The organism is Flagellimonas abyssi (assembly GCF_019457905.1).
In the GTDB taxonomy this organism is placed as follows: domain Bacteria; phylum Bacteroidota; class Bacteroidia; order Flavobacteriales; family Flavobacteriaceae; genus Flagellimonas; species Flagellimonas abyssi.
The window spans coordinates 1-57,671 of record NZ_JAHZSV010000019.1; the positions used below are offsets into that span (position 1 = coordinate 1).

General features: G+C 42.1%; 51 protein-coding genes (1 of these 51 running past the window's edge). 27 read left to right on the forward strand and 24 right to left on the reverse strand.

The genetic code is table 11. The features are described 5' to 3' along the window. The 6 genes from K1F36_RS13080 to K1F36_RS13105 form a co-directional block, all read right to left on the reverse strand. The coding region (locus K1F36_RS13080; protein WP_220114219.1) for a GLPGLI family protein at positions 1-593 on the reverse strand (593 nt) is incomplete at its 3' end. A gap of 100 nt (positions 594-693) precedes the next feature. Further along, positions 694-885 (reverse strand): hypothetical protein, encoded by a 192-nt coding sequence (locus K1F36_RS13085; protein WP_220114220.1) that lies wholly within the window; start codon positions 883-885, stop codon positions 694-696. Between the two features lie 29 nt (positions 886-914). Further along, entirely contained in the window at positions 915-1,424 is a 510-nt protein-coding gene (locus K1F36_RS13090) for a thioredoxin domain-containing protein (protein WP_220114221.1), read from the reverse strand. A 256-nt stretch (positions 1,425-1,680) separates the two neighbouring features. Continuing rightward, on the reverse strand, positions 1,681-2,358 hold the full coding sequence (locus tag K1F36_RS13095) for an SMI1/KNR4 family protein (RefSeq protein ID WP_220114222.1): 678 nt from the start codon (positions 2,356-2,358) through the stop codon (positions 1,681-1,683). Between the two features lie 516 nt (positions 2,359-2,874). Then, positions 2,875-3,765 carry a DMT family transporter gene (locus tag K1F36_RS13100; protein WP_220114223.1) on the reverse strand — a complete coding sequence of 297 codons (891 nt, stop codon included), beginning with the start codon at positions 3,763-3,765 and terminating at the stop codon, positions 2,875-2,877. Beyond that, positions 3,765-4,115, reverse strand: coding sequence for an arsenate reductase family protein (locus K1F36_RS13105; RefSeq protein WP_220114224.1), 351 nt, complete (start codon positions 4,113-4,115; stop codon positions 3,765-3,767). Before K1F36_RS13105 ends, K1F36_RS13100 begins: the two co-directional genes overlap by 1 nt. 179 nt (positions 4,116-4,294) lie before the next feature. Here K1F36_RS13105 and K1F36_RS13110 point away from each other — a divergent pair, with 179 nt between their 5' ends. Further along, entirely contained in the window at positions 4,295-4,759 is a 465-nt protein-coding gene (locus K1F36_RS13110; RefSeq protein WP_220114225.1) for a DinB family protein, read from the forward strand. 108 nt (positions 4,760-4,867) lie between these two features. Continuing rightward, complete coding sequence (locus K1F36_RS13115) at positions 4,868-5,419, forward strand: conjugal transfer protein TraO (protein WP_220114226.1); 552 nt, start codon at positions 4,868-4,870, stop codon at positions 5,417-5,419. A 6-nt stretch (positions 5,420-5,425) separates the two neighbouring features. Here the strand turns inward: K1F36_RS13115 and K1F36_RS13120 are convergent, their stop codons facing one another. Further along, entirely contained in the window at positions 5,426-6,166 is a 741-nt protein-coding gene (locus K1F36_RS13120) for a DUF3298 and DUF4163 domain-containing protein (protein ID WP_220114227.1), read from the reverse strand. A 74-nt stretch (positions 6,167-6,240) separates the two neighbouring features. On the opposite strand from K1F36_RS13120, the gene K1F36_RS13125 reads away from it, so the two are divergent. The 4 genes from K1F36_RS13125 to K1F36_RS13140 all read left to right on the forward strand — a co-directional run bounded on the left by K1F36_RS13125 (position 6,241) and on the right by K1F36_RS13140 (position 12,103). Beyond that, positions 6,241-7,395: a cystathionine gamma-synthase gene (locus K1F36_RS13125; RefSeq protein ID WP_220114228.1), complete on the forward strand. Its 1,155-nt coding sequence runs from the start codon at positions 6,241-6,243 to the stop codon at positions 7,393-7,395. 127 nt (positions 7,396-7,522) lie between these two features. Continuing rightward, positions 7,523-8,875 (forward strand): NADP-specific glutamate dehydrogenase, encoded by a 1,353-nt coding sequence (gdhA, locus tag K1F36_RS13130; protein WP_220114229.1) that lies wholly within the window; start codon positions 7,523-7,525, stop codon positions 8,873-8,875. An 86-nt stretch (positions 8,876-8,961) separates the two neighbouring features. Next, a complete protein-coding gene (gene recO, locus K1F36_RS13135; protein WP_220114230.1) occupies positions 8,962-9,681 on the forward strand; it encodes a DNA repair protein RecO in 720 nt (239 codons plus the stop codon). A gap of 1 nt (position 9,682) precedes the next feature. Then, positions 9,683-12,103 carry a TonB-dependent receptor gene (locus tag K1F36_RS13140; RefSeq protein ID WP_220114231.1) on the forward strand — a complete coding sequence of 807 codons (2,421 nt, stop codon included), beginning with the start codon at positions 9,683-9,685 and terminating at the stop codon, positions 12,101-12,103. Between the two features lie 69 nt (positions 12,104-12,172). Here K1F36_RS13140 and K1F36_RS13145 read toward each other — a convergent pair whose 3' ends face one another. Beyond that, the gene (locus tag K1F36_RS13145; protein ID WP_220114232.1) at positions 12,173-12,442 is read right to left on the reverse strand and encodes a hypothetical protein; all 270 of its coding nucleotides are present in this window, start codon (positions 12,440-12,442) and stop codon (positions 12,173-12,175) included. A gap of 180 nt (positions 12,443-12,622) precedes the next feature. Here K1F36_RS13145 and ileS point away from each other — a divergent pair, with 180 nt between their 5' ends. The 4 genes from ileS (at position 12,623) to K1F36_RS13165 (ending at position 17,745) form a co-directional block, all read left to right on the forward strand. Then, positions 12,623-16,024 (forward strand): isoleucine--tRNA ligase, encoded by a 3,402-nt coding sequence (gene ileS, locus K1F36_RS13150; protein ID WP_220114233.1) that lies wholly within the window; start codon positions 12,623-12,625, stop codon positions 16,022-16,024. A gap of 4 nt (positions 16,025-16,028) precedes the next feature. Continuing rightward, positions 16,029-16,412: a TraR/DksA family transcriptional regulator gene (locus K1F36_RS13155; protein WP_220114234.1), complete on the forward strand. Its 384-nt coding sequence runs from the start codon at positions 16,029-16,031 to the stop codon at positions 16,410-16,412. Between the two features lie 91 nt (positions 16,413-16,503). Beyond that, positions 16,504-17,061 carry a hypothetical protein gene (locus K1F36_RS13160; RefSeq protein WP_313790074.1) on the forward strand — a complete coding sequence of 186 codons (558 nt, stop codon included), beginning with the start codon at positions 16,504-16,506 and terminating at the stop codon, positions 17,059-17,061. Positions 17,062-17,094: 33 nt separating this feature from the next. Further along, the gene (locus K1F36_RS13165; protein ID WP_220114236.1) at positions 17,095-17,745 is read left to right on the forward strand and encodes a lipoprotein signal peptidase; all 651 of its coding nucleotides are present in this window, start codon (positions 17,095-17,097) and stop codon (positions 17,743-17,745) included. On the opposite strand, the gene K1F36_RS13170 is transcribed toward K1F36_RS13165, so the two are convergent. Beyond that, on the reverse strand, positions 17,733-18,296 hold the full coding sequence (locus K1F36_RS13170) for a 5-formyltetrahydrofolate cyclo-ligase (protein ID WP_220114237.1): 564 nt from the start codon (positions 18,294-18,296) through the stop codon (positions 17,733-17,735). The two genes, K1F36_RS13165 and K1F36_RS13170, sit on opposite strands and share 13 nt — an antisense overlap. 481 nt (positions 18,297-18,777) lie before the next feature. Between K1F36_RS13170 and uvrC the strand changes: the two genes are divergently transcribed. The 8 genes from uvrC to K1F36_RS13210 all read left to right on the forward strand — a co-directional run bounded on the left by uvrC (position 18,778) and on the right by K1F36_RS13210 (position 31,792). Further along, the gene (uvrC, locus tag K1F36_RS13175) at positions 18,778-20,571 is read left to right on the forward strand and encodes an excinuclease ABC subunit UvrC (protein ID WP_220114238.1); all 1,794 of its coding nucleotides are present in this window, start codon (positions 18,778-18,780) and stop codon (positions 20,569-20,571) included. Between the two features lie 3 nt (positions 20,572-20,574). Then, positions 20,575-22,848: a patatin-like phospholipase family protein gene (locus K1F36_RS13180; RefSeq protein ID WP_220114239.1), complete on the forward strand. Its 2,274-nt coding sequence runs from the start codon at positions 20,575-20,577 to the stop codon at positions 22,846-22,848. A gap of 334 nt (positions 22,849-23,182) precedes the next feature. Next, complete coding sequence (locus K1F36_RS13185) at positions 23,183-23,965, forward strand: DUF3108 domain-containing protein (protein ID WP_220114240.1); 783 nt, start codon at positions 23,183-23,185, stop codon at positions 23,963-23,965. A gap of 13 nt (positions 23,966-23,978) precedes the next feature. Further along, positions 23,979-24,953 (forward strand): tryptophan 2,3-dioxygenase family protein, encoded by a 975-nt coding sequence (locus K1F36_RS13190; RefSeq protein WP_220114241.1) that lies wholly within the window; start codon positions 23,979-23,981, stop codon positions 24,951-24,953. A 7-nt stretch (positions 24,954-24,960) separates the two neighbouring features. Beyond that, positions 24,961-26,250, forward strand: coding sequence for a M23 family metallopeptidase (locus K1F36_RS13195; RefSeq protein WP_220114242.1), 1,290 nt, complete (start codon positions 24,961-24,963; stop codon positions 26,248-26,250). Next, on the forward strand, positions 26,250-27,887 hold the full coding sequence (gene pgi / locus K1F36_RS13200; protein WP_220114243.1) for a glucose-6-phosphate isomerase: 1,638 nt from the start codon (positions 26,250-26,252) through the stop codon (positions 27,885-27,887). Before K1F36_RS13195 ends, pgi begins: the two co-directional genes overlap by 1 nt. A gap of 172 nt (positions 27,888-28,059) precedes the next feature. Then, positions 28,060-31,266 (forward strand): TonB-dependent receptor, encoded by a 3,207-nt coding sequence (locus tag K1F36_RS13205; protein WP_220114244.1) that lies wholly within the window; start codon positions 28,060-28,062, stop codon positions 31,264-31,266. Positions 31,267-31,354: 88 nt separating this feature from the next. Further along, positions 31,355-31,792: a hypothetical protein gene (locus K1F36_RS13210; protein ID WP_220114245.1), complete on the forward strand. Its 438-nt coding sequence runs from the start codon at positions 31,355-31,357 to the stop codon at positions 31,790-31,792. 52 nt (positions 31,793-31,844) lie between these two features. Here K1F36_RS13210 and K1F36_RS13215 read toward each other — a convergent pair whose 3' ends face one another. The 4 genes from K1F36_RS13215 to K1F36_RS13230 form a co-directional block, all read right to left on the reverse strand. Beyond that, positions 31,845-32,246, reverse strand: a complete 402-nt coding sequence (locus K1F36_RS13215) for a JAB domain-containing protein (RefSeq protein ID WP_220114246.1) — start codon at positions 32,244-32,246, stop codon at positions 31,845-31,847. A gap of 97 nt (positions 32,247-32,343) precedes the next feature. Continuing rightward, complete coding sequence (locus K1F36_RS13220) at positions 32,344-32,667, reverse strand: type II toxin-antitoxin system PemK/MazF family toxin (RefSeq protein WP_220114247.1); 324 nt, start codon at positions 32,665-32,667, stop codon at positions 32,344-32,346. Next, positions 32,658-32,903: an AbrB/MazE/SpoVT family DNA-binding domain-containing protein gene (locus K1F36_RS13225; RefSeq protein ID WP_163625008.1), complete on the reverse strand. Its 246-nt coding sequence runs from the start codon at positions 32,901-32,903 to the stop codon at positions 32,658-32,660. The genes K1F36_RS13220 and K1F36_RS13225 overlap by 10 nt, the downstream gene beginning before the upstream one ends. 256 nt (positions 32,904-33,159) lie before the next feature. Continuing rightward, positions 33,160-34,197: an endonuclease/exonuclease/phosphatase family protein gene (locus K1F36_RS13230; RefSeq protein WP_220114248.1), complete on the reverse strand. Its 1,038-nt coding sequence runs from the start codon at positions 34,195-34,197 to the stop codon at positions 33,160-33,162. A gap of 101 nt (positions 34,198-34,298) precedes the next feature. On the opposite strand from K1F36_RS13230, the gene K1F36_RS13235 reads away from it, so the two are divergent. Together K1F36_RS13235 and K1F36_RS13240 are read left to right on the forward strand one after the other, a co-directional pair. Continuing rightward, positions 34,299-37,034, forward strand: a complete 2,736-nt coding sequence (locus K1F36_RS13235; RefSeq protein WP_220114249.1) for a TonB-dependent receptor — start codon at positions 34,299-34,301, stop codon at positions 37,032-37,034. A 10-nt stretch (positions 37,035-37,044) separates the two neighbouring features. Next, complete coding sequence (locus K1F36_RS13240) at positions 37,045-38,409, forward strand: DUF5689 domain-containing protein (RefSeq protein WP_220114250.1); 1,365 nt, start codon at positions 37,045-37,047, stop codon at positions 38,407-38,409. Positions 38,410-38,413: 4 nt separating this feature from the next. Here K1F36_RS13240 and K1F36_RS13245 read toward each other — a convergent pair whose 3' ends face one another. Together K1F36_RS13245 and K1F36_RS13250 are read right to left on the reverse strand one after the other, a co-directional pair. Next, positions 38,414-38,944: a lipid-binding SYLF domain-containing protein gene (locus K1F36_RS13245; protein ID WP_220114251.1), complete on the reverse strand. Its 531-nt coding sequence runs from the start codon at positions 38,942-38,944 to the stop codon at positions 38,414-38,416. 98 nt (positions 38,945-39,042) lie between these two features. Continuing rightward, positions 39,043-39,651, reverse strand: coding sequence for a DinB family protein (locus K1F36_RS13250; protein WP_220114252.1), 609 nt, complete (start codon positions 39,649-39,651; stop codon positions 39,043-39,045). A 275-nt stretch (positions 39,652-39,926) separates the two neighbouring features. Here K1F36_RS13250 and katG point away from each other — a divergent pair, with 275 nt between their 5' ends. The 3 genes from katG (at position 39,927) to K1F36_RS13265 (ending at position 43,501) form a co-directional block, all read left to right on the forward strand. Beyond that, positions 39,927-42,152 (forward strand): catalase/peroxidase HPI, encoded by a 2,226-nt coding sequence (gene katG / locus K1F36_RS13255; protein WP_220114253.1) that lies wholly within the window; start codon positions 39,927-39,929, stop codon positions 42,150-42,152. A gap of 95 nt (positions 42,153-42,247) precedes the next feature. After that, entirely contained in the window at positions 42,248-42,724 is a 477-nt protein-coding gene (locus K1F36_RS13260; protein ID WP_220114254.1) for an ankyrin repeat domain-containing protein, read from the forward strand. Beyond that, entirely contained in the window at positions 42,725-43,501 is a 777-nt protein-coding gene (locus K1F36_RS13265) for an amidohydrolase (RefSeq protein ID WP_220114255.1), read from the forward strand. Here K1F36_RS13265 and K1F36_RS13270 read toward each other — a convergent pair. Then, positions 43,485-45,104, reverse strand: a complete 1,620-nt coding sequence (locus tag K1F36_RS13270) for an Ig-like domain-containing protein (protein WP_220114256.1) — start codon at positions 45,102-45,104, stop codon at positions 43,485-43,487. The two genes, K1F36_RS13265 and K1F36_RS13270, sit on opposite strands and share 17 nt — an antisense overlap. Before the next feature lie 65 nt (positions 45,105-45,169). Further along, a complete protein-coding gene (locus K1F36_RS13275) occupies positions 45,170-45,865 on the reverse strand; it encodes a ComF family protein (RefSeq protein ID WP_258539066.1) in 696 nt (231 codons plus the stop codon). Positions 45,866-45,913: 48 nt separating this feature from the next. Between K1F36_RS13275 and K1F36_RS13280 the strand changes: the two genes are divergently transcribed. Beyond that, positions 45,914-46,810: a hypothetical protein gene (locus K1F36_RS13280; RefSeq protein ID WP_220114258.1), complete on the forward strand. Its 897-nt coding sequence runs from the start codon at positions 45,914-45,916 to the stop codon at positions 46,808-46,810. A gap of 36 nt (positions 46,811-46,846) precedes the next feature. Then, positions 46,847-48,388: a glycine--tRNA ligase gene (locus tag K1F36_RS13285; protein WP_220114259.1), complete on the forward strand. Its 1,542-nt coding sequence runs from the start codon at positions 46,847-46,849 to the stop codon at positions 48,386-48,388. Here K1F36_RS13285 and K1F36_RS13290 read toward each other — a convergent pair. From K1F36_RS13290 to K1F36_RS13315, 6 genes are all read right to left on the reverse strand, one after another. Further along, positions 48,385-50,052, reverse strand: coding sequence for a formate--tetrahydrofolate ligase (locus K1F36_RS13290; protein ID WP_220114260.1), 1,668 nt, complete (start codon positions 50,050-50,052; stop codon positions 48,385-48,387). The two genes, K1F36_RS13285 and K1F36_RS13290, sit on opposite strands and share 4 nt — an antisense overlap. A gap of 100 nt (positions 50,053-50,152) precedes the next feature. Beyond that, positions 50,153-50,668 carry a DUF3124 domain-containing protein gene (locus K1F36_RS13295; RefSeq protein ID WP_220114293.1) on the reverse strand — a complete coding sequence of 172 codons (516 nt, stop codon included), beginning with the start codon at positions 50,666-50,668 and terminating at the stop codon, positions 50,153-50,155. Between the two features lie 114 nt (positions 50,669-50,782). Beyond that, positions 50,783-51,265: a GyrI-like domain-containing protein gene (locus K1F36_RS13300; protein WP_220114261.1), complete on the reverse strand. Its 483-nt coding sequence runs from the start codon at positions 51,263-51,265 to the stop codon at positions 50,783-50,785. Beyond that, complete coding sequence (locus tag K1F36_RS13305) at positions 51,266-53,326, reverse strand: TonB-dependent receptor family protein (protein WP_220114262.1); 2,061 nt, start codon at positions 53,324-53,326, stop codon at positions 51,266-51,268. It lies immediately after the preceding gene. Positions 53,327-53,356: 30 nt separating this feature from the next. Next, positions 53,357-54,463 carry a Gfo/Idh/MocA family protein gene (locus K1F36_RS13310; protein ID WP_220114263.1) on the reverse strand — a complete coding sequence of 369 codons (1,107 nt, stop codon included), beginning with the start codon at positions 54,461-54,463 and terminating at the stop codon, positions 53,357-53,359. Positions 54,464-54,501: 38 nt separating this feature from the next. Next, positions 54,502-55,062, reverse strand: coding sequence for a cysteine hydrolase family protein (locus K1F36_RS13315; protein ID WP_220114264.1), 561 nt, complete (start codon positions 55,060-55,062; stop codon positions 54,502-54,504). A gap of 134 nt (positions 55,063-55,196) precedes the next feature. On the opposite strand from K1F36_RS13315, the gene K1F36_RS13320 reads away from it, so the two are divergent. Then, entirely contained in the window at positions 55,197-55,958 is a 762-nt protein-coding gene (locus K1F36_RS13320; protein ID WP_220114265.1) for an exodeoxyribonuclease III, read from the forward strand. Positions 55,959-56,022: 64 nt separating this feature from the next. Next, positions 56,023-57,063: an NADP(H)-dependent aldo-keto reductase gene (locus K1F36_RS13325; protein WP_220114266.1), complete on the forward strand. Its 1,041-nt coding sequence runs from the start codon at positions 56,023-56,025 to the stop codon at positions 57,061-57,063. A 7-nt stretch (positions 57,064-57,070) separates the two neighbouring features. Here K1F36_RS13325 and radA read toward each other — a convergent pair whose 3' ends face one another. Beyond that, positions 57,071-57,671 carry the final stretch of a DNA repair protein RadA gene (gene radA / locus K1F36_RS13330; protein WP_220114267.1) on the reverse strand. 758 nt of this gene lie beyond the right edge of the window, so 601 of the gene's 1,359 nt are visible here — the last part of the coding sequence; its start codon lies beyond the right edge, outside the window — the gene reads right to left on this strand; it ends in the stop codon at positions 57,071-57,073.

Sequence of the window (57,671 nt, forward strand, 5' to 3'; positions counted from 1 at the left end):
ATCGGTTTAATGCCACCTTTGGGGTTCAATGTTACCTTGTCTGCCACAAATATAACATGGCTGCGTTCCAGTTGCAGGATTAGTCCAGGAAGGCCACCATATCCTGCTGGCCCATAAGGTACCGGAATCTCCGGTGTGTACCATCCATCAATAGTGAATTCGATTTCAGTATAATATTGGACATGGTGTTTGGTGGCCTTGTAGCAGGTATAGCCATCGATGTCCTTGGTTTCGTTGTGCAAGGTCCAACCTTCCATCCTGTCATTATGGGTGACGATATATATGGAGTCCTTTATTTTTTTGTTTCTGAAGGGACTGTTCTTTTTGGCGTCTTGGTGCCAAGGTCTATCTGAATAGGCTACAATAGAGGCTACTTTTCCCATAAACTCATCATGGGGCACTCGGGGCAATTCTTCAAAATAGGATTGACGGCCATTGAAGCGGAGGGTATATTTCATGTCATTGATTTCAAGCGCCGTTTTTCTCTTAAAATCCTTATCCTTCTCTACATTGGGCATATCATAATAAACGGTATGGTACTCTACCACTCCTTCTTGCGAATAGAAACATTGATTTACAAGAATTGCAAGCAAGATCGCAAGTTGTCTTTTTATATACATATTATTGTAATTAATATTGTGAGTTTTAAAAACTGCCCTTTTATCTAAAAGGGCAGTCTCTTTGTGCAGAAGTTTATTCATTGCACATTTCATAGGCCATTTCATAAAATTCATTGACATCTCCACCTTGGGAAGCTCCATGCTCTGCAACTTGACAAGCAAAGGCATGGCAATCCTGTGGAGGTGCCGGGTTTTCCATTGCCGTATTGGCCATCATGGGATAGGCCATAAAAGTTACGGCCAATAATAAAAGAGCATTTTTCATAGTAAAAAAATTAATGGTTAATAAATAGATTACTCTTTGGACTTGTTATTTGGGGTTGTATATATTTTTAAAATATCCTCCTCTATGGAGAAATACGGGAACTCCACAATTCTCCCCAACTCAATATTGTTCTTTGTAAAGATGACCGTCGGCAGATATTTGATCCCGTAATTTTTTATAGGAGGCCTTGGACGTCGTTTCTTTTTATCCACATTGTATAAGGTGATTTGATTTTTGGGTATGTTTAGACTATCCATCAGCTTGAAAAATTTGGGAAGGAACATTTTGGTGTCATGGCACCAGGTACCCATGAAAACAAGAAACTCACTCTGTCTCAAATTTTCGGCAAGATTGCCATCCAACGAAATGGTCGGGGTAAAGTCCGTGTATTTCCTGGAAAACCATGGCAAGTGGTATAGCGTTTCCATTTCACTCCCTTGAATCAATCCGACATCGAGCGTGTGTTGGGATGACAATGTACAAGGGGCCAAAAGAAAAGTATAAATCAATCTTTTGGTCAATAGACTTTTAATTGCCATAAGAAATCGGGCTTTCATTTTGTTTTTGTAGGAATTCGGAAACATCTATTCACGATAATACAGCTTCCTATTAAAACAATTTCCGCTCAATTGATGGATGTGCCATTTCAATTGACGGATACCCCATTTCAATTGACTTATGGGTTTTTTTAATGAATCGATGGAAAAAGCAGAGGATTTTAAAATTTTGACCAAAGAAGACACCCGAAATCATGTTCAAGTGCCAAAGGATATTGAAATTTTATAATTCAATTCATCAATTTTTGGGATAGCCAAACCAGCTTGGAGTGATTGTAATCAATTTTCCCGAGATAATTTCATCGAGCCATCCCTCATACCAATCCAAAAAATTTTTATTTTCGGAAAATAATGGAGGAATTTGCTCCGCTTTGTCCAAGTTTACGACCCTGCCTTTATGTGGGCCGTTCAGAACAAGTGCATGAATATATGAGCATCCTTGTGAGCCCAGTGGCAATATGCCACCATAAAGGTTTCCGTTTAAGGTTTCGTAATCCTCATCGGAGATATCGTCTTCATAAATTGGTTCGATTATTTCATCCCATCGAGTTGTTAAAATTTTTGGGTTGAGCGAGCATGTTTTTTTCAAATGAAGGGCAACGTTCTTGTAAATCAAATCGTTTAGATTTTGTCCCAGAGGATAAATGCCAAAATATGGCCCAGCACCCAAATTTGGATAAGACTTCCCGCCATTGCCAATTTGTAGCACGAATGATCTATAACATTCAGGTAGTTGTATTCCATAATGTTTTTCGAAAGTATCAACTTCGGCAATACTTGCAGGGGCATTTAAGTGATACCTGTGGCTTCCAGCTCCGAATACTTTATATAGAGCATCTCTTTCTTTTGCCTGTTGTAATTTTTTTTTGAGACGAGCAATTTGTTCGTTGCACATGGGGTAATCGATTGTTTCCAAGGTGTACAATTTTAGTGGGGAAAGTTGTTGTGCGTTTGATTTGATCTCTCTTGAAGGTTTTTCCTTTTGATGTATTGTTTTATCCCTACATTATATATGAATAAGAGAAAAAAACAGGTAATCAATACTGTCATTGCTATATCATAAACCGACGTTTTGGGTTGGTTCAAGCGTAGAAGAAATCCAATGGGACCATCAAGTTGAAAATGGGTTTCAATTTGTTTGACCTTGTAGTTTTCGGGAAGGATTGTAAGAATTGCTTTATCAAAAAACTCGACCATTAAGTAAAAACCACCCAAATGTAACAGTGGATTAATTTTATATGCCTTATCAAGTACAGCATAAAGGGCCAGGTATAATGCAAAAATGAACAACCCTAATACAATTCCAATCAAGATCATAATTCAGTTTTAGAGAAAAGAACCCGATAAAGATATATTATTGAAGCCCTACCAAAACCACTAAATTGACGGATGCGCCGGTTGAGTTGACGAATGCCCTATAACAATTGGTCGTCTATTTTCTTTTCGGCTTTTTGCTGGCCAAATATACCCCAACGAGAACAAAACACATGGCAGTAACCTTTACTAAGGTAAGGTGGTCTTTCCCCGAAAAAAGAGCAAAAAGTATCCCTACCAAGGGCTGCATATAAATAAATGCACCTACCGATGAGGCCTTGAGTTGGGTAAGCGCAAAAATATTGAAGAGATAGGTCAAAAACGTAGTGCCGATTACAACAAACGCTATGGAACCATACGCCCAAAGAGGCATAGAGGACCATTGTACCTCTAAAACTTGGGGAAGGGTTATGGGAAGATTGATGATAAAGGCTACTGTAAAGAGCCATTTCATGATGGAGAAGGGATGGTATTTCTCGATCAATTTTTTTACCAATATCAAATAGGAACCGTATGCCGTAGCATTAATAATAAACAAAAAATTGCCCAAGGGTATGTTGGGGGCATCTTGGCGAGCTTCTGCCCCAAAAAGAACCAAGCCGACTGCACCAACAAAGCCTAAAAAAATACCGAGTCCTTTGTTCAACGTGATTTTTTCACTTAAAAAAAGGGCAGAAAGAGCCACCACTATAATGGGCGATATGGTAACTAGTACAGCACTGTTTATTGGGGTGGAAAGCTCCAGGCCCTTAAAAAACGACAGCATGTTTATGGACATGCCCAACAAGGCACATGCGAGCATACGTCCCCAATCACGCTTTTCAATTTTTTCCTTGGGGCCAAAAATGGAAATCAACCAGAAAAGAATGGCAGCTCCGCCGACCCTTAAAAAAATGAACCCAAAGGGTCGTACATGCGTGGGCATGACCCCTTTGGCCACAGTATGGTTTATACCGTAAATAACGGTTGCCCCAATAGCGGCAAAAATGGCCAGCGTTCTTTTGTTCATCAATGTATAGCTTCCTTGGCGGCTTCGACGATTTTTTTCGAGTTTCCAACAAAAATTTGATCATTCACTATAATTACAGGTCTTTTTAAGAAAGTGTAATGCTCTAAGATCAAATCTTTATAATCTTTTTCCGAAAGCTCCTTTTCGTGAAGTCCCCTTTGTCTGAACAACATGGCCCTTCTGCTAAAAAGGGACTCATAACTTCCGCTCAACGTCTCCATTTGTTCCAATTGTGCAGGGGTAATGGGCTCGGATTTAATTTCTTGCAGTTCTACTCCATCCAAAGGTTCCAATTCTTTCAAAATACGTTTACAGGTAGAGCAACTGCCCAGATGGTATATTTTCTTCATTGTTGTGATATTGGAAGAACAAAGGACGTTAAAAATCGATCAAAAGCCATTACGAAGATGTAAATTCAACAGCTTTTGAAGGTGTTGTTTGTTTTTAAGCGTAGGACACGGAAAACCATTTAAGATTTTAGGGTTAATTTTGCAATGCGATAGTATAGCCAATTAAATTGAATAGGATTATGGAAAAAACATTTGATATTATACTGAAGAACAGAAAAATATTACATGATTTTCTGCAGAATACCCCCAAAGAGGATTTGTTCAAAGTCCCAGAGGGATTCAACAATAATATTTGGTGGAACATCGCCCATGTGGTGGTTACTCCCCAATTGTTGATGTATAAACTGAACGGTCTGGATTTTACTCTTGAGGAAGAATTGGTCAATAAGTACAGAAAAGGGACTTTCCCAGAAGGGGAACCCTCAGATGGAGAGATGGAGAAAATAAGCGCTTATTTATTTAGTACCATAAAGCATATCCAATTGGATTATGAGCATGGGAGGTTCAAGAATTTTCAGGAATACATGACCACTCCAAAAATCGGTTTGAGTAGTCCAGAAGATGCGCTTTCCTTTAATGTGTTTCATGAAGGGCTTCATCTTGGTGCTATTCTGGCCTTGAAAAAGGCATTGGCCAAAGCCTAGAACAATCGTATCTAAAGTTTTTTTGAAAATTGACCGCTGAGGTCTAACCCAAAGGAAATCAGTTATATTTGTTGGTGGATTATATTAAGAACCCAAATCTTAATCAAAATGAAACACTACCATTTATGCTTTTGGCTGCTTTTGGCTGCCACAACTTTTCCTGTACAACAAAGTTTTTCCCAAAGGAGTTATTTGTCCATCGGGGCGGTACCGACCTACAAAACGGATGGGTATGGGATTCAACTCAATGCAAACCATTACCATAGCGCCATCGATTATCTACAAGTGTCCTTGGTGGCCACATTTTCCAAGGAAAAACCAAACGCTGGTGTGGAATTTCCGTATGATGATTACTGGTTGAACTTCGGTTATTTTACCACTATCTTAACTTCAAAAAAGCGGGGCATCTCCTTTTATTTTGGGGGAGGTCCTTCGGTAGGTTATAAACACATCAATAATGGAGAAACCGATTTTGCATTTGATGCCATAGAAGCCGAGAGCAGTTTTATATATGGTGCCTATGCATCTTTTGAAATGGATTTTTTTGTTTCCGATGCCTTTTCTTTGATAGTTCCCATTAACGGATACTATCATTTTAATAGCGACCTAAATGATTCCACGCTGCTTTTGGGAGCTGGCCTCCGCTATTATTTTAAGTAGAAAGATTTAAAGCTTTACCTTTCGTTCTAAGAACGGATTGACTTCGTTGTACGTCAATACCAAAACAATAGGGCCGTCCGCATAGGAGGCTACTTCGTATTGGTTGTAAATAAGTTGAATGCCATCTTTGGTGTACCCTACATTGTTGGATAGATGGAATGAGTCCCCTTCGAACATGAATCCTGTGGCATTGATGTTTTTGTCTTGTGGGATTTCTTCTTGATTGCGGAACTTCTCCTCGGCAAAGTCTTCAAAGCCTTCGTAGTCATTAAAAAGTTCTTCATTTTCTAGTTCCTTACCGGTTTTTTTGTCAAAATTTAAGTAAGATGTAGAAGCATATCCATGGGCACCTCCAGTGAACGAATATGAATTTAGTATCAAGGTGATAATGTTTTCATTTTCATACACCACCTCGCCGTCAATGGTGGCTTCCCATTGTATCTCATCGGGAAATTTGGTCTTTAATTCCTTATAACTATCGGTAAAAGATTGGAGTGCCTTGTCCATGGTATCAATGGTCCTATCTTCTGAAAATGACATGATACTGATGATTTCTTCCCTCAATGAACGGTTAATGGTCTCGGAAACAGGGGAGTCGTCCAATGCATTGGGAATGTTAATGGCTATTTTTGGACAATCGGCACAAGTCTCGCCCAACAATTGCGTAGGCTCAAAAGTAAGCTTGCTCTCCGTTTGGCAACTCATTAATAATCCTAGGAAAAGTATGGTGGAGATATATTTTTTCATGATTTGAGGTTTTGTTTCATCAAAAATAATACTTCGGAAAGATAACGATACATTTGTACGTAGATAGTTTCAACATGGGCAAAAAAGAGTTAAAATTCAATAGCAAAGCGATTCACGGAGGACAACAGCCCGATGCGGCCTATGGAGCGGTAATGCCGCCCATTTATCAAACCTCCACCTATGCACAGCACACTCCTGGCGTACATAAGGGATATGAATATTCCAGAGGCGCCAATCCTACGCGGACCGCCTTGGAAAATGCAGTGGCAAGTCTGGAGAACGGCAATTTTGGTATGGCCTTCGGCAGTGGAATGGCGGCTATAGATGCCGTTTTGAAGTTATTGACTCCTGGTGATGAGGTTATCTGTACCAGCGACTTGTATGGGGGCAGTTATCGTCTTTTTAAAGGTATATATGAAAAATATGGTATCAAGTTCCGGTTTTCGGAGATGGTGGATATGGAAGAGCTGTTGTCCCAAATCAATAAAAACACCAAATTGATCTGGGTGGAAACACCTACCAATCCCAAGATGAACATTATCGATATTGAAGCGGTATCCAAGATTACCAAAGACCGTAATTTATTGTTGGCAGTGGACAATACCTTTGCTACTCCTTATTTACAACGTCCCTTGGATTTAGGTGCCGATATTGTGATGCATTCGGCAACCAAATATTTGGCGGGCCATAGCGATGTGGTGGTTGGTGCCTTGGTGGTAAACGACCAAAAACTGGCCGATCAATTATATTTTATCCAGAAATCCAGCGGAGGTATATGTGGTCCTATGGACAGTTTTTTGACCCTTCGCGGTATAAAAACGCTCCACGTGCGTATGCAACGACATTGCGAAAACGGGGAATACATAGCCAAATATTTGGAGAATCATCCTAAAATCGATAAAGTATACTGGCCCGGTTTTGCGGACCACCCTAACCATAAGGTGGCAAAAAAACAGATGAGCGGATTTGGCGGGATGATTTCCTTCGTGCCCAAGGGCGGGAGCTATGAAAACGCGATAAAAATAGTGGAGAACCTTCAACTATTTACCCTAGCCGAATCGTTAGGAGGTGTTGAAAGTTTGGTGGGCCATCCTGCAAGCATGTCACACGGAAGTATTCCAAAGGAAGAACGCGAAAAAAATGGTGTTGTTGACGCCTTGATCAGGCTAAGTGTGGGCATAGAGGACGTGGAAGATCTGATTCATGACCTAGAACAGGCCCTTAACTAAAATATTTTGAAAAATTTATAAAAAATAAATATTCAAATTATTGAAATAATATAATTTTGCCCTCAGAATAACAATTCAATAAAAAATCGCTTTTTATAAGCGGAAAGACAAATAATTTTATCCGTATATGGAAGAAAGAATAGAAGACAAGATAAAAGGATTTATGGATGAGGTGATTACCAGAAATGGTCATGAGCCCGAATTTATCCAAGCTGTTCAAGAGGTTGCTGAAACAGTGATACCTTATATTGTTCAGCACGACATCTATCACGGTAAAAACATCCTATTAAGAATGGTGGAGCCTGAGCGATTGATTTCGTTCCGTGTGGCCTGGATAGATGATGATGGGGAAATCCATGTGAACCGTGGATACCGTGTGCAAATGAACTCTGCCATTGGACCTTACAAAGGAGGGCTTCGTTTTCACCCGACCGTAAACGCAAGTGTTTTGAAGTTCTTGGCATTTGAGCAAGTATTCAAAAATAGTTTGACCACCCTGCCCATGGGCGGAGGTAAAGGAGGTTCTGATTTTGACCCAAAAGGTAAATCCGATGATGAGATCATGCGTTTTTGCCACGCCTTTATGACGGAGCTTTGTAGACACATCGGTCCAAATACCGATATCCCTGCTGGTGACATCGGCGTTGGCGCCCGTGAAATTGGGTTCCTGTTCGGTATGTACAAGAAAATCCGAAACGAGTTCACCGGAGTGTTGACCGGTAAGGGACTTTCTTGGGGAGGTTCCTTGATTCGTCCAGAAGCTACCGGTTATGGTACGGTTTACTTTGCCGATAGCATGCTAAAGACCAAAAATGAAACTTTTGAAGGTAAAAAAGTTGTGATTTCAGGTTCCGGTAACGTGGCCCAATACGCTGCCGAAAAGGTGTTGCACCTTGGAGGTAAGGTTTTGACGCTTTCGGACTCTGGAGGATTTATCTATGATAAGGACGGAATTGATGAAGGCAAGTTGGCCTTTGTAATGGAATTGAAGAACAATAAACGAGGAAGAATTTCGGAGTATGTGGATAAATATCCATCCGCAGAGTTCCACAAAGGGGAAACACCTTGGAAAGTGGCCTGTGATATTGCATTGCCATGTGCCACCCAGAACGAGTTGAACGGTGATGATGCGAAGACGTTGATCAAAAATGGATGTATTGCGGTGGCAGAAGGAGCAAACATGCCCTCTACTCCAGAAGCAATACATGCGTTCCACGATGCCAAGATCTTGTTCGCACCTGGAAAAGCTTCCAACGCAGGAGGTGTGGCCACTTCAGGTTTGGAGATGAGCCAGAACTCATTGCGTATCAGCTGGACAAGGGAAGAAGTGGACAAGCGATTGAAAGGAATCATGTCCGACATTCACGATGCCTGCATGCAATACGGCGACGAGGACGGATACTGCAACTACGTAAAAGGAGCGAATATCGCCGGTTTCGTAAAAGTTGCGGACGCGATGTTGGCCCAGGGGGTGATATAGTCCCTTCACGAACATAAATTTAGATTGGCAGTTACCGGATGTAGTGGTTACATTTACACTTCCGGTAACTGCTTTTTTATTAGCCCATGCAAATCACCACAAAGGCCATTGTGCTCTCCTCCCTAAAATATGGGGATACCAGCCTTATTGTAAGGGCCTTTACCCAATCGGATGGGATAAAGTCGTATTTGCTCAAAGGGGTGCTCGCCTCCAAAAAAGCAAAGATCAGACCCGCATATTTTTTGCCGTTGATGCAATTGGAAATTCAGGCAAACCACAAAAACAAAGGAACTTTGGAAAGTATCAGGGATGTTAGGGTGGGCATTCCGTACCAGACCATGCACACTGATATCGTAAAAAACAGCGTGGTTCTTTTTTTGGCCGAAATGTTGGCAAATTCCATTCAGGAACAGGAACAGGACGAAAGCCTGTATAATTATTTGGAGTATTCGCTGCATTGGATGGATATTCATCCGTTGTCGCCCAATTTTCACATCTTGTTTTTACTGAATTTGACCAAGTATCTGGGATTCTATCCGGATACATCTTATCAAAATTCGCCGTTTTTTGATTTGTTGGAAGGAAGCTTTAGCAAAACACCATCCCTCAACCCATTGATTCAGAACGAAAATCTGGAAAGTTTCAAGAAGTTTTTAGGCACGGATTTTGTGGCATTACAAACGATTCAACTAACTAAGTCTAATAGGCGGGAACTCTTAAAAACAATGATCCAATATTATGGTCTTCATATACACGGATTTCGCGAACCAAAGTCACTCGCCGTTTTAAATGCAGTGTTTACTTAAAATGCAAAACCTAAAACCAACCTTAACCCTAATTCTTTTCTTATTAACCTTTCAATTTTATGCTCAGGAAGTAACCGTGCTGGATGCCGATTCTGGAATACCGGTGGATAACATCGCTATTTTTAACAAAGACCAGTCCAAAACAACAATTACCGATGCCAATGGTAAGGGGGATTTGAACATTTTTGCCCCCAATGAAAGAATTACCTTCAAGCACATTAGTTACGAGCCTTTCTCCACCACCAAATCCCAAATAGGTAGAAGAGGCAACCGGGTCTATCTTTTTTTAAAGACCGAGGAACTTCAGGAAGTGGTCATGTCTGTTTCCAAATGGGAACAGCAAAAAAAGCATATTCCGCAGAAGATAGAGACTTTTGATGCCCGAAACATTGCCTTTACAACACCCAAGACCGCTGCAGACCTTTTGCAAAATAGCGGAAAGGTTTTTGTGCAAAAAAGCCAGTTGGGAGGGGGCAGCCCCATGATCAGGGGATTTGCCACCAATAGAATATTATTGTCCGTGGATGGCGTACGGATGAACAATGCAATTTTTAGGGGCGGGAACCTTCAAAATGTAATATCGGTCGACCCGTTTACCATAAAAAAGACCGAGGTGACCTTTGGCCCCGGTTCCGTAATCTATGGTAGCGATGCCATAGGAGGGGTTATGAATTTTTACACACAACAACCTCGTTTTTCCTACGCAGATAGTTTGGCATTTTCAGGAAATGTCAATTATAGATATTCCTCAGCCAATAATGAGAACACCGCACATGTAGATTTTAATTTTGGGAAGCAAAAATGGGCATCGTACAGCAGTTTTACCTATAATAATTTTGATGATCTGAAAATGGGTAAACATGGTCCGGATTCCTATTTGCGACCCAATTATGTGGTTCAGGAAAATGGAACCGATGTGCTGGTGGCCAATGATGATCCCAAAAAACAAGTGAGTTCGGGGTACGATCAAGTTAATTTCCTTCAAAAATTTACATATAGACCTAATAGTACATGGAACTACGATCTGGGACTGTACTATTCCGAAACCTCCGATTTTCCAAGGTACGATAGGTTGATACGTCCATCAAAAGATGGGGATGGCCTTCGTTCCGCAGAATGGTACTATGGTCCACAAAAATGGTTCATGGGAAACTTTCAAATCACCCAAAAAGGAAAGAACAAGTTTTATGATGGTGTAAAACTCACCACGGCCTATCAATTTTTTGAGGAAAGTAGGCATGACCGCGGTTTTCAGGATGTAGAACTGTACTCCACTCAGGAGAAAGTGGATGCATTGTCCGTAAACTTGGATTTTGAGAACAAAAAAATAGGGGCACTCAATCTGTATTATGGAGCCGAATACGTGTTCAATAAAGTGCATTCCATGGGGAGTATGCGCAATATTGAAACAGATGAAGTTGAGGAGACCGCATCAAGGTATCCTGATGGGTCCACATGGCAAACCTTGGCAGGATATATCAATGGGGAGTATCAATTAAAGCCTAATCTTTCGCTCTTATCAGGAATTCGTTACAGTCAAGTTTGGGTAGATGCTACATTTGACACCACCTACTACCCTTTTCCGTTTGATGAAGCCGATATAGTTACCGGAGCACTTACAGGAAGTTTGGGACTTAGTTGGTTCCCACGGTCAGATCTGCAAGTTACGTTGAACGGTTCCACAGGGTTTAGGGCACCGAATATTGATGATATCGGAAAGATATTTGATTCAGAACCTGGTTCCGTAGTGGTGCCCAACCCCGATTTGGAGCCAGAGTATGCATACAATGGAGAATTGGGCATCAGAAAAAACTTTAATGATGTCGTGGTTTTAAAAGGAGCGACATATTACACCTATTTGGTCGATGCTCTTGTACGAAGGGATTTCTCTTTTGGAGGACAGACCGAGATTGAATACAACGGAGAACCAAGTAATGTTCAAGCAATCCAGAATGCGGCAAAAGCATATGTGTATGGCTTCGAGTTTGGTGTGGAAGCTTATTTTAACGAGCATTTGTCCTTAAACTCCAATCTAACTTTGACGGAGGGCGTTGAAGAAGATGATGACGGTACCGATAGCCCATCGCGTCATGCAGCACCTACTTTTGGAGACGTTCATCTGATTTGGGAAAACCAAAAACTAAAAGCGGATGTCTTTGTCAACTATAATGGGGAGGTGAGCAATGATGACCTGGCACTTTCAGAACAGGGAAAAACCTACATGTATGCCAGTGATGCCAACGGGAACCCTTTTTCGCCATCATGGTACACCTTGAACTTTAGGTCCCAATATCAAATTACAAATGCATTGAAGGCATCCGTGAGCTTGGAAAACATGACGAACCAACGCTATCGGATGTACAGTTCCGGAATTGCGGCGCCCGGAACAAATTTGGTTTTAGGGTTGGGATATATCTTTTAAAAATAAGGGCCCGGAATTTCCGGGCCTAATTTTTTTGGTCTTGCAGTATGGATAGATCGGCACATGGGTTTACATGCTGTCGATGGCCTTTTCTGCAGCATCCATGGTTTCTTTTCCGGCTTTTTCGATGCTATCCAGAGCTTTTTTACCCATTTCCTTGGCTTCTTTGCCGGCCTCTTTCAGTGCATCGGCAGCATCCTCGGCCGCTTCTTCCAAATCTTCCCTGGCCTCGTTCAGCGTTTCTTTTGCCTCCTCGGTCTTGTCCTTTGTGTCCCTACAAGAGGTCATCGCAGATAATGATAAAGTCAATACCATTGCGGCAAGCAGTACTTTTTTCATGTGAATAATGGTTAAGTGTTAATGATGCATCAAGATAGGTAAATTATGGCGAATTGGGTATTTGCGGCATATCATATTTAGGTTAAGGGAATTAAGCGAATTCTAATGCCAAAAGGGAGGGTATAATTCCATCTAAATTTATAATTTTGCAAACTTGAATTCTAGTAGAAGAAGCAGTATATGAAGTTTGCGGAATATAAGGGATTGGATTTGCCAAAAGTATCTGAGAACATTCTTGACTTTTGGAAGGACAAACAGATTTTTGAAAAGAGCGTTTCCACACGGGAAGGCAAGGAGAGCTACGTGTTTTACGAAGGCCCTCCATCTGCAAACGGGATGCCTGGGATTCACCACGTGATGGCGCGGACCATCAAGGATATCTTTCCACGGTACAAAACCATGAAAGGCTTTCAAGTAAAAAGAAAGGCGGGATGGGATACGCACGGACTGCCCGTAGAAATAGGGGTGGAAAAGGAATTGGGCATTACCAAGGAAGATATCGGTAAAAAAATATCGGTCGAGGATTACAACGCAGCCTGTAAAAAAGCGGTAATGCGCTACACGGATGTGTGGAACGAAATGACCGAGAAAATCGGGTACTGGGTGGATATGGACGACCCGTACATCACCTACAAGCCCAAGTACATGGAGTCCGTTTGGTGGTTGCTAAAGCAGATTTACGACAAAGGACTCATATATAAAGGATACACCATTCAGCCCTATTCGCCAAAGGCGGGCACAGGGTTAAGCTCCCACGAGCTGAATCAGCCTGGAACGTATCAAGATGTGACGGACACTACGGTAACCGCACAGTTCAAGGCCAAAGCCGATTCGCTTCCCGATTTTTTGAAGAAGGTGGACGGAGACATTCATTTTTTGGCATGGACGACCACACCTTGGACGCTTCCATCCAATACGGCATTGACGGTAGGGCCAAAAATCGAATATGTCCTTGTGAAATCGTACAACCAATATACGTTTGAGCCCATCAACGTGGTGCTGGCCAAAAATTTGGTTGGCTACAATTTTTCAGGAAAGTTTGCCAAGGTAGAAACAGAAGAAGAATTGAAATCATTCCAAGAGAGTGATAAAAAGATTCCATATTGGGTCGGCGAATCTTTTGTGGGCAAGGATTTGGTCGGCATTCAGTACGAGCAGCTGATTGATTACGTGCAACCCTATCAAAATCCAGAGAATGCCTTCAGAGTAATTGCTGGGGATTTTGTAACTACCGAAGATGGTACAGGAATCGTGCATACCGCGCCCACCTTTGGTGCGGACGATGCCTTGGTGGCCAAACAGGCCACTCCAGAGGTTCCACCCATGTTGGTTTTGGACGAAAACGACAACCCAGTTCCGTTGGTGGACCTTCAAGGGAGATTTAGACCCGAATTGAAAGAGTTTGGCGGCAAATATGTAAAGAACGAATATTACGACGAGGGCGAAGCACCTGAAAAGTCGGTCGATGTAGAGATTGCCATCAAACTGAAGATAGAGAACAAGGCCTTTAAGGTCGAAAAATACGTCCACAGCTACCCGAACTGCTGGCGTACGGATAAACCCATTTTGTACTATCCATTGAATTCTTGGTTCATTAAGGTGACCGATGTCAAGGACCGTATGTTCGAGTTGAACCAGACCATCAATTGGAAACCAAAATCCACTGGAGAGGGCCGTTTTGGCAACTGGTTGGCCAATGCCAACGATTGGAACCTATCGCGCTCCAGATATTGGGGCATTCCATTGCCTATTTGGCGTACGGAAGATGGTAAGGAGGAAATTATGATAGGATCCGTGGAAGAGCTAAAGTCGCAAATGGCCAAAGCGGTTGAAGCCGGCATTCTGGATAAGGACGTGTTCGAGGATTTTGTAGTAGGCGATATGAGCGAGGAGAACTACGACAAGATCGATCTACATAAAAATATTGTGGACGGCATCACTTTGGTTTCCCCATCGGGACAACCCATGAGGCGTGAGGCCGACCTAATCGATGTTTGGTTCGATAGCGGTTCCATGCCCTATGCACAATGGCACTATCCATTCGAAAATAAAGATTTGATTGATGAGGGCAAGGCATTTCCTGCCAATTTCATCGCCGAAGGTGTAGACCAGACCCGCGGTTGGTTCTATACTTTGCACGCCATCGGAACCATGGTTTTTGATAGCATTGCCTATAAAAATGTGGTTTCCAATGGACTTGTTCTGGACAAGGAAGGCAAAAAAATGTCCAAACGATTGGGCAATGCGGTAGACCCCTTCGAGGTGCTGCCCGAACATGGCCCGGATGCCACACGCTGGTATATGATTTCCAATGCCAATCCGTGGGACAACCTTAAGTTTGATATTGAAGGTGTTGTGGAGGTAAAGCGAAAATTCTTCGGAACGCTGTACAACACCTATTCATTTATGGCGCTTTATGCCAATATTGATGAATTTAATTATTCCGAAGCGGATATTCCGTTGAAGGATAGACCGGAAATTGATCAATGGATTTTGTCCGAGTTGCATACCCTGATCAAAAACGTGGATGAGGCTTACGATGATTATGAAGCCACGCGTGCCGCTCGAATGATTTCCGATTATGTTCAGGAAAACTTGAGCAACTGGTATGTTCGATTGAGCAGGAGACGTTTTTGGAAAGGTGATTATGAAAAGGATAAAATCTCCGCTTACCAAACATTGTATACCTGTTTGATGACCGTTGCCAAATTATCTGCTCCGATCGCTCCGTTCTTTATGGAGCAATTGTACAGGGATTTGGATGCCACCACTAAGAAAGAAGGTTTTGAGAGCGTACATTTAGCCGAATTCCCTGTTTTTGATGCCAGCATGGTGAACAAGGATTTGGAGCGCAAAATGCAATTGGCCCAAAAGATTTCCTCTTTGGTTTTATCCATCCGTCAGAAGGAAAAGATAAAAGTACGCCAACCGCTCCAGAAAATCATGATACCTGTTCTGGACGATCAGCAAAAAAGAGACATAGAATCCGTCTCCAATTTGGTGAAATCCGAGGTGAATGTTAAGGAGATTGAAATGTTGGACGATGCTTCTGGAGTGCTCGTGAAGCAAATAAAACCCAATTTTAAGGTGTTGGGCCCGAAATTTGGTAAGGAAATGAAGGCGATTGCCACCGAAGTATCCAAATTGGGCCAAGAGGACATACAAAAAATGGAGCGTGAAGGTGAATTATTGCTACAGTTGGAAAATAAAACCGTTAATTTACAGTTAACCGATGTAGAAATAAGTTCCCAGGATATCGAAGGATGGTTGGTGGCAAGTGCAGGTCCCTTGACCGTGGCATTGGATGTAACCATAGATGAGACCTTGAAAAAGGAAGGTATTGCAAGAGAACTTGTGAACCGGATCCAGAACCTGAGAAAAGAATCCGGATTTGAGGTAACCGATAAAATTGATATAAAAATATTGAAGGACGGCCTAGTGGAAAATGCGGTTTCCAGTAATGAGGAATATATTAAAACGGAAACCTTGACCGCCGAGCTCAACTTTGAGGAAGAGCTTGAAGAGGGAACGGAAATAGCCTTTGATGAGGTTAACACAAAATTGTTTATTCAAAAACATTAAGAAAATGGCAGAAGATTCAAAAGTAAGATACTCCGATGCGGACCTTGCGGAATTCAGGACATTAATCGAGGAAAAAATGGAAAAAGCCAAAAATCATTTGGAGCTTTTGAAGAGCTCTTACATGAACGATGGCAATAATGGCACGGATGATACCTCGCCAACGTTCAAGGCATTCGAGGAAGGTTCCGAGACCATGAGCAAAGAGGCGAACACCCAGTTGGCCATCCGCCAAGAAAAATTTATCCGCGATCTTAAGAATGCCTTGTTGCGAATCGAGAACAAGACCTATGGCATTTGCAGAGTAACCGGAAAGCTCATCAATAAAGAGCGTTTAAAGCTTGTGCCCCATGCTACGTTGAGCATCGAGGCGAAGAATATGCAAAAATAAATAAAACGCCTACGGGCGTTTTTTCTTTATGAGGGCGGTGGTGTTCGTGATGTTCGTTTTTACCCTTGTCAATGTCCATGGGCAAAAATTGGTGAGGAAGGCCTTTATAGGGCCCCGTACGCAAAATATCCAAATTGACGCCCGCTATTGCTATCGAATAGATATAAAGACGGGGCCGACTGATGAGGTACAGGTTTCGGCCACCATGGATGGCGAGTATGCGAAAGATTTATTGGTCTCCATAAAAGAGAGTGGGACCACAACCATGATCAGTACAGATTTTCAGCCCAATTTTGTGAATCCGAATGACAAGCTCAGTGCACATAAGGTAATTTCCATAGCTTTGGAAATAAGTGTGCCCGAGTACAAAAATGTGGATGTGTTTGGAACAAAAACAAATCTGTACGCCACAGGAAAATACAAGGATTTGAAGATAACCCTATCAGATGGGCGTTGCACGCTTCGGAATATTTCAGAATCCGTAACCGTGAGTACACAGAAAGGCGATATTCTGCTCTCGGCTCCAAGTGGCGATATTATTTCTGAAAGCACTTATGGAAGCGTGCAAAAAGAAACTATTCCTTTTGGGGACAATCGATTTTTTCTGAAGACTGTGGAAGGAGACATCCTAGTGACAAAAACAAAATAATATGCATATTTTTGCAATCCTTTTAATAACAGCATGAGTTTAAAGAAGTCCCTTATTATCATCGTACTCATCCTAGTGGTGGACCAGATCAGCAAGATCTATATCAAGACCAGTTTTATATTGGGTGAGGCCCACGAGGTGTTCAGTTGGTTCAAAATTCTGTTTATAGAAAACGAAGGGGCTGCGTGGGGAACCAAATTGAGTGACCTTTTGCCAATATCCGAACCTGTCGGTAAACTAATATTGACCATTTTCAGGATTTTTGCTGTTTTTGGGATTGGTTATTGGTTGTGGGATATTATTCGGAAACAGTCTCCAAGAACTTTGATTTTGGCGGTCTCCCTCATATTTGCCGGGGCGGTCGGAAACATTATCGATTCGGTTTTTTACGGAATTATTTTTGACCATAGCAATGGGCAGGTGGCAACATTATTTGCCGAGCAGCCCTATGGAAGTTTGTTCCATGGCAAAGTGGTAGATATGCTGTACTTTCCATTGGTGGATACCACTTGGCCTGATTGGGTACCGTCCGTTGGAGGCAAACGTTTCCGTTTTTTTGAACCCGTGTTCAATATTGCGGATACGGCAATCAGTACAGGAGTGGGTATATTGATTGTGTTCAATAAGAAAGCATTTCCAAAAAGTTCGGAAAATAAAGAAGAAGTTTCCAATCAGAACGTATAAATCTTTTCTGGAGTGATGCAATAATCCAGCTTTACGTCGTTTTTGTGCACATCGGTGATCAGTTTTGGTTCGGCACCAAAAAAAGATAGGCCGATTTTAAGGGTCCCTTTTCGGCATTTGTTCAGAAAACCATCATAAAATCCTTTTCCGTATCCTACACGGTTTCCCATTTCATCAAAAGCCAACAAGGGAACAAATACCACGTCGATTTTATTTTCCGGTATCTCAATGCCGTCAACAGGTTCAGGAACCCCCCACGCACTTTCTTTAAAAGCAGTGTTATCCGTGAGCAAATAGTTTTCCAAGCTGTTGGAACCAACCACTTTGGGAACCACTACATGCTTATCCTTGCCTTGCAACAACGTTATCAAGGGCAACGTATCGACCTCGTTCTTGTCTTCGATACTCAAAAAGATATGGTAATAAAAAAAATCCCAAATAGGGATTCGAAGCGAACTATTGGCCAAGGCCAAACTTAAATCCGAGGCTTTTGTTGGAGAAATTTCCGCTCTCAGATTTTTGTATTTTTTTCTCAGTTCATGTTTCAACATTGACTGTTGAAGATTTTGGGGTTGTTTGGGGACAATGGACTACTACTCTCCTTTTGTTGCAACGGAGAAAAAGATTTTGAAGAAAAGCATCAAAATCAAGTACATTCCCAAAACGATAATATAGTTTTCCATAGGATTGTAATTATATCGTTAAATGTAAGTAAAACATTTGAGAAGAATACCATGAAATGCACTTTTTATCGATGAAATGCATGATTTTTAGCAACAGTTTAACAAAACTTATTGATTGCCAAGTGCTTGATTGTAGGTTTTCCATAGTTTTTTTGTGGTAAATCCCCAGTTTTGATAAATATGATATTTTTTAGGAAATTTTTCATCTTTTCCAACCACTTAAAAAGTATCAATTAACAAGGGTTATATATCAATCCAAATTGGGAATTCATCAAGTTTAACAATAATCAAGACAATTAAAATATAACTTTGTTATAAAGTCAAGAACAGGTCACTTTTAGAGCAATCTATGTCCAAACCTACATCCTTAAAAGTACAGTTGAGTGCGCTTCCCAATAACCCGGGAGTGTACCAGTTTTATGATGCGGACGGCAAAATTCTGTACGTAGGTAAGGCCAAAGACCTGAAGAAGAGGGTTTCTTCCTATTTCAACAAAAAGCAGGAGTACGGAAAAACCAGAGTGCTGGTAAAAAAAATTGATTCCATAAAGCATATTGTGGTGCCTACCGAGTCGGATGCCCTGTTACTGGAGAACAATCTTATTAAAAAATTGTTGCCAAGGTATAACGTGCTGCTCAAGGACGATAAATCCTATCCTTGGATATGCATTAAAAATGAACGTTTTCCAAGGGTATTCTCCACAAGAAAGTTGATCAAGGATGGTTCAGAATATTTTGGCCCCTACACCAGCATGAAAACGGTTCGGACGCTCTTGGACCTGATCAAGAGTCTATATCCTTTGCGTACGTGCAACTATGATTTGTCGGAAGAGAAAATAGATGCAGGAAAGTACAAGGTATGCCTAGATTACCATTTGGGCAATTGCTTGGGGCCCTGCGAAGGTCTTCAAACGGAGAAAGAGTATCACGGACAGATTGAAGATATCAGGCAGATCATTAAGGGCAATTTAAAAGACTCCATACAGACTTTTAAACAGCAAATGAAAGACTATGCCGAGGAGATGGAGTTTGAAAAAGCTCAAAAGGTAAAGGATAAAATTGATGTGCTGGAGAATTATCAAGCTAAATCCACCGTGGTGAACCCTAAGATCAACAATGTGGATGTGTTCACCATTATTTCTGATGAAACCCACGGATATGTAAATTTTTTACAGATTTCGCATGGGGCCATAATTCGGTCCCACACCTTGGAGATTAAAAAGAAGCTGGACGAAACCGATGAAGAGTTATTACAATTGGGAATAACGGAGCTTAGACAGCGTTTCAATTCAACATCTAAAGAGGTGTACCTCCCCTTCCCGGTTACTGTAGAGGAAGATGTAAGGGTAACCCTTCCCAAATTGGGAGACAAACGCCGAATTTTAGATCTTTCCGAACGCAATGCGAGGTTTTATCGCCAAGATAGACTGAAACAGATTAGGATAACCGACCCTGACCGTCACACTAAACGGATTATGGCCCAGATGAAATCGGATCTGAGATTGTCGGAGGAGCCACGGCATATTGAATGTTTTGACAACTCCAACATTCAAGGAAGCAATCCCGTTGCAGCTTGTGTGGTTTTCAAGGACGGAAAGCCATCCAAAAAGGATTATCGCCACTTCAACATAAAAACCGTGGAAGGCCCCGATGACTTTGCCAGTATGGAAGAAGTGGTCTTTAGGAGGTACAAAAGGTTGCTGAACGAAGAGGAACCACTCCCACAGTTAATTGTGATTGATGGGGGAAAGGGACAATTGTCATCGGCATTAAAGAGTTTGGAAGTTCTGGGGCTTCGGGGTAAAATCGCCATTATAGGCATTGCAAAGCGCTTGGAAGAAATTTATTTTCCGGATGATTCAGTGCCATTGTATCTGGATAAACGTTCGGAAAGCCTGAAAATAATCCAGCAGCTGAGGAACGAGGCCCACCGATTTGGTATAACCCATCACAGAAACAAAAGAAGTAAGGGCGCGATTAGTTCAGAATTGGTTAATATTGAAGGCGTCGGAGAAAAAACCGCCCAACAATTATTAAAAAGCTTTAAATCGGTAAAACGAATCAAAGAAGCATCATTGGAAGCATTGACGGCCTCGGTCGGTGCTTCAAAGGCAGAGAAAATTCATAAAACATTTCATAAGTAGGCCATGGGAAACAAGGCAATATTATTTACCGTTCTGATTGCTTCGCTCTGTTTGAAGGGGACGGCCCAGAATACCCCGGAAAACAGACCGCCAAAAGTGGGCCTTGTGCTCAGTGGTGGCGGAGCCAAGGGGTTGGCCCATATCGGAGCTTTGAAGAAAATCGAGGAAGCGGGGGTTAAAATCGACTACATCGGTGGGACAAGTATGGGGGCCATTGTAGGAGCGTTGTATGCGTCTGGCTACTCCGCGCAGGAACTGGATTCCATATTCAGAAAAACGGATTTCACCCGTTTAATACAGGATAATGTACCGCGGAGCGCCAAAACATTTTATGAAAAGGAAGATTCGGAACGCTACGCTTTATCACTCCCCTTCGAAAACTTTAAGGTATCCTTTCCACAGGCCATTTCCAGCGGACAGAACATATATAATCTTTTGGTTCAACTATTGTTCCACGTAAAGGATGTGCAGGATTTCGGTAAATTACCCATACCATTTCTATGTATGGCCACCAATGTGGAGACAGGAGAAGAGATTTTGTTAGATAGAGGTTACTTGCCAGAGGCCATCGTCGCTAGCGGAACGTTCCCCTCCCTTTTTGAGCCTGCCGAGATAAACGAGCAAATTTTGATTGATGGTGGTGTGGTCAATAACTATCCGATAGCGCAGGTAAAGGCAATGGGCGCCGATATTATCATAGGGGTGGACGTGCAGCATGATCTGGCCACAAGGGAATCCCTTTCTTCGGCCACGGAAATCTTGTTGCAGATCAACAATTACCGTACTGTCAACGATATGAGAAAGAAGTCCAAGGAAACCGACGTTTACATAAGACCGGACATCGATGAGTTCTCCGTAATTGCTTTTGACAGGGGCAAACAGATTATAAAAAGCGGGGAAAAGGCGGCTGAGGAAAAATTCGATGAACTTAGGCAAATTGCCCTGAGGCAAGGTGAGACGGCAAAACCTAGGAAGAGAATCACGGTAGTGGACAGTTTGGTCGTGAACCGGATGATCATTGAAGGGAATGATCAATATACCCGGGGCTATATAAAAGGAAAGCTCCGGTTTGATTTGGCGGAAAAAATCTCTTTCGAAGATTTACGACAGGGAATGAACAATCTATCTGCTACGGGCAATTTTAAAGCTATTCGGTATGATTTGATTTCCAATGGATTGGGGACCGATTTGATTTTAAAGCTCAAGGAGAATCCGACCAAAATGTTCATTAAAATGTCTGCCCACTATGATGATTTGTACAAGAGCGCGGCGCTCATCAACCTTACCAAAAAGAATTTTTTGATGAAGGACGATGTGGCCTCGTTCGATTTTATTCTTGGGGACCACATCAGGTACAATATGCAGTATTATCTGGACAAAGGATATTATTGGAGTTTCGGGATAAATTCCAAGCTGACCGATTTTGATTCGGAGATTGATTTTTCCCTCATCCAAGGTAATTTTGATGTTCCCCTCAACCCGAATATCCAAAGGATAAACGTGGATGTAACGGACCTTACCAACCAGATATATCTTCAAACCGTGTTAAAGGAAGAATTTGCGTTTACCATAGGGGCAGAGCATAAATTTTTGAACTATAGCACAAGAACGCTAGGCCAGTTGGACGTGGATCCAGATGTCCAAAACGATGCTCCGACAGGCAATCAAAGATCCAACTTCGAAAATTCTAATTATTTCAGCGCATTCTCTCAAGTAAAGTTGGATACGTACGACGACAAGTACTTTCCTACAAGAGGGCTGTTTTTTGATGGAGATTTTCATTTTTATGCATTCTCATCCGATTACAACGAGAACTTTTCAGAATTTGCCGTGGCCAAAGGAAGATTTGGAGGTGTGTTCTCTCCAGTCCACAATTTAAGCTTTAAATTGGAGGCGGATGCCGGGTTTAAACTGGGAACAACCCCAGTGAGTTCCTTTGACTTTATTTTGGGAGGCTTTGGAAACGATTTTGTAAACAATTTTGTGCCCTTTTTTGGATACGACTTCCTTAGTCTGCCTGGGAACAGTTATGTAAAAGGGTTCGGCCGTTTGGACTATCGTTTTGCTCCCAAGCACCATGTGCTTTTTTCCGCCAACTACGCCACCGTTGCGGACGATTTGTTCAGAACAGGGGATTGGTTTGAGGAGCCAAGTTTTTCAGGGTATGGACTTGGGTACGGTTTTGAATCCTTTTTGGGACCTATCCAAATATATTATTCTTGGTCGCCAGAAATCAGTGAGGGTAATTTTTTCTTTAGTGTCGGGTATTGGTTTTAGTAAAAATCACTCGATCAAAAGGCTCAATTTTCTTAATAATTTGTCAAAAAAACGGTAAAACCAATCAATAATACAGAGGTTTAGTTAAAGTCCGTTAAAAACAATTTTTCCTACAAAACGTTGCCGTATCTTTACACCACATAAGGGGTGGTTCCCTTATAACTTTAAGTATTGGTTTTTCATAATTTAAAGTTTGGTTGGTTATTTAGGAAAAGCCCAGTCTCAAGACTGGGCTTTTTTTGTTTATACTATTTTGGAATAAGTTTTGTTTAAGTATATGTGAACCGTGTAACCCCTAAACTGATTTTACTAATTTTATACCAATAAATTGCACATGAAAAAGATAATCACATATACATTATGCCTTCTTTTTGCAATCTCGGCGTCGGCACAAAACCCGCGCCCGGCCTTTAAACCAGGGGAGTGGCTTAAGTTTAGGATTCACTATGGGTTTTTAAATGCCAGCTATGCCACGTTGCATCTTACATCGGAAACATTGAATAACGTTCCTGTCTACCATGTGGTAGGAGAGGGCAAAACCACGGGGTTTGCCAGTATCTTTTTTAAGGTTGATGATACCTATGAAAGTTATTTTAACAGGGAAAATGGTAGGCCGTACAAGTTCATCAGAAAAATAGATGAAGGGGGATATACCAAGGATATTGAGATTGATTTTGACTACAAACAGGACAAAGCTGTTCTCATGGACCACAAAAATGGGACACAACAGAATTTTACGATCAACAATCAAATACAGGACCTTATCTCAGCTTCCTACTTTTTAAGGAGCAATTATAATCTGGAAGAATTTAAAGAAGGTGAATCCATTGATTTGGATATGCTCTTTGATGATGATGGTGTTTTTAAGTTCCAGTTGAAATATTTGGGAAAAGAAATCCTAAGGACCAAGTTTGGAAAGGTAGAATGTCTTAAATTTAGACCTTTGGTTCAGTCTGGTCGGGTTTTTAAGGAAAAAGAAAGTTTAACACTTTGGGTTTCCAACGATTGGAACAAGATACCTATCAGAATCAAGGCAGATTTGGCCGTGGGGTCTCTTAAAGCCGATCTTGATGGTTACAACGGACTAAAAAACCAGTTTAAAATAATAATGGATTAGTATATAGGTGTTAATGGATAAGGATGCAAAAATCGCTTCCCAAATCAACAAGCTGGAGGAAAAGTACAAAAACTCGGGCCAAGACCTAAGCTCTTATTTGGACGGTCTTCTTTACGAAAGATATCTTACTTACTGGGATTATATCCACTTGGATACTTTGTTGAGCCTTCAAATACCGAGGACTCATTTCCCGGATGAGGAAATCTTCATTATGTACCATCAGATTACCGAGCTCTATTTCAAGCTTATTCTGCACGAACAAAAACAAATTGTTGAGGACAAATCGCAGGACGTTGCTTTTTTTATTGAAAAGGTAAGGAGAATCAATAGCTATTTTAAGGCCCTGATATCATCGTTCAGTATTATGATCAAGGGTATGGAACGAGAACAGTTTCTCCGTTACCGTATGGCACTTCTTCCGGCCAGTGGATTTCAATCGGTACAATATAGGATGATCGAATTTTATGCAACCCCATTGGAGAATATGGTGCATTTATCCGAAAGGGACTCATTCTCTTCTGCAAATAGTATAGAAGAACTGTTCGAGCATGTGTATTGGAAAAAGGGAGCCACCGATTTGGAAACAGGTGAAAAAACATTGACATTAAAACAGTTCGAGGTAAGATATACGCCTCGGCTCCTGCGAATAGCCAACCAAGTAAAGGACAGTACGGTATATCAAAAATATTTACAACTTCCAGAGGCATCCCAATGCAATGAAGAACTAATTTCGGCGTTAAAAGAGTTGGATTTGAATGCCAACGTAAATTGGCCGTTGATGCACATGGGTTCGGCCCATAGATATTTGGCCCGGGAGGGCAAGGAGGTAGAGGCGACTGGCGGAACCAATTGGAAGGACTATTTACCGCCCAGTTTTCAGAAAATAATTTTTTTCCCAACTTTGCATACCAAAGAAGAGTTGGATACTTGGGGTAAACAATGGGTGGACCACGTTTTTAACCCCGCTAAAGAAGAATACAAGGAATAGAAGAAAAATGCAGAAAATTTTTGGGGCAATTTTGATGCTCGCTGTGTTGGCAGCATCTTGCAAACAGACAAACGAACAACCGGAAGAAGAAGTTGCAAAAGTTGAAGTAATAGAAAAACTTCCCGTATTGCATTATGGTTTTAATCTTGAAGAATTCAATGTAGTCCACGATACGGTCCGTAACGGCGACAGTTTTGGGGAACTTATGTTGAAAAACAAGGTGGATTACCCCAAAATCGCCCATATTTCGGAAAATTTTAGGGATACTTTTGATGTTCGTAAGATTAGAGTTGGTAAGCCCTATATCATCCTCAAGTCAAAGGATACTTCGGAAGTTGCCAAAGTCTTTATCTATCAAAACGACAAAATAAATTACACCGTGGTGGATTTGCGAGATACCGCAGCCGTTGCCTATAAGAACAAGAAAAAAGTTACGCTCAGGGAGCGCGAGGTAGGCGGTGTCATAAACAGTAGTCTATCCGAGGCAATGGATAATTTGGGGGTCGATTACACCGTAACTTTGAGTTTGTCCGAGATTTACGCGTGGACCATTGACTTCTTCCGATTGGAGAAGGGCGACAAGTTTAAAGTTGTTTTTGATGAACGATACATCAATGATACCATATATGCCGGTAGGGGTCCCATTAAGGCAGCACTTTTTGAGCACAAAGGAAAAACTGTGTATGCCTTTCCGTATGTGGCAGATTCCGTGAACAACATATTGGATTATTTTGATCAAGATGCCAATAACTTGAGAAGCACATTCCTAAGAGCACCCATAAAATTTGGATACCGACTATCGTCCAGATACAATCTGAAACGCAGGATAGCCTATTACGGTTACAAAGTAAGACCACATAAAGGAACCGATTACGCAGCACCTGTTGGAACCCCAATTGTTGCCACTGCAGATGGAACCGTGACCGAGTCGACCCGAAGGGGCGGAAATGGAAAATATGTGAAGATTAAACACAACGGCACCTACAGCACCCAATACCTCCACATGAAAGCCCAAAAGGTAAAAAGAGGAGAGTTCGCCCGACAAGGTGATGTAATTGGATGGGTAGGAATGACAGGTAATACTGGAGGCCCGCATGTTTGCTATCGTTTCTGGAAGAACGGAAGACAGGTGGACCCATTAAAGGAAAAATTACCCGAAGCCGACCCCATCGCCGATTCTTTGAGAATGGATTACATGGCTCATATATCGCCGTTAAAAGAGCAATTGGATTGCATAGAATTTATTGACATAGCACCTACAGAACCCGAAGAAACCTTAATATCATACACCCAGTAATGGCACTACCCACAATCGACCCCACAACTACGGAAGCCTGGAAAAAACTCAAACAACATTATCAAGAGACCAAAGACGTTCATTTAAGGGAACTATTTTCTAACGAAGAAGGCCGGGGCAAAAACCTATCCATCCGTTGGGAAGATTTTTTGGTGGACTATTCAAAGAATAGAATAACGGATACAACCATTAAGTTGCTTTTGGAACTTGCCGGGGAAGTGGGCCTTACCCAAGCCATAGAAGGTTACTTTGATGGCGAGCTCATTAATCAAACCGAAGGAAGGGCCGTATTGCACACAGCCTTACGCGCCAAAAAGGGTACAGAGGTTTTTGTTGATGGCGAAAACATTGTAGATGAAGTTTTTGAGGTAAAGGAGAAAATCAAATCTTTTTCCGAAGCAGTAATATCCGGGGAGCGTAAGGGCCACACGGGAAAAGCATTTACCGATATTGTAAACATTGGTATCGGTGGTTCTGACTTGGGACCAGTGATGGTGACTGAAGCCTTGAAATTTTATCAAAATGATTTAAAGACTCATTTTGTAAGCAATGTGGATGGTGATCTGGTTCATGAAGTATTGAAAGAACTTGACCCGGAGACCACATTGTTCGTAATTGTTTCCAAATCCTTCACTACACAGGAAACCTTGAGCAATGCACTGACCATCAAAAAATGGTTTCTGAAAACTGCATCCGAAAAAGATGTGGCTGACCACTTTGTTGCCGTATCTACCAATCTTGAAAAAATCAAGGAATTTGGTATTGCAGATGAAAACGTGTTCCCGATGTGGGACTGGGTAGGCGGACGTTTCTCACTTTGGAGCGCCGTTGGATTGTCCATTGCACTTTCGGTGGGCTACGATAATTTTGAATCCTTGTTGAATGGGGCACACGAAATGGACGTTCATTTTAAGGAAACCCCGTTTGATGAAAACATTCCTGTAATTCTTGCCTTGATCAGTGTTTGGTACAATAACTTCTATCAAGCAGAGACCGAGGCCATAATTCCGTACACACAATATTTGCACCGTTTTTCTGCATACCTACAACAAGGTATCATGGAAAGTAACGGAAAGAGTATGGACAGGGCAGGAAATAGGGTCGGTCACGAAACGGGCACTATTATTTGGGGCGAACCGGGAACCAATTCGCAACATGCCTTTTTCCAGTTGATCCACCAAGGGACCAAATTGATCCCCACCGATTTTATAGGCTACAAGAAATCATTGCACGGAGATGTGGACCATCATAATAAATTGATGGCAAACTACTTTGCACAGACCGAAGCCTTGATGAACGGAAAAACCGCGGAAGAGGTTGAACAAGAGTTGAAATCCCAAGGATTGTCCGGTGACGAAATCCAAACACTGCTTCCCTTTAAAATATTTGAGGGAAACAAGCCCACCAACACCATTTTAATAGAGCAGCTTACCCCTAGAAGCTTGGGCGCGCTGATTGCACTTTACGAACACAAGATATTTGTACAAGGCGTGGTCTGGAACATCTTCAGTTACGATCAATGGGGGGTGGAACTCGGTAAGCAGTTGGCCAAAAATATTCTGAACGATATTGAAAATTCAGATATTGGCAAGCACGACAGTTCAACATTGAACCTTTTGCATTTTTTTAAGGAGTAAATTGCCATCTGCTCAAATCCCCGTATAAAGCCTAAACAATTGTCTGTCAGATAATTTGTTTTGTTAATTTAGTGTTAACTATATTTGCGTGATTTTAACTTTGACTTAATCGTAGAATGTCAAAAATGGATCACATTTGCAGCGCTAATTAAACACTTAAACACTGAATTAAATGAAAAGAATCTACTTGGCTATTGCGGCTATTTTGGTTTCCGCGATGGCATTTGCACAAGGGGTTACTACTTCTTCTATAGGAGGTAAAGTAACAGACGAAACTGGGGAGCCTCTGCCAGGGGCGAGTATAGTGGCTGTCCACATTCCTTCGGGAACCACTTATGGGGCAGCTGCTGATTTTGATGGATTTTACCGAATTTCAGGTATGAGAACGGGAGGGCCGTACAAGGTGACAATTTCTTATGTAGGATTTAACGAGGATGTTAAAGAAGGAATATATCTTAATTTAGGTCAAGCAGAAAGAATAAGTTCCCAACTTTCGGAATCAGCAACTGCACTACAAGAAGTTGTAGTTACTGGCGGAGCGGCAGGAAGCCTTTTTGATCCGGGTAAAACTGGAGCTGAGACCAATGTCACACAACGACAAGTGAACAATTTGCCGACAATATCCAGGAATATTGCGGATTTTGCTAGACTTACACCACAAGCTAAAGTGACTGGGGACGATGTGGTTTCAATAAGTGGTCAAAACAACCGGTATAATGCCATTTATATTGACGGTGCCGTAAATAACGATGTTTTTGGCCTTGCAGCAAATGGGACGAATGGAGGACAAACTGGTGTGAGCCCTATTTCTTTGGATGCCATAGAGTCTTTTCAAATAAACGTTGCCCCTTTTGATGTTCGTCAGTCTGGTTTTGCAGGAGGTAGTATCAATGCTATTACCAAATCCGGTACTAACAAGTATATAGGATCTGCCTATGGTTTTTTACGAAACGAGAGTTTTGCAGGCAAGACTCCTGTAGGTTTGGTTGGAGAAGGTGAAGAAAGAGAAAAATTGGATGAATTTTCTGCAAAAACTTATGGAGTACGATTGGGTGGTCCTTTGATTGAGGACAAATTGTTTTTCTTCGTCAATTATGAAAGACAGGAAAATGAAACTCCACAACCATTTAACATTTCAACATATAGAGGTGATGCCACAGCGGCGGACTTAGATAACCTATCTAGTTTTTTGGTTAATAACTATGGATATAATCCTGGAGGTTATGCAAATAATACCTCTAGCTTGGAGAGTGATAAGTTGATTGCGAAAATTGACTGGAACATTAATGATAAGAATAAACTCTCTCTTAAGCACAGTTATGTTAAGGCTATTCAGTTTGATGCACCTTCTTCAAATACAGGGTCTATTAGTTTCATTAACGGAGCTATCAATTTTGAATCGATTACAAATTCAACAGCTTTGGAACTGAACTCTCAAATCGGGAGCAATATGTCCAACAATTTAGTAGTTGGTTATACAACTGTAAATGATGATAGAGATCCAGCTGGGAGCCCTTTCCCTGCAGTTCAGATTTTTGATGCGGCAGGTACTTCGATATTTTTTGGTTCAGAGGCGTTTTCAACAGCTAACCTATTGGAACAGAAAGTATTGACTCTTACCGATAATTTCCAAATCTATTCAGGAAGACATACCATAACTATAGGTACTAACAATGAATTTTCCTCTGCAAAGAATGTTTTCTTTCGTCAGAATTTTGGAGATTACAGATTCAATAGCCTTAGTGATTTCTTAAATGGTGAGTCTGCCAATAGGTATAGGTATGGATACTCCCTATTGGGAGGTTTTGGTGATGATTCAGAAGGAGCAGCAGAGTTTGATTTGTTCCAATTGGGAGTTTATGTACAAGATCAAGTGGATATTACCGACAATTTCAAATTTACCATCGGAGCAAGAATTGATGTTCCTTATTGGGAAGATGGTCTTGAAAATGAAGACTTCAACACAAGAACCGTTGCATTGTTGGAAGCTGCAGGAAAAGACTTGCAGGGAGCAAGAGTGGGCCAAGGGATAAATCCAAATGCCCATTTTTCGCCAAGATTAGGTTTTAATTGGGATTTGAAAGGGGATAGAACTACCCAGATAAGGGGAGGTTTAGGAATATTCACATCCAGAGTTCCGTTGGTATGGCCGGGAGGAACATATAACAACAATGGTATTACTGCCGGATTCATCCAGCTTACAGGAGATGATGTTCCTGACTTTAACCCAGACCCTACAGGTCAATTGGCTATACCACAACCTGGTACGGGATCCGTTGGTGGACAAATTGATTTGTTCGCACCTGATTTTAAACTACCTCAAGTGTTCAAAACAAATATTGCTGTCGACCAAAGATTACCAGGAGACATTATCTTTTCAGCAGATTTTATTTGGAACGATAATATTACAGCGGTTGCATATGAAAACTTAAACCTTAGAGGTCCTCAGTTTATGACTACAGGTGCTGGATCACGACCTAATTATGGTTATGCTTCTATAGACAACACTTATAGCGATATATATTTGGCGACAAATACGGGAGCCGGAAGTTCTTACAATATCACTGGTACATTATCAAAGAACTTTTACAGTCCAAAATTGGATATTACCGCTCAAGCATCGTACTCCTATGGAGAGTCTGATGGAATTTTGGATGGGACTTCATCACAAAACAGTTCTCAATTCAGAAACTTAGAAACTGTTAATGGGTCTAACAGACCAGATTTATCCATTTCAGATTTCTCACCAGGTCACCGAGTAATTGCAAATTCAACTTTTGAATTTAAATGGTCAGATAATCTTAAGACAAGATTGGGCTTATTTTACGAAGGAGCTGAAGGATCTCCGTTTAGCTATGTTTACAACGGAAGTGGTTTATTATCCGATACAGGATCATTCTCTGCTTTGATTTATGTGCCTGCGAACGAATCAGAGGCCAATTTAGTTGATTCTGACGATTTGAGTGCTGCTCAACAATGGAGCGCATTAAATGCCGTTATCGAAGGAGATGATTACTTAAAAAGTAGAAGAGGAAAATTTGCAGAACGTAACGCTGACCGTTCAGATTGGACCCATATTATTGATTTGAAATTTGCACAAGAATTTGGAATCAAGTTTGGTGAGAACACCCACAAATTGGAATTTACTGCAGACATCTTCAACTTTACCAATTTATTAAACAAGGAATGGGGTGTAAGAACCTTCTCTAACTTTAACCAAGTACAATTGTTGAATTTTGAAGGCTTTGCCGATGATGGTACGACACCTCAGTTTACTTTTGACCCAGGTGTTGAAGAAACAAGAAATATTATCGATGATTCTGGATTGCAATCATCTAGATGGCAGATGCAGTTAGGGCTTAGATATAGCTTTAACTAGTATTGAACGATTTTTTATAAACCCTGCCATTTGGCAGGGTTTTTTTATGCCCAAAAATCCGTACTTTTAATCGCACAAACGATACCTAATGGAAATTATCAAGAACCTACACTCGTATTTGGCCTATGTGGTGCTGGCCGTTTTAGTAATTGCCGTAATCAATGCCATAGCGGGCTGGTTGGGCAAAAAGGACTTCACCCTTCAAAAAGACCTTCGTATAAGCTTGTTTGCCCTTATTTTAAGCCATATTCAATTGTTGGTGGGACTGTTGTTGTATTTCACATCGGGGAATGGACTAAAGGCCGTTCAAACTTTGGGAATGGGTGGATTGAATGCTCCTGCAAGACTTTTGGCGGTAGAGCATCCATTCATTAATATTATAGCTTTGGTTTTGATAACCATTGGATGGTCCCGTCATAAAAAGGTGATGGAAAGCAATAAAAAATTCAAGACCATTTCTATTTTTTACGGACTTGGATTGCTGTTGATTTTAAGCCGTATTCCTTGGGGACAATGGTTCGCATAAAGTAATTCCCGAGAAGGCGGGAATCTTATACAGTTTACTTAGTAACTTTTCCTTAAATGGTCACATAGTTAATCTCCGAGATTATTATATGATCGAGTAGTTCTATTTCTAAAATAGCGGCAGCTTTTTTCATGCGGTCTGTAAATGCTATATCTGCCTCACTGGGCTCCAATTTTCCTGAGGGATGATTGTGGCAGAGGACAATCTTATGGCATTGTTTGGCTGCGGCCAAACTTAAAACTTGCACTGGCGTAACAATATTTCGATTGCTGGTGCCAATGGTCACAAGTTCAATATACTCAATATCATTTGCAGCATTGAGACCTATGGTCCAAAAATATTCTTTTTGTCTGTGGATTTTGTTCTGCCGCCAAAGCACCTTTTGCATAATGCGGGCAATATCATCCGTACCAGATATATGTTTGTCCTCGTCCTGAGGAAGTCTTACAGTCATGAGATAAAGATAGAAAATGTTTTGTTTAAAGGATTATTCAGATTCCTTGACCAAAAAAGATATGGGCGGGATAATAATCACTATAACCTTGTATTTTTTAGTCAACAAAGGTTTCTTTTATGACCTCTTTGCATTTTTCAATTTCTACATTGGTCAGGTTTTCAAAAATTCGGATTATTCTAGTTTTGTCAACTGTCCGAATTTGGTCAATGGCAATCATTCCTTTTCTTTCGTTATGTTTGATCGAAACCCTTGTCGGATATTTTTTTAAATTGGTTGTCATTGGAGCAAGAACTATTGTGTTCAGATATTTGTTCATTTCATTTGGCGAAATGATTACACAAGGTCTTGTCTTTTTTATTTCGTTACCACTGGTCGGGTCAAGGTTTACAAGAACGATCGAGTATTGTTTTAAATCCATTCTTCAAGGTTTTCATCCTCGAAGACATCATTCATCAGCAACTTGTCATCTCCATTCTCATTCATTTTTTTAAATTCTTTTTCCCAATTTTTTCTTGGTGAAGCAATTGGTTTGAGGATGATCTGTCCTTTTTCAAGAATCAGTTCCACTTTGTCCTTGATATTATATTTTTCCAAAATGGTCTTGCTCAAACGAAGTCCTTTTGAATTACCGATTTTGATTATTGATGCTTCCATAAGTCTTTAAATGTTATTACAAAGTAACCACTTTTTATTAAGGTTCCAAAAAATGTTCCACATTAAAGCCAACGTGCATTATCATCCGTACTAAATACATGTTTGTCCTCGTCTTTAGGAAGTCGTACTGTCATGAGTTAAAGATATTAAATGTTTTGTCACCTTGAGCGCAGTCGAAAGGTAGGGAAAACATCTCGACTTTAGTTTATCCTGAGCGAAGCCGAAGGACACGATGTGACATTCAGTCGTGAATCCATCACTCCACCTCCTTCAACAAAAACAAATACGCAGGAAAGTGGTCGCTATACCCGGCCGTATAGCTACCGCCCGAGTAGGTACGTAGCGGATACCCCTTAAACCGTCCTTCATCAGTTCGGATAAATTGTGGTGCAAAAATGCCCGCTTTCCAAAGCGATAGGGTTGTTCTGTTTTCGGTCACCAAATTGGAGGTCATAAAAATCTGGTCAAACAAGTTCCACTTATCTTGGTATGCCAACGAACCGATTCCTTTTTTAAACATTGCCTCCATAGGATTAAATAGGCTTAAGCTATCCAATTGACGCTTTTTGCCCTTTGTTTTCAGTATTTTTTTCAAGCTGTCATCAATGGGGTCGTCGTTGAGGTCACCCATCGAAATAATTTTGGCATCCAAATCCAATTCTTGGATGGAGTCAATAATTCGCTTGTTCAACAAAGCCGCACGAACACGTAAAGGGGAACTTTTCGCCGCTCCGCCCCTCCGCGAGGGCCAATGGTTTACAATAAAATGAATTTCTTCACCATCCATAGTGCCGCCGACCACCAATTGGTCACGCGTGTATTTCCTTTCGCTCATTTCATCAAACAACAAAAGCCGATGACTTTTAAACGAAGAGGGAATAAATGCTGACTTTTTATAAAGCAGTGCCACATCAATACCGCGAGCATCTGGGGAATCAAAATGGATGATGCCATAATCCTTATCCAGCAAATTGGGATGTTGCACCAAATCTTCCAGCACATCCAGATTTTCAACTTCGCAAAGCCCCACAATGTCGGGAGAGGTTTTAGACGTTTCGGCACCAATTTGCGAAATGACCTTGGATAGGTTTTCCACCTTTTGCAGATACCGTTCCCGCGTCCAATGATAACTACCCTCGGGAGTTCGGTCATCATCAAAAGTGAGCGAATCGTTTACCGTATCGAACAGGTTTTCACAGTTGTAAAAAGCAATCGTTCTTAAGGTGTATGTCTTGGACTTTTGTCCATAAAGTGAGGTCGATATTAATACAAGTAGGCATATTAATAATCGCATTTTATTTTGATTTTGTAGCTAAAATATGTAGAATTGTTCGCTTTTCCGCAGTTTGTACAGCAATTACAACCCCTTTTTTATTAATTAACCTACAAAAACCTATGAGGCTAGCCATAGTATTGGCCGTGCTTTGTTGTTGTGAGTTGCTGTATGCACAACAAAGTACTCGAGTTACAGGACAATTGATGGAAAAGGGTTCCGATACTCCCATTCCCAATGCCATAATTACCTTGGAAAACACTTTAAAGGAGTTTTCTGCAGATTCCTACGGTAAATTTGAGTTCGACCTAGTGGGTAAACAAACAGAGACACTCCATGTTTCCGCCCTGGACTTTATTCCCAAACGATTTTTGCTCCATTTGGATGGAAATCCGATTGATTTAGGGACCATTTATCTGGAAAGGGATATTGCTAGAGAACAAACCGATAATTTGATTTCACTGACGGATGGAGATCTTTCCGATGATTTTGAATCCATTTCCAGCTCCATGGGATTATTGCAATCCACTAGGGACATATTTCTGAACCGTGCCGCTTTTGATTTTGGACAAGCCTTTTTTAAGGTGCGAGGTTATGATTCACGAAATGGCCAAGTGTTGATGAACGGAATTCCCATGAACAAATTTTTTGATGGCAGGCCACAATGGAACAATTGGGGCGGCTTGAACGATGTGGTCCGAAATCAAGAATTCACCAACAGCCTAACGTTGAATCCGTACACCTTCGGCGCAATTCTGGGCAACACGAACATCATTACCCGACCTTCTGGTTTTCGTTCCGGCCTGCGGTTATCGTCATCTATGTCCAATCGCACCTATCGCGGTAGGTTGATGGCCACCTACAATTCCGGAGAAAAAGCAAGTGGTTTGGCCTATTCCGTATCCGCTTCGCGACGATGGGCCAAGGAAGGGTATGTAGATGGAACGCTGTATGATGCCTACTCGTTTTTTGGAGCCTTCGAGTATCAATTTGACCCTGAAAACAGCATTACGTTTACCTCCATATGGGCACGTAACAGACGCGGAAGCTCCTCTGCCTTAACGGAGGAAGTCTTTGATTTGATGGGAGGGCAGTACAATCCATATTGGGGCGAACAAGGTGGCAAAATCAGAAATTCAAGAGAGCGTGAGATTTTTGAGCCCTTGTTTTTGCTCAACTATGCTTTGAACAAGAAAAAGGTTAATTGGAATATTGGGGTTGCCTATCAAACAGGAATCAATTCCAGAAGCAGGCTTGGCTATTACAATGCGCCAAATCCCGATCCAACGTATTACCGTTATTTGCCCAGTTACCACATCAACAGTTCCATTGGAGCAGATTTTATCAATGCAAACTTGGCGAAAGAAACATTTTTGAAAAACCCACAATTGGATTGGGAACAATTGTATGAAGCCAATACCAACAATAACGATAAGGCAGCTTATTTGCTTTATGATGATGTTGCTCAGAACACGACCATTTCAGGTGCCACCAATTTGGATTATGCTTTGAATGATTTCATCAAACTTGGCTTTGGCGGAAATTACAGAGCTACAGGATCTGAAAACTATGCCGAAATACAAGATTTGTTGGGAGCTACTTATCATGAGGATATGGACACTTTTTCCAACACCTTGAATAATGTTGATGAGGAACTACAAAAGACAGAAGGCGAGAAATTCAATTACTATTATAATTTGGATGCCTCTCAAATGGAAGGGTTTGCCCAAGTGCAATTGACTTCCAACAAATGGGATGGATTTGTATCAGCTTCGTATTCCAACTTTAATGTGCAGCGCAATGGATTCTTCAAAAACGAGCGCTATTTGGAAAATTCCTTCGGAGCAAGCGAAAAAATTATCTTTTCCAACTTGGCATATAAAGGTGGATTCACGTATTTCTTGACGGGACGACATTGGTTTACGGCCAATGCTGCTATGGTGGAACGACCACCTATCATACAGAACATTTTTATCAACCCACGGGAAAATAACGAAACGGTTCCCGAGCTTCAAAAAGAGGTGGTCAGCAGCGTGGACATGAGCTATTTTGTGCGTCTCCCGAGCTTAACGGGACGAATCAGTGCGTTTTATACCAGGTTTCAGCATACTACCGACATTAATTTCTTTTTTGTGGATTCTGGCTTGGGTTCCGATTTTGTTCAAGAAGTAATCACAGGATTGGACAGGCTTCACAAAGGCATCGAGTTTGGTTTTGAGTACGAGGCATCATCCAGTGTAAAATTGACCGCTGCAGGAAACATTGGCCATTATGTATATGCGAGCGACCCATCTGTGCAAATCAATTTTGATGCCGCAGGCGCCGAAGAAGAACTTATTTCTCCCGAGGGAAACATAGATTTGGGCATCGCCGATCTCAAGGATTTAAAACTGGCCCAAGGGCCACAAACTGCACTTGCATTGGGGGTATCCTACCGAGCTCCCAAATATTGGTGGATAAGCGGCACTACCAATTACCTCACCAATAATTATAGTAATCTCTCCACCATTACCAGAACGTCCAGTTTTCTCATCGACCCCGAAACCAATGAACCTTTTCCCGATGCTACCGAAGAGAATGTGGCCAAATTGCTAGAGCAAAACAAACTCGACGATATCTATTTGTTGAATTTGGTCGGGGGCAAATCTTGGTTGATCGATGGAAAGTACATCAGCTTTTTCGCCAGCGTCAACAATGTGTTTGATAAGGTTTTCCGCACAGGCGGATATGAGCAGAGCAGAAACGGAAATTTTGGCCAGTTGAAACAGGACAATCAGAGTGGAACGCCCTCCTTTGCCCCAAAATATTGGTACAGTTACGGAAGAACCTATTTCTTGAATTTGGCCATCAGTTTTTAATCTACTTCTTATGAAAAACGTGATTTTAAAAATTATCGGAACCTTCATTTTGATTTCCTTTTTATGTTGTGTGGATGGAAGGGATTTTGATGAAATCAAAGGAAATTGCATAACGGATATAGCGTCCAACATCACTTTTTCCGAGTTGGATTCCTTGGTGCAAGATGATGCAGTCCAGATTCTGGATGATTTGATTTTAGAAGGTTATGTAGTCTCATCCGACCGTGCTGGGAATTTTTTCGGGGTGCTTTATCTGCAAGATGCCCTAAGCAATCCAAAATCAGGCCTTCAACTTGAAATGGATTTGAGGGAATCCCATTTGCAATTTCCAGTGGGGAGCAAAGTTTTGGTAAAGTTGAAAGACCTTTATTTGGGCAAAAAAGGAAGTAACCTTCGAATCGGGAGCGTTTTCTCTTCCTTTGGAAACCTTTCCATCGGCAGGTTGCCTTCGGGGAAGGTTTTTGAGCATCTTTTTGTGGCGTGCGATGGTGGAGGGAATCCCGACCCTGTGCTTGCAACAATATCAGAAATAGATAGTTTGCCCTCCAATATATTGGTAGAACTACAAAATGTGGAGTTTGCGGAGGAAGCCTTGGGCGAAACCTATGCCATTTCCCAAGAAGAAACCGAACGGACCCTGCTGGATTGCGAAGAAAACGAGATTACACTTATAAACAGTGGTTATGCCGATTTCCAAGCCGAACCGTTGCCTGGAGCGAACGGAACGATTACTGCAATCTTAACCAAGGACGGTAAGACCCCTAAACTCGTAATCCGAACATTGGATGATGTAAACTTTACGGAAGAGCGTTGCCCAGAGATTATCACCGAGTTCACTTCCAATCAAATTTTTATTTCAGAATTGGCAGACCCCGATAATAATGCAGGCGCTCGTTTTGTGGAGCTGTACAACTCATCTTCCGAGCCATTGGATTTAAACCTATGGACGCTACGCAGATACACCAACGATAATACAGAAGTGAGCTCCACTATAGATTTGTCGGGTTTTATTATTGGTGCCGAGAGTACATTGGTGATTTCTCCCAACGCGGCAGAATTTGAACTTGTCTATGGCTTTGCTCCCGATTTGGGAGTATCCACCAACAGCCCTGCAGATTCCAATGGGGATGATAATTTGGAGTTGGTCGACCCCTTCGGAACCGTAATCGATATGTTCGGGGTAATTGGAGAGGATGGCTCGGGAACCAACCATGAGTTCGAGGATGGAAGAGCGGTTCGCAATCCTGATATTTTGAAAGGTAATCCAACCTTCACCTTTGGTGAATGGATCATTTTTAATGATTCGGGAGAAGCGGGCACCACGGATTTACCCCAAAATGCCCCCGAGGATTTTACCCCAGGGGTTAGGGATTAAAATATTAAAACGCCTTATAGCTAAACTTTTGCCCACCCACAGATGCATCGGCCATAAGACCCGCTTTCGGAAGTGCAAAAACGGCCACACCATCCTTGTACTTGGCGTTAAAGGCTATGCCCGATTTTAAGGCAACTGCCGAAGTCTCGGCCGCAAATTGGAACTTTTCGGTCTTAAAACGTTGCAGGTCCACATCGGTCTCGAAGAAAATTACTTCGATAATGGCCTGTCCGCCTGCCTGTAATCCAATGTTCAATTTTTTAAGGTCGGCCATTCCCACGGCATCACCGTTTTCATACACCACACCGTTACCAGATGCACCACCGATGATAAAACCACCTTTTCCAACATTGGGGAAGATTACGTAACCGGCAGAATTCTCAAAAAAGCCTTCCAAACTTGGACTTGTTTCCAGCAGTGTAGATTTTGCCTTTTCGGCGTCCGCCATTATTTTTTCATCCTTTCTGCTTTGGGCCGATATAGAAATGGCGAAAAGAAAAAGGGTCAGCATTATAACAGGTTGTATACGTTTCATAGTGTTTCTTTTTTTGTTACTCAAAATTAAAGAAAGAACCCCTTCCAATCTGGAAAGGGTTTGCCAATTATTGTTAAGGAAAGCCTATAGTTTTCACATTACATTTGAGGAAAATCCTCGTCTTCCATTACCTCTTCCATTTGTAGCACGTGCCTTTCCATATGTCCTGCGATAAAAACAATGAACTGGGCGGCATCAACAGTGCCAAAAGGTAGTTTTGCATAACGGTTTCTTAGATCATCCTCGGTGGTTTCAATATATTCCATAAGTTCTTGGCGTATGGCAAGCAACGCGCCCAAGGTCTCCTCCGTAGAACCAAACTGACCACTAGGTTCAAATGGTTCTGCAGTTTTAACTTTTTGACTCCTATCAGCTATCATGGGCATAATTTGGTCATCTTTAAAAACAAGGGAATCTTTTAGCTCTGGTTTTGGGCCATCAGCAATACTTTTATGGAGCATTTCAACAAACATTTTTTCCGTCAATGCCAAGTGTTCCACATTTTCGGCGATGGACCACGAAGTTGGGTCGGGCTTGTAGTCGAGTTGTTCATCAGAAAGACCATCCAGTACTTGTTTCATGTGTTCTCGACTTTCCGTTAAATGTTTCATGATCCATTCTTTGTCCTTTGAGTCGATTTGAATTTCTGGATCTTTGGTAAAACCGAAAAATAGAACAATGGCTAAAGGGAAGAGTAATTTTTTCATTTGTAATGATGTTTTTATTTTTTTATACAGTTTCTTAATAGTTAGTACTTTAAAGATAATTCAAATAGTAATATCAAATAATAAATTAACGAATGAGTAAAGAAATCCTTAAATTTAGGAAAGCATGCAGATGCGTCCAGCACAGATATTATTCCGATGTATTAAAATAGATGATGACTATTATTTAATAGTATTTTAATATCGATTATCTATTGTTGTAGCAACGAATCTTATAATTTTACAATAGCTATTAATTAACACACAACTATAATATCATGAGTAAAGAATTGGCTAATGGTGCAGATGAGGGCATGTGCCCTTTTCTGAACGGCGAACTAAAACAAGTGGCCGGAAGCGGTACCCAAAATCAAGATTGGTGGCCCAATAGGCTTAAATTGGAACTTTTGAGCCAGCATTCAAATAAAATAGATCCATTTGGAGAGGAATTCAATTATGCGGAGGAATTCAAAAAACTGGACTACGCAGCTTTGAAGAAAGATATTTTAGACATAATGACCGATTCAAAGGATTGGTGGCCGGCTGATTTTGGAAGTTATGCCGGATTGTTCATCCGTATGGCTTGGCATAGTGCAGGAACGTATCGCGCCGGTGATGGTCGCGGAGGAGGAGGACGTGGACAACAACGTTTTGCACCGTTAAATTCCTGGCCGGACAACGTGAGTTTGGACAAAGCACGTCGACTGTTATGGCCCGTAAAACAAAAATATGGCAAGAAAATTTCTTGGGCAGACCTTATGATATTGGCTGGAAATGTGGCCTTGGAGTCTACAGGGTTCCGCACTTTTGGTTTTGCAGGGGGTCGTGAGGACGTTTGGGAACCAGACCAAGATGTGTATTGGGGAAGCGAAACTGAATGGTTGGCCTTGAGCGATACGCCAAATAGCCGTTACTCCCACAATAAAGAGGAGCGTGATTTAGAAAACCCTTTGGCCGCTGTTCAAATGGGATTGATTTACGTAAACCCGGAAGGCCCTGACGCAAATCCTGACCCGATAGCAGCAGCACACGACATTAGAGAGACCTTTAAGCGCATGGCGATGAACGACGAGGAAACCGTGGCGTTGATAGCTGGCGGGCATACCATAGGCAAGACCCATGGTAATGGAGACCCAGAGTTGGTAGGTGCAGACCCCGAAGGAGAGGATTTGGCATTGCAAGGTTTTGGATGGGTCAATAAAAATGGGACAGGAAAAGGTTCCGATGCCTTTACTTCCGGATTGGAAGTGACGTGGACCTCTACTCCGGTACAATGGAGCAACGATTTCTTCAAATTCCTGTTCAAATTCGAATGGGAATTGACCAAAAGTCCTGCAGGAGCACACCAATGGGTGGCAAAGGATGCTGATGCCATTATCCCAGATGCTTTTGGTGGACCGAACAAGAAACCGACCATGTTGACTACCGACCTGTCGCTTCGTTTTGACCCTGAATACGAAAAAATTTCCCGTAGATTCATGGAGGATCCACAAGCCTTTGCCGATGCGTATGCTCGTGCATGGTTTAAGCTGACACACCGTGATATGGGACCACGCTCCCGTTATTTGGGTCCAGAGGTGCCAAAGGAAGAACTGGATTGGCAAGACCCTATTCCAGCTATCGATTATACTTTGGTAGATGATGCTGATGTAAAAGAGCTAAAGGAAAAAGTATTGTCATCTGGTCTATCCATTTCTGATTTGGTGTATACCGCTTGGGCATCGGCTTCCACTTTCCGTGGCGGTGATAAGCGTGGCGGAGCCAATGGGGCGCGTATCAATTTAGAACCCATGAAGGGTTGGGAGGTCAATAAAGGCACTGGAAAAGTGATTTCTGTGCTTGAAGGTATCAAAAATGAATTCAACAAAAATGCCGGTGGAGGAAAGAAAATTTCCTTGGCAGATATAATTGTGTTGGCCGGTAGTGCCGCTGTTGAAAAAGCAGCCAATGATGCTGGTTCTTCAATTAAAGTACCATTTAACCCTGGCCGTAATGATGCAAAACAAGAACAGACAGAAATTGAATCCACAAACTACCTGGAGCCAAAGTATGATGGTTTTAGGAACTACGTTAAGGAAGGGGTAAAAGTACAGGCAGAACACCTTTTGGTGGACAAGGCTCAATTGCTTACCCTTACCACACCCGAGATGACGGCTCTAGTTGGAGGATTACGTGTGTTGGGTGCCAATTTTGATGGTTCAAAGAAAGGAGTATTCACCGAAAGAGTAGGTGTATTGAGCAACGATTTCTTCGTCAACCTACTGGATATGGGCACCCAATGGAAGGCCGTAAATGAGGAAAAATCGTTGTACGAAGGAATCGACCGTGAGTCTGGCGAAGTAAAATGGACCGGAACACGTGTGGACTTGGTATTTGGTTCCAACTCTATATTGCGTGCCGTAGCCGAAGTTTATGCAGCTGAAGACGGAAAACAAAAATTTGTAGAAGACTTTGTAGCGGCATGGACCAAAGTGATGAACTTAGATCGCTTTGATTTGGATTAATCCGTTCGAAGCAAAAGATAGAAAAAGAAAATTAATTGCAAATGCTGCCATGGCCCACTCGGTTATGGCAGTTTTTTTATAACTTTCAATCACCTATGAGCAATAAAGAAGAACTCTTCGATAATATACGACTTGGGAACTCAGAAGCTGTTGAGAACCTATTGGAAAGCAACCCCAAACTTTTGGAAAGCAAAGACCAAAGAGGCTCTACTCCACTACTGTTGGCCGCTTACTATGGACATGAGAATGTGGTAGAGTTTCTGTTGGAAAAAGGGGCCACAGTCGATGCTTTGGATGGCTCTGGAAACACGGCCTTAATGGGAGTTTGCTTTAAAGGTTACACCGATATAGCCAAGAAATTGATAGATGCCGGAGCCAATGTGAGTCAAAAAAATGCAATGGGAGCCACTTGTCTTATCTATGCCGTAACCTTCAACCGAAAGGATATCGCCGAAATGCTTTTAGAACATGGTGCGGATGCTTCCATAAAAGACAATAGGGGAAAGACCGCCATGGACCTTGTTTTGGAACAAGGGAACACCGAGTTGGAAGAACTTTTAAAAAAATATTAGATGTCCACCACTTTGAACCTTGCTTTGATTCAGACCGATTTGTACTGGGAGGACCCAGTGAGCAACCGAAAAATGTTTGAAGAAAAGATTGAGGGCATTTCAGACGATGTGGATTTGATTATACTTCCCGAAATGTTCACCACAGGGTTTACCATGAAGCCCGAGAAGATATTATTGTCCGAAAGCAAGGGAACACTCGATTGGATGAAAAAAATCGCCCAACAAAGCAACACGGCGCTTATGGGAAGCATTGTTTTTCAAGAAAACGGAAAGTTTTATAATAGGCTGTTTTTTGTGTCACCGGACGGAAAAGTTGAGGCCTACGATAAAAGGCATACGTTCACATTGGCAGGTGAAGATGAGGTATACGAAGCAGGCAACGAAAAACTCATTTTTGAATACAAAGGATTCAAAATTTGTCCAATGATCTGTTATGATCTTCGGTTCCCGGTTTGGTCCAGAAATGTGGAAGACTACGATGTACTAATCTATGTGGCCAATTGGCCAAGTAAGAGAATTAATGCCTGGGATACACTGCTTAAGGCAAGGGCCATCGAGAATATGGCATACTGTGTTGGGGTAAACCGAACAGGAACCGACGGATTGGATTATGAATATCCAGGACATTCCGCGATTTACGATGTACTTGGAGAACCGTTGGCCTTTTCGCAGGATGAAGAAGTCCTGTATGCTACCTTGAACAAAGAGCATGTTACATCTACCAGAAAGCAACTACGATTTTTAGAAGACCGCGATAACTTTAGTTTGATAGGATAAAGGTTTCCTCCTTTTCCCAGTTCGCCCTTATTTCTATGGTTCCGGGATAGTAACTGATTTCTTCAGGCTGCCTTTTTTCAAGATAATTTCCCGTATCCAATTTCCCGTTACCGTTTTCATCAAAAATAACACGGGCCACATAATTCCCCGGATTCAAATTGTTAAACTCGAAAGCTTGGGGTTCGGTGGCAAAAATCTCCCGTTGTACCTCACCCTTTTCATTGGTTAGCTGAACAATTACAGGGAAAGTAACGTTTCCGCTCAAAATCATTGTTAAATTACCATAATCTGCAAAGCTACTAGTAGATAGGTTATAGGCCAAAGAATCGTTTTGGATGCCAAAGAAGTCAGTTATCGCGCCCGGTAACAACGAAAAGGAATATTTTTGGTTGGGCTCAGTTTCAAAATCAAAATCTATCTTATTGCTGATGGTATCCAGTTCGTAAGTATAGGTCGCAGGAATGGAATCGCTCACCATGAGGGATATATTGCTGGTGTCCATAGCTGCAATCGGTGTATTGGCCAAAATGCTGAAGGTATCCTCAAAATTGAATTTTCCGTTCACCGAAGCCGATAGTTTTAATGAATCCATGGGCAAGTTTCGCATCTTTACCGTGAACGTATCCAACACCTGAACCTTATCATTTCTTACCATAAAAATAATGGAATCCAAATCCGTTGGGGTAAACCAATAATTTAAGGTGTCCTTGTCCCTTTCCTTTAAGATGGTCGTACTCACCGAGTCGGGCAATGTTGTTAGGGTTTCAATAACCATGTCCCTATAATCGCCTTGATAGCCAAATATGATTTTGTTGTTCGCTGCCAAACTGGGCACAGAAGGTTTGTAGTTCAATTGCTCACGGAACAGGTTTAGTCCATAAATCGAATCGGTCGGTAGCGTGATGGTATCCTCAATAAAACCAATTTTATCCTGCCCTTGGTCGAACATATTGTTTTTGTTCACATCCTTCAATCCGAACAGGGCATACTTTCCTGCCTTTAAATTCCTGAGCTCAAAAAATGGAAGACTATCACCCGTGTTGGTGATGTATAAGGGTGGTTGTTTGTAAATAGTGGAATCTGTGTAAGCACTGTCAATTTCATACAGCATTACACTGATAAACTCATCTGCTTTTCTGTTTATCGCATCTTTTACCGCGCCGCTCAATGTGAGGGAATCCAAATAATCCCCGGTAGAGAACACATAGCTCAAAAAACTATTGGGATTGCCTTCGTTGTTGTCCACAATACTTTGTCCAAAATTAATGGTGTAAGTCGTGTTTTCGCGGAGCGTATCCTTAATTATCACTTCAATATACCTACTTGGCCCTCCCATGGGAGATATAGTGGCCGGGTTTTTAAATGGAGGTGAAACTACCAATTGGTTTTGCACATCTTCCAGTTTGATGAGTTCATCAAAATAGAGGCGTATTTTTGTTGCCTTAAAATTCGTACTGAAGTTCTCAGGTTCCGCCCGCACCAATTTAGGAGGTGTAATATCTTTGGGGCCACCGCTTGGGGAACCTCGTTTGGCACATTGCCAAAGGGCAAGCACCATAAAGGTGACAAAAAGAAGTCCCAACAGTTTTTTTAAGTACACCATGCCTAAAAATAATGTGGAACAAAGAAACAACTAATTTGAAAACTTGGGCATCGCATTAATAAATTTTAACCCTCTGGCACAACGGCCATGGTCAATACCGAAACCGATACGCCCTTTTGTTGTAGAAGTGTTTTGGTACAAGATTCAATGGTGGCTCCCGTGGTAATCACATCGTCCACCAAGAGCACATGTTTATATTTCCGGTGGTTTGATGCATTCAGAGTAAAAGCATCCTTTGAGCTTTCCCAACGGCTTTGCCTATTCTTTTTGGTAAGAGTCTTTATGTTTTTTGTTTTGATCAGCCAATCATCGCAATAGGTCGCGCCAATTTGCTCTGCAATGGTTTTGGCAAACAGGGCCACTTGGTTGTACCCGCGTTTTTTTAGTTTTTTTGGATGAAGTGGTACAGGTACTACGGCATCAACGTTTTTTAGTTGCCCATTTTCCATTAAAAGAGCACCGCACCATTCCCCAAAAAAACCTCCGATCTGTTCCTGATTTTTGTATTTTAACCAGTGCAATAAATTTTTAACAAGGCCATTTTTTGTAAAAAAAACAAAAGAAGCAGCCTTTTTTATCGGAATTCTACCATAAAATCTACGGTCCACTGCATTTTCTTCCAGATAGTTATGATCGGTGAGTGGCACATCATGTCGACAAACGGCACACAAAATACGTTCTCCACTAAATAATTGGGCATTACATCCAAAACATACCCTTGGCAATAGGATGTTGTTAATCTCGTTTATTATCTTAGCCAACCTTTTTGGTATCAAATCTTATACAATTTAGAGTAGTCTGTCAACCCCATGAACTCCCAAGATAATAATTTCAACTACAAAATTATCTTTGCCGCAATGGCAGCGGTCATCGTGGGTATACTTATAGCCTTTTATTACAGCTATGCACAGTCCAAAAACCAAATGATCTATCTAGAAGAGGAAAAGGGACTTTTGGTAAAAGATTTGACATTGATGCGGGCCGAGGTCGACCGGTTATCGGGATTGAACGAGGTGAATGAAATTGAACTACAGACCTCACGTTTTCGGGTACAGCAACTTCTGGACTCGGTAGGAAGGTTAAACTTTAGCATTACCAAGCTGAAGGACACTCGAAAAGAACTCCGAAAATTGGAACTGCGTTTTGACAGTCTTAAGCTCAAGAACAACTTTTTACGCTATAATAATAGTTTGTTGGCAAGCAAGTACGATGAAACCATAAAGCAGTTGGATGAGCTCCGTGGTAAGGCGAACAATATGCAGCGGACGGAATCTTTGCTGAGGGAGACCAACAAAGAGCTCTCCCGGGAACTCCGAATCAAAAGTTACCTCAAATTGCAAGATGCTGAGGGCAGTGGATTCAGGTTAAGGGCGGGCAGGCCCATCAAAACGAACAAGGCTTCAGTGATCGAAAAGTTAAGAGGGTGCGTCACCATTTTAAGCGATCCCGACTCCAGAGGGGACATCAAGGTGCTCTATTTACAGTTTTTGGATCCCAATATGGCCATTATCGAGGACAACGCCAATACTATTTCCGTAAGTGGGAACACTTACAGCAAAAAAGTGGAGATTGTCTACACAGGAAAGGAAATCAGTATTTGTGATGCCATTACGGTGCCAGAAGGCTCATTGGTAGAAGGAATTTACACCCTAAATGTATTTGAGGACGAAAGATTGCTGGCTTCGACGGAATTTCAGCTGAAATAGCATACTTCTTTTTGGGTAAAATTCTATTTTTGCCCAATGGCAAATCAGGAAGACATTTTTAAGAAGGTTATCTCCCATGCGAAGGAGTACGGTTATGTATTTCAATCCAGTGAGATCTATGATGGACTTAGCGCAGTTTACGACTACGGTCAGAACGGCGCCGAGCTAAAAAAGAATATTCGTGAATATTGGTGGAAGGCCATGGTGCAGCTCAATGAGAACATCGTGGGTATTGATGCTGCCATATTTATGCATCCCACCACTTGGAAGGCCTCTGGCCACGTGGATGCCTTCAACGACCCTTTGATAGACAACAAAGATTCCAAAAAAAGATACCGTGCCGATGTCCTTATCGAGGACTATGTTGCCAAAATTGAAGCTAAAATCGATAAGGAGGTTGCCAAGGCAGAAAAACGTTTTGGTGATAGCTTTGATAAGGAACAGTTCTTGGCCACCAACCAAAGGGTGATGGACTACCAAGAAAAGGCTGATACCATCTTAAAACGTATGGGTAAATCCCTTGCCAATGAAGATTTGGCAGATGTAAAGGCACTGATTGAAGAATTGGAGATTGCCTGTCCACTTTCAGGATCAAAGAACTGGACCGACGTAAAGCAATTCAACCTGATGTTCGGCACCAAGTTGGGAGCTTCTGCAGATAGTGCGATGAACCTTTACCTTCGTCCGGAAACTGCTCAAGGTATATTTGTCAACTTTTTGAACGTACAAAAAACCGGAAGGATGAAGATTCCGTTCGGGATTGCCCAAACAGGTAAAGCCTTCCGTAATGAGATTGTTGCCCGTCAGTTTATCTTCCGTATGCGGGAGTTTGAACAGATGGAGATGCAATTCTTCATAAAACCGGGTACTCAAATGGAGTGGTACGAAGCCTGGAAAGAAAAACGAATGAAATGGCACCTTTCTTTGGGCATGGGAGCAGACAATTATCGTTTCCATGACCACGAAAAATTGGCCCACTACGCCGATGCCGCGGCCGATATCGAATTTAAGTTCCCATTCGGATTCAAGGAATTGGAAGGAATCCACTCCCGTACCGATTTCGATTTGGGCAAGCATGAGGAATACTCGGGAAAGAAACTCCAGTATTTCGACCACGAAGAAAACCAGAGCTACACCCCTTATGTCTTGGAAACATCCATAGGATTGGACCGTATGTTCTTGGCCGTGTTCTCCAATTCGTTACAAGAAGAGGAACTGGAAAATGGTTCCACACGTACCGTACTTAAAATTCCAGCTGTGCTGGCACCGAACAAGGTTGCTGTTCTACCATTGTTAAAACGTGACGGATTACCAGAAGTTGCCCAAAAATTGGTAGATGAGTTAAAATGGGATTTCAATGTGGATTATGATGAAAAGGATGCCGTAGGGCGTCGTTACCGTCGTCAAGATGCGGTAGGAACACCTTTCTGTGTGACCGTGGACCATCAAACCTTGGAAGACGATACCGTAACCATTCGCCACAGGGATACCATGGACCAAAAACGCGTGAAACTTTCGGAAGTGAAGGACATTATCTCCAAAGAAGTAGATATGCGATATTGGTTGCAGAAAATCTAGAACAAGCCGGTAATCTCTCCGTCATCATTAATGTCGATACCTTCAGATGAGGGGCGTGTTGGTAATCCTGGCATTCGCATAATGTCTCCTGTGATAGGGATTAGGAAGCCTGCACCCACTGCAATTTCAATTTCCCGTACGGTAATGATAAAATCCTTGGGCCTGCCCAGAAGTTTTGGATTATCGGATAACGATTTTTGTGTTTTGGCAATACAAACCGGTAGATGATCTAGCCCTAAATCTGTTATTTTACGCAAATTGCTGTTGGCCTTTGCGGTATAGTCCACATATTCCGCGCCATAAATTTCGGTAGCAATGGTGGCTATTTTGTCCTTTACACTGGATTTCCAATCGTAAAGTGGTTTAAATGCCGAAGCTTCCGATTCCACAATTTCAATGACCGCTTTGGCCAGCTCCTCGGCTCCTTCACCTCCTTGGGCCCAAACATTGGCCACGGCTACCCGAATTCCTTTGGATGCCGCCAATTCTTTGACTATGGCAATCTCTTCCTCCGTGTCCGATACAAATTTGTTGATGGCGATTACAGGCACCATTTTAAACTTACCGATGTTTTCCAAATGCTTTTCCAAATTTGGAAGTCCCTTCTTCAAAGTGGCTACGTTGGGTTCCGTCAACGATTTCAAATCAGCTCCTCCGTGATATTTTAGGGCTCGAATTGTAGTGGTAAGCACCACTGCTTTTGGGGTTAGGCCGGCACTTTGACATTTGATATCGAAAAATTTCTCGGCTCCGAGGTCAAAACCAAATCCAGCTTCGGTAACCGTGTACTCGGAATGCGTCATTCCCATTAAGGTGGCAATCACGGAATTAGTTCCCTGAGCAATGTTGGCAAATGGTCCACCGTGAATAATGGCCGGGTTTCCCTCAATGGTCTGCACCAAATTGGGTTTTATGGCATCTTTCAACAAAGCGGTCATGGCACCCTCGGCTTTCAAATCTTTTGCGTAGATAGGTTTTTTATCGTAGGTATAGCCGACAAAAATATTTCCTAATCGCTTTTTTAAATCGCTCAAACTTTCCGCCAAACATAAAATTGCCATAATTTCAGATGCTGCGGTTATGTCAAAACCGGTCTCTCTGGGTACACCCGAATTAGTGCCGCCCAGACCTACGATGATGTGTCGTAACGAACGGTCGTTCATATCCATAACGCGTTTCCAACCTATGGTTCTGGGGTCCAGGAGCAATGAATTGGTCTTGCTTTGAATGTTATTGTCGATTATGGCAGATAATAGGTTATGCGCCTTTTCAATAGCAGCAAAATCGCCCGTAAAGTGCAGGTTGATGTCTTCCATGGGCAACACTTGGGAATAACCGCCTCCCGTGGCCCCTCCTTTGATTCCGAACACAGGGCCCAACGAAGGCTCTCGCAATACTACGGTAGATTTTTTCCCCAATCGGTTCAAACCTTCGGAAAGACCGATGGACATAGTGGTTTTGCCCTCACCGGCAGGGGTCGGGGAAATGGCCGATACCAAAATAAGGTTGCTGTTCTGTGCTTTTTCCCGATTTATGGCATTCAGGGGAAGTTTGGCCTTGTATTTTCCATACAATTCTATATTGTCAGGGTCGATACCAAATTTTTCAGCAATGGAGGAAATATGTTGCAGCGAAACACCTTTGGCGATTTGTAAATCTGTCATAGTAAATTCTTATGTGTACATGGAAAGGAATTTCCAAAATGTATCTACAAGATACTATAATCGGTTGAGTAAAACTATGATATTTGTAAGTGTGGAGCAGCTATTCCACACGTTTGCCCTCTGTGGTAAAGGAGAGTCCTTGTTGGCCAGAGGTGGAGATCATGACACCTTCAAAATAGGGTTCGTGGGAAGAGGGCTTAATGGACCATTGGAACAGAAAGTTGGCTCCTGTTCCTCCGGAACGGTCCTTTTCATCAATCACAATTTCTACCGTTTCCATCGGTTTAATATAGATGGTTTCATCAAAATATGTCCTGATAGGGTTGCCCTTGGTATCAAAATACTCTGCCTTATTGATATAAATCGTGTCCCTTAGATTGGTGTTGCGCATGCTTATGGTGCTCGTAAGGTTGTGGGTGCGGTGTTCCGTTTCACTATAAATTTCGGAGTATACGGATAGGTACGATGTTCCGCTCATCAATGAGTCTTGAACTGAAATGGCAGCAGTTCTATTGCTCCAGTTCACTGGGTCAATAGAGCTGACCTCTTTCTGTACTTTTTCGGTGCAGGAAAAAATCAATAGTAAAACTACAAGAGAGACAAAATTTCTAATCATATACTTGGCAAAAGTATAACTAAGATACGGATTACGGACAAATGCCTTGTAACGTATGGTCATTGTTTTGGTAAACGACTTACCCTAACACTTTGAAATGGACAAAAAGATTTTTTATTTTTTCTTGATAGGGACCCAAAACTCCTCCTCAGATTCTGGATGTTCCCCTTTGTATTTGTCACCCATTAGTGCAAAATAGGGTCTGCTATCCATTTCGTATTCGGAATTTGGCAGCCAATCGCCATACATGTATTTGAAGGCCCTTATCGCTTCACTTGGCTTGCCTTTGTACGGAAAAACGGCATACAATCCTTCGGGAATGGTCAAACTTTCCATGCCCTCGGGTATTTCTTCAATTTTCGAAACTGCAATGGCCGCCCATCTTTCAAACTGAAGGGTTGGGTCAAAACTTTGAAAAAATGTGGTGGTGGGATAGATTTCTATGGCATAGCTATCATTGTTGACAACATGGTTTATTTCTTTTTTACGGGGAGAAAAGCCCTGCCATAGTTCAAAGATGTTATTGTTGGCAAAGGAGGTGATTGATTTTTTCCCGACCAATATGGTGACCGGCAAAGTTTGTATTCTTGGATTCATTTAGAAGACATAGTTTAATTGCAGCCCTCCAAAATAATTGCGTCCATTGCCCGGATAATAATATCTAGGTTGTGCCCCACCAAATCCAACAGCGTTGATCAATACGGACTGGGCATAGTTGGTATCAAAAATATTGTTGACCCCGGCATTTATTCCTAGACTGATATGGGATAAAAGCGATGTTCGGAACCCCAACTTGGTATGGAACACGTTAAAGGAATCACTGCTGATAGAATTGGAATCCGTCATGGGAATGTCGTCCACGAACTGATGGGTCAGGTTCAATCTCAGACCATTGGAATGCCTAAAATCTATTCCAGAGCTCAATCGGTTCTTCGGCACTCCTGTGAGCGGATTGCCCGAGTAATTGTTGTCACCGTCCACAAAATCCACAAAATTGTGGTCGTTAAGAGTGTAGCTGAGATAGGGTGAAAAAGTTACGGATGAAGATAGTTTTCCTCTGTACTGCAAGTCGATTTCCACACCTTGGTGGCGTGTTTTTCCCGCATTTCTTCCTATGTATTGGTCCTCACCGACCCGCTGGGCCACCAAAAGGTTTTTCACGTCCATTCGGTATGCCGTAAGGTTGACCCCAAGTTTTTTATGAAGTAGCATCCATTCAGTGCCAAGCTCATAGTTCGTTCCTGTTTCTTGGGCAATATTCGGGTTGATGACACCTCCAGGGGTCAATGTCTCTTCTAAACTTGGGTTGGAAAATCCCCTACTGACATTGGCATAGATGCTTCCATTTCTGATTTGATAGGAGAGCCCTACGTTCGGAAGTAGTATGGCATCAAAATCACGTTTGGCCGAGGCGTTGTCCGATCCATCGCCGAAGAGGTCCCTAAAATCATAATGGGTCTTGTTCCAGTTAAGGCCTACTTGGCCGGAGAATCTTTCAGTGATAGGATAGGTGAAGGTTCCAAACAGGTTAAACTGTCTCCTAAATTCAGAATTGTCGCTAAGTTGTGAGCCTTGCAGACTTCCATTGCCATTGTTTTTCTCATAAAGATTCTCAAAAGTGCCCCAATGGTACTCGTCCCTGTAGAACTCGCCCCCAAAACTGATATCCGCCTTTCCCCAATTGCCCGCAAAACGGCTTCGGAAACCATAACCATTGGTGAATTCGTCCAAAATGTCAAATGGTCTGGGTTCGTAATGGTCCAAATAGGTGTAGAAGACACTGGTAGTATTCTGTAACTGTTCCGAAAATTGATAGGTATGCGATAGACCTGTCAAAATATACTTGTTGGCTTCGTAACCCTGCGATTCCAACCAGTTTGAAGGTGCCCGCGTAGGATCTTCCTCAAAATCGGTAAGATTGATGGAACTCGGGATATGCGCTGTGTTGTCGATATAGTTCACCAAAAGGGCAAGACTGCTTTTTTGTCCGGTCCGCAATTTGGTGTTCAGGAGTAGCCCATCACGTTGGAACTGGCTGTTCTGGCGGTAGCCATCGGTTTCCAAATGGTTATAGCTAAGGGACATATCAAGGCCATCCTCCGAATGGGAGAAGGTCAGGTTGTCCTTGAGCATGTTGTAAGATCCTATCGTGAACGAATTGATGAGATGAGTCCTATCTTGGACAGATGCCTTGGTATCCAGTAAAATGGCACCACCCAGATTGGCCCCGAATGCTGAAGCTTTTGGACCTTTAATTACCTCTACCGCGCCTAGATTCTCAAAATCGTAGGCCTCGATGGTCGAGGAACCCGTTCCATTGGTCACAGGGATGCTGTTAAAATACATTCGCAACTTGTTGGTGCCATAAGGGGTTCTCGCCCCCATGCCCCTTACGGTAATACGGTTGGTGTTGATGGCTCCGGAAAGAATGTAGACCCCGGAAATCTGGTTGATGGCCGATGGAATATCGATAGGGTTGAACCGTTCAAAAGTTTGCCCCGCTATTTTGGAGGAGACCGTTATGCCTGTAGCTTTTTTGGGGATGGCATCCTGGGTCAGCACCACCTCGTCCAAACGGGTAATGGAATCGTTCTGGGTATCTTGTGCTATCATGTCTACCATGATGAGCAGAAATAATACACAGGGAAAATATTTCATAGAATTTAGTGGAATCGTTAGCAAAATAGATTATTTTTCGAGTAAGATGGTAACTCCTTTTTCAGCACTTTCACGAGCGGCATCCAAAATTTCAATAACCAGCATATTGTTTTCTAAAGAAGAAAGGTCAAATGGGGCCATATTGATAGAGCCGTTCACTACGCCTGCCAAAAATGAGAATCCATCGGTATAAGGAGCAGGTCTTTTGGGAAGGGTCATTTTCTCTTCTTGAAAACCATCATACCCTTCGGCCATACGAATTCTTAGTTCTTTGTCGTTGTCCGCATAGATGGCTCCGGTTAGCCCGTACAGTTCCATATCTTTTCTTCCTATGGGCCAGTTCCAAGAAGGCTCCAAAATGGCTTGTGAATCATCGTAGGTAAGGATGATGGTCGCATCATCATCAACTTTTGGATTATTTTCTGATTGCATTTGTTGTGTCACAGCGGTAACGGTATTGGGTCTTTCACCTTTTTTGAGCCATGTCACCAAATTGGCTCCGTAACAACCAAAGTCCGTTATGGCACCTCCTCCATTCAGAATAGGATCTTGGAGCCACTCCAGAAACTCTTCGTTCACACCAATTTTAACTGGCCCTCGATGACCATCACGAACAATCACTTTTCGTAGTGCTCCAATTTTTCCATTGTCCAAAAGGTCTTTTGCCCTGTGATTGGTAGCGTACCATGTGGTTTCGTAATTGGTGAGTAAATATATGTTGTGTGCCTCGGCCAGGTCTTTCATTTTTTTGGCATGTTCCATACTAACGGCCAAAGGCTTTTCCACCATTACGTGTATTCCTTTTGGTGCGCAGATTTGAACTACTTCCAGATGATCATATATGTTGCCAAAAGCGGTCACCGCCTCTGGCTGGGTGGCAGAGATCATTTCTTCCAAACTGTTGTAGACCAGATCCATGGAAAGCCCATATTGATCAATATATTTTTGGGCAAGCTCGTGATTGGGCTCGGCAATGCCAACAATTTTTATATCTCCAATATTTTTACGTCCTAAAATAGAATGTACGTGGGTGTGCGTGAGTCCCGCAATACCAATTTTAAGAGGGTCTGATTGGCCAAATAGGGCTGTGCTTGCAAAAAACAAACAAGACAAAAAGAAAAAGACTGATCGTGCCATATGGATTAATGGGATTTTTAATGCTATAAAAATAGAGACTAAATGTTAAGTTCAATTTTGCCCAACAAGGTATCGGTATCCATGATGGTTGCGAATTCATCTTTTAAGTTGGCGAGTTCCGAATGAAAAATTACCTCGGCACTATAGGCATTACCATCATATCCTATTTTATCAAAAGCAGCGGTCGCATCCGAGACCAAAATTACATTAAAACCCAAGTTGGAGGCCATTCGAACCGAAGTTGAAATACAATGCTCAATAGTCAGTCCTGCAATTACCACATCTGTTATGTTCTTTGCTTTTAGACTTACTTCCAAATTTGTTCCAATGAATGCGCTGTTCACATTTTTTTCAAAAACCGGTTCACTGATCAACGGGCGTGCCTCGGGATGGAAATCGTTACCTATTTTGTTGGGATATAGGGGTGAATCAATATTGGATGAATTATGCTTTACATGAAAAACGGGCAAACTTTTTGTTCTGAAAAACCGCAATAACTTCCCACAATTTTTTTCAGCATCCAAATTGTTTCGCTCCGTGCCGTAAAAGGAGGTTTCTTGAAGCCCTTTTTGGACATCGATTAATACCAATGCGGTCATGAGGATGAATTTTGCCTAAAATTAAGGGAAATCTTTAAGAATGGAGCCCGCGATTCTTTAGATTGATGATACCATTGCAAAAATCAATTTTTGGGAGCCGTCTACAATAGCTATTTTTGAACAAATTGAATCAAATGAAGATTGCATCATACAATGTTAATGGAATCCGTGCCGCAATGAACAAGGGTTTCGTGGATTGGTTACAAACAGTTTCACCGGATATTATTTGTCTTCAGGAAACAAAGGCCATGGAAGAACAGGTGGACACCCATCTTTTTGAAGAAGCGGGCTATCCCTATCACTATTGGTTCAGTGCCCAAAAAAAGGGATACAGCGGTGTTGCCCTATTATGCAAGCAACAGCCGGACCATGTGGAGTTTGGAACGGGAATCGATTATATGGATTTTGAGGGAAGGAACATTCGCGCCGATTATGGGGATCTTTCCATCATGAGCATGTATTTGCCTTCCGGAACCAATTTGGCGCGTTTGGACCATAAGTTGATGTATATGGCGGATTTTCAGAAATATGCGGATCAGCTAAGAAAGGAGCGTCCAAATTTGATTGTTTTGGGAGATTACAATATCTGTCATGAAGCCATAGATATTCATGACCCTGTCCGAAATAAAAACGTTTCAGGATTTTTACCTGTGGAACGGGAATGGATAGGAAGTTTTATCGATAGTGGTTTTATTGATAGCTTCAGACACTTCAACAAAGAGCCGGACAACTATACTTGGTGGAGCTATAGGGCCAATGCAAGGGCCAATAACAAGGGATGGCGTTTGGATTATGGGATGGTGGCAGAAGCTCTGGCAGATAGGTTGAAACGGTCCGTGATCTTGTCGGAAGCCAAACATAGTGACCATTGCCCTATTTTGTTGGAGGTGGATTAATAACAATGGCATAATGTCCGATATTTCCGTTTGACTATCTTTAAGCGTCCTAAACTTGTAAAAAATGAAATATACCAGAATTCCGCATACCGATATCCGCATATCCAAGATTTGCTTGGGCACCATGACCTGGGGACGTCAGAACAATGAAGATGATGCTCACGAACAGATGGATTATGCCTTGGATGAAGGAGTGAATTTTTTCGATACCGCAGAACTCTATCCAGTTCCCGCAAAAAAGGAGCTGTATGCGGTAACCGAGGAACTTATCGGGAACTGGTTCAAAAAAACAGGAAACAGGGATAAAGTAGTGTTGGCATCCAAAATTGCTGGACCAGGACATGCTGCAAACCATATACGCAGTACAGGTTTTAGCAAGGAATCCATTATCAGTGCGGTTGAGGGCAGTTTAAAGCGCTTGCAAACGGATTATATTGATCTATACCAGCTACATTGGCCGGAGCGGAACACGAATTATTTTGGACAGCGGGGATACAATGCCCATGCGGTCGATGTTTGGGATGATAATATCCACCAAGTTTTGGAAACACTCCGCGATTTAATTGCCGAAGGCAAAATCCGTCATGTAGGACTGTCCAATGAGACCCCTTGGGGAACCATGCGTTATCTTGAAGAAAGTAAGGTCCATCAATCTTTGCCCAGAATGATGACCATTCAAAATCCATATAACCTCTTGAACCGTTTGTTCGAGGTAGGACTTTCCGAAATTTCCATGCGGGAACAGATTGGGCTTTTGGCGTATTCTCCCCTTGGATTCGGAACATTGAGTGGAAAATATCTTACCGAGATTCCCCCGAGAAAGGCCAGGGTGACCTTGTTCCCAAATTATAATCGGTATAGCAACGATAACGCCGTGGCAGCAACCGAACAGTACGCCCAATTGGCAAAAGAGCATGGTTTGAGCATGGCACAAATGGCCTTGGCCTTTGTGAATACCCGTCCTTTTTTGACCAGTAATATCATCGGGGCGACCAGTATGGAGCAACTCAAGGAAAATATTGGAAGTATAGATGTAGACCTTTCCGATGAAGTTTTGGAAGGTATTGAGGAAATCCACAATGCCATACCCAATCCAGCTCCTTAAAGAACAATTATCCGAATAGAAGGGCTACAACATCTTCAATCTTGGAGACCTTCTGAATCTGGATGCCAGACTGTTTTAACCCGATTTTGTTGTTTTTGGAGACGAAGATTTTGGAGAAGCCCAGTTTTTCGGCTTCGAGGATACGTTGGTCCACACGTTGCACAGGCCTGATTTCTCCTGCCAGGCCGACTTCTGCGGCAAAACAAATGCCTTTTTCTATGGCAATATCCGAGTTGCTGGATAGAATGGCCGCCATAACCGCCAAATCAATGGCGGGGTCATCCACGGAAATCCCGCCGGTGATGTTTAGGAAGACATCCTTGGCACCCAACTTGAAACCTGCGCGTTTTTCCAGAACGGCCAAGAGCATGTTCAATCTTTTGGCATTGAATCCTGTGGCGGAACGCTGTGGCGTGCCGTAAACGGCGGTGCTTACCAAAGCTTGAATCTCAATCAACAAAGGACGCATACCTTCTACGGTGGCTGCAATCGCGGTACCGCTGAGGTCCTCATCGTTTTTGGAAATCAGTACTTCGGAGGGGTTGTTCACCTCGCGAAGCCCGCTTCCCTGCATTTCGTAAATGCCCAGTTCAGCAGTGGAACCAAAT

Coding starts and splice junctions, on each gene's coding strand:
- K1F36_RS13285 (WP_220114259.1), top strand. CDS start 46,847: ATGGCAAATCAGGAAGACATTTTTAAGAAGGTTATCTCCCATGCGAAG.
- K1F36_RS13170 (WP_220114237.1), bottom strand. CDS start 18,296: ATGTTGAAACATGAACTGAGAAAAAAATACAAAAATCTGAGAGCGGAA.
- K1F36_RS13185 (WP_220114240.1), top strand. CDS start 23,183: ATGAAAAAGATAATCACATATACATTATGCCTTCTTTTTGCAATCTCG.
- K1F36_RS13235 (WP_220114249.1), top strand. CDS start 34,299: ATGAGGCTAGCCATAGTATTGGCCGTGCTTTGTTGTTGTGAGTTGCTG.
- K1F36_RS13125 (WP_220114228.1), top strand. CDS start 6,241: ATGGGCAAAAAAGAGTTAAAATTCAATAGCAAAGCGATTCACGGAGGA.
- K1F36_RS13120 (WP_220114227.1), bottom strand. CDS start 6,166: ATGAAAAAATATATCTCCACCATACTTTTCCTAGGATTATTAATGAGT.
- K1F36_RS13155 (WP_220114234.1), top strand. CDS start 16,029: ATGGCAGAAGATTCAAAAGTAAGATACTCCGATGCGGACCTTGCGGAA.
- K1F36_RS13230 (WP_220114248.1), bottom strand. CDS start 34,197: ATGCGATTATTAATATGCCTACTTGTATTAATATCGACCTCACTTTAT.
- K1F36_RS13310 (WP_220114263.1), bottom strand. CDS start 54,463: ATGGCACGATCAGTCTTTTTCTTTTTGTCTTGTTTGTTTTTTGCAAGC.
- ileS (WP_220114233.1), top strand. CDS start 12,623: ATGAAGTTTGCGGAATATAAGGGATTGGATTTGCCAAAAGTATCTGAG.
- K1F36_RS13085 (WP_220114220.1), bottom strand. CDS start 885: ATGAAAAATGCTCTTTTATTATTGGCCGTAACTTTTATGGCCTATCCC.
- pgi (WP_220114243.1), top strand. CDS start 26,250: ATGGCACTACCCACAATCGACCCCACAACTACGGAAGCCTGGAAAAAA.
- K1F36_RS13305 (WP_220114262.1), bottom strand. CDS start 53,326: ATGAAATATTTTCCCTGTGTATTATTTCTGCTCATCATGGTAGACATG.
- K1F36_RS13320 (WP_220114265.1), top strand. CDS start 55,197: ATGAAGATTGCATCATACAATGTTAATGGAATCCGTGCCGCAATGAAC.
- K1F36_RS13195 (WP_220114242.1), top strand. CDS start 24,961: ATGCAGAAAATTTTTGGGGCAATTTTGATGCTCGCTGTGTTGGCAGCA.
- K1F36_RS13140 (WP_220114231.1), top strand. CDS start 9,683: ATGCAAAACCTAAAACCAACCTTAACCCTAATTCTTTTCTTATTAACC.
- K1F36_RS13260 (WP_220114254.1), top strand. CDS start 42,248: ATGAGCAATAAAGAAGAACTCTTCGATAATATACGACTTGGGAACTCA.
- K1F36_RS13220 (WP_220114247.1), bottom strand. CDS start 32,667: ATGGATTTAAAACAATACTCGATCGTTCTTGTAAACCTTGACCCGACC.
- K1F36_RS13190 (WP_220114241.1), top strand. CDS start 23,979: ATGGATAAGGATGCAAAAATCGCTTCCCAAATCAACAAGCTGGAGGAA.
- K1F36_RS13215 (WP_220114246.1), bottom strand. CDS start 32,246: ATGACTGTAAGACTTCCTCAGGACGAGGACAAACATATATCTGGTACG.
- K1F36_RS13270 (WP_220114256.1), bottom strand. CDS start 45,104: ATGGTGTACTTAAAAAAACTGTTGGGACTTCTTTTTGTCACCTTTATG.
- K1F36_RS13265 (WP_220114255.1), top strand. CDS start 42,725: ATGTCCACCACTTTGAACCTTGCTTTGATTCAGACCGATTTGTACTGG.
- katG (WP_220114253.1), top strand. CDS start 39,927: ATGAGTAAAGAATTGGCTAATGGTGCAGATGAGGGCATGTGCCCTTTT.
- K1F36_RS13105 (WP_220114224.1), bottom strand. CDS start 4,115: ATGAAGAAAATATACCATCTGGGCAGTTGCTCTACCTGTAAACGTATT.
- K1F36_RS13315 (WP_220114264.1), bottom strand. CDS start 55,062: ATGACCGCATTGGTATTAATCGATGTCCAAAAAGGGCTTCAAGAAACC.
- K1F36_RS13165 (WP_220114236.1), top strand. CDS start 17,095: ATGAGTTTAAAGAAGTCCCTTATTATCATCGTACTCATCCTAGTGGTG.
- K1F36_RS13180 (WP_220114239.1), top strand. CDS start 20,575: ATGGGAAACAAGGCAATATTATTTACCGTTCTGATTGCTTCGCTCTGT.
- K1F36_RS13280 (WP_220114258.1), top strand. CDS start 45,914: ATGAACTCCCAAGATAATAATTTCAACTACAAAATTATCTTTGCCGCA.
- K1F36_RS13100 (WP_220114223.1), bottom strand. CDS start 3,765: ATGAACAAAAGAACGCTGGCCATTTTTGCCGCTATTGGGGCAACCGTT.
- K1F36_RS13090 (WP_220114221.1), bottom strand. CDS start 1,424: ATGGCAATTAAAAGTCTATTGACCAAAAGATTGATTTATACTTTTCTT.
- uvrC (WP_220114238.1), top strand. CDS start 18,778: ATGTCCAAACCTACATCCTTAAAAGTACAGTTGAGTGCGCTTCCCAAT.
- K1F36_RS13225 (WP_163625008.1), bottom strand. CDS start 32,903: ATGGAAGCATCAATAATCAAAATCGGTAATTCAAAAGGACTTCGTTTG.
- K1F36_RS13300 (WP_220114261.1), bottom strand. CDS start 51,265: ATGAATCCAAGAATACAAACTTTGCCGGTCACCATATTGGTCGGGAAA.
- K1F36_RS13240 (WP_220114250.1), top strand. CDS start 37,045: ATGAAAAACGTGATTTTAAAAATTATCGGAACCTTCATTTTGATTTCC.
- K1F36_RS13210 (WP_220114245.1), top strand. CDS start 31,355: ATGGAAATTATCAAGAACCTACACTCGTATTTGGCCTATGTGGTGCTG.
- recO (WP_220114230.1), top strand. CDS start 8,962: ATGCAAATCACCACAAAGGCCATTGTGCTCTCCTCCCTAAAATATGGG.
- K1F36_RS13245 (WP_220114251.1), bottom strand. CDS start 38,944: ATGAAACGTATACAACCTGTTATAATGCTGACCCTTTTTCTTTTCGCC.
- K1F36_RS13250 (WP_220114252.1), bottom strand. CDS start 39,651: ATGAAAAAATTACTCTTCCCTTTAGCCATTGTTCTATTTTTCGGTTTT.
- K1F36_RS13325 (WP_220114266.1), top strand. CDS start 56,023: ATGAAATATACCAGAATTCCGCATACCGATATCCGCATATCCAAGATT.
- gdhA (WP_220114229.1), top strand. CDS start 7,523: ATGGAAGAAAGAATAGAAGACAAGATAAAAGGATTTATGGATGAGGTG.
- K1F36_RS13115 (WP_220114226.1), top strand. CDS start 4,868: ATGAAACACTACCATTTATGCTTTTGGCTGCTTTTGGCTGCCACAACT.
- K1F36_RS13110 (WP_220114225.1), top strand. CDS start 4,295: ATGGAAAAAACATTTGATATTATACTGAAGAACAGAAAAATATTACAT.
- K1F36_RS13145 (WP_220114232.1), bottom strand. CDS start 12,442: ATGAAAAAAGTACTGCTTGCCGCAATGGTATTGACTTTATCATTATCT.
- K1F36_RS13295 (WP_220114293.1), bottom strand. CDS start 50,668: ATGATTAGAAATTTTGTCTCTCTTGTAGTTTTACTATTGATTTTTTCC.
- K1F36_RS13290 (WP_220114260.1), bottom strand. CDS start 50,052: ATGACAGATTTACAAATCGCCAAAGGTGTTTCGCTGCAACATATTTCC.
- K1F36_RS13205 (WP_220114244.1), top strand. CDS start 28,060: ATGAAAAGAATCTACTTGGCTATTGCGGCTATTTTGGTTTCCGCGATG.